Here is a 57,671-nt window from a genome sequence, read left to right as displayed (position 1 = left end):
TGCCAAAGAGTGAGCAACTTCAGGCGGCAGTAAAAACAATAAATTACGTAATATCATTTTGTAAAACACTTTGCTTATTTTTAGTTTATTTTTTACCATGAAACGCTATAAGAGTATAACCATAACTTGAAAAGAAATTAGACTTCTTGCATAACCATATAACGAACTTTTATTGGAAATAGAAACAAAAAACTTACTTGACAAGCTTCGCCAGCCCCCTTATTATGACAATAAGGGTATTTATGACTCAAAACTTGTTTTTGACCTGCAGGCTCAATGACAAAATTCAGTAAAAAACTCAGGGTATTTATTGGCGGATTACATAAAATTATAGCGGCTGCATGTCTTTTTTATTTTTTCTACATTCAGCCAAATCGCGCTTAAACTAAGCGTCAGCACATTATTACAGCGCCACTTACAGTAATATAGAGTCAAAACTCGCACTACGGGATTTCTTTGCCTTTTTTTTTATTTGGTAAATTTCTTAATGTTTGTAGCTAAAGCAATTTAAGAGACTGAAAATGGTCTCATTCCAGCGCGTGACGCTGGAATCTAGTCTTTATTATGCAGCCACTTATTTAAAGTTAAGTTTTCTGGATCCAAGTAGTCAGGGCACTGGGATGACACCTTTTTTCTACTTAGTTTGGGTTATGCAAGAAGTCTATTGATTTTACTTATGAATAAATAATGGATAAGCTTTCTCTATAGGTTACACACTTAAAGCTACTGTTGAATTGAGCAACTTTTACAAGATATAGAAAATGAAAGAGGCCGGGACCGGAATTGAACCGGTATAAAAGGATTTGCAGTCCTCCGCATAAGCCATTCTGCCACCCAGCCATTTTTTATGTGTAGATATCCATTATATCTTTTAGCATAGATAAAGCTTCCTCCCTTTTGCGTTGAAAAGTGTTACGTCCAATGATTGAACCATTACCACCACCCTGCTTAATTTCTTTCGCTTCATTGCATATGTCATTCACTGATTTCGATTCGCCACCAGAAAAAACTACTATTCTTTTCCCTGCAAAACAAGATCTTTTAACATATTCAATTCTTTTAGATAATGATTCAATATTTTCTGTTTCTATTTTCTCCCTTTCCAAATATTTAGTTGGAAGTTTTACTTTGATTATATTAGCGCCAAGTAAAGCTGCTATGTGCGCAGCATAGGCAATAACATCAACTGCTGTTTCACCTTCTTTGGAAATTCCTTCACCACGTGGATAAGACCATAGCACTACTGCAAGCCCATAAGATTTGGCTTCAGCTACGATTTCACGGGTTTCTTCCATCATATCAAAACACTTAGCAGAACCAGGATATATAGTAAATCCAACAGCCAAGCAGCCCAAACGCAGTGCATCTTTCACAGAAGAGGTTATTGCTTGATCAGAAGTCAGATTTTTTGAATGTAAGGAGTTGGAACTATTAAGTTTCAAAATAAGTGGGAGCATTCCAGCATAAGTTGAAGCACCAGCTTCAATCATACCAAGTGGAGCAGCATATGCACTTACTCCCGAATCAACTGCAAGCTGAAAATGATAATGTGGGTCATAAGCATCAGGGTTAACTTCAAAGCTTTTTATTGGCCCGTGCTCAAATCCTTGATCTACGGGCAGAATCACTAACTTGCCAGTACCGCCAAGCTTTCCATGCATGAGAATACGAGTAAGATTTGCTTTTACCCCGGGGTTTTCACTTTCGTAGTAGCTTAGGACTTGTTTTACTTTATCACTTATCACTATAATTCAAATTAAATTTAAGTTATAAATTGTAACAAAGATGAAGTTCAATACAAGGATTTTAAACTATATTAAAAGCAATTTTATTTTCTACTTTATTCATATAGATTCTTAATTTCTTTCCTTTTATTAATTTACGATTCAGTATTTCTTCCGCTAAGTAACTTTTTATCTCTTTTTCAATAAGTCTCTCTATCGGACGTGCTCCCATTTCCTTACTATAACCCATTTGTACAAGATAAGATTTCACTTCATCCTCTACCAAGCAGTTTATGCCTTTTTGCGTCAGTTGCTTTTTCAGTTCTAGGACAAATTTATCCACAATATGCAAAATCACATCCGTACTTAAGTCAGAAAAAGAAATAATCGCATCAAGACGATTACGAAATTCAGGGCTAAAAACCTGTTCTATTGCTTTTTCGCTATCACCAATGTTAAAATTTTTATGCCCAAAGCCAACAAAACTTTTGCTGCGTTCAGCTGCTCCTGCATTAGTTGTCATAATTAAAATTATATTGGAAAAGTTAACTTTACGTCCGTAAGTGTCTGTAACACAACCATAATCCATAATTTGTAGCAATATATTATAGATATCGCTATGGGCCTTTTCAATTTCATCAAGCAGCACAACACTATATTGATTGTTAGATACAGACTCTGTGAGTAATCCACCCTGATCATAACCTACATATCCAGGAGGAGAACCAATCATCCTTGATATCGTATGAGATTCAATATATTCGGACATATCAAAGCGTATAAGATTCATGCCCATGCTTTCTACTAATTGTTTTGCTAGCTCGGTTTTACCAACACCGGTTGGCCCTGCAAAAAGATAATTTGCTAAAGGCTTATTGTAATTTCTCAACCCAGATTTAGCAATTTTAATAGAATTAACAAGAGATTCTATTGCCTGCTCTTGGCCAAAAATCACCTTTTCTAGATTAGCTTTTAAAGACTTTACTTTCTGCAAATCATCAGATTCAGATCCGCAAGGCACATTTGTAATTCTAGTAATGGTATTCTTAATATCTCTACTATTTACAATTTTACCCCTGTTTCTTAGCAATTTACAATATGCCCCTGCCTCATCAATAACATCAACCGCTTTATCAGGTAATATTCGCCCAGTAATATACTTATGCGAAAGTTCAGCCGCAGACCTAATGGCATTCTTTGTATAATATACTCCATGATACCCTTCATAGTAGTGCTTTATGCCATCTAGTATCTTTATCGTTTCATTAACAGAAGATTCTTTAACATTAATTTTTTGAAACCTTCTTGCTAGTGCTTTATCTTTTTCAAAACTAGTGCTGTACTCTCTATATGTAGTTGCACCTATACAACGTAGTGTACCTCTTGCAAGCGCAGGTTTGAGTAGGTTACCTGCATCAAGAAAGCTACCACTTGTAGAACCTGCTCCAATGATAGTGTGTATTTCGTCAATAAAAAGGATAGCACCTGGTTTTACCTCAATCGCTTTTATTATAGATTTTATTCTCTCTTCAAAATCACCTCTGTAGCGTGTCCCTGCAAGGAGTGATCCTAAATCCAAAGCATAAATTATACTGGACCTGAGCGCACTCGGAACACTGCCTTCAATGATCTTGAGTACCAAACCCTCAACTATTGTTGTTTTGCCAACACCTGGGTCTCCAACATATAAAGGGTTGTTTTTTCTACGCCTCAATAATATTTCTATAGTGCGATTTAATTCATAATCACGACCAATAACATAATCTATTTTTTTGCTTCTCGCATAGTCATTTAAATTTTTACAATAACTTTGTAGAATTTCCTCATCTTTTAGTAGTTCACCTTTATTTACTGTAGTAGGAGCGTCATTATTTTTATCAAGTTTTACTTTATGATTGGTGGTGTATTCATCTATATCGCTCAAGTATTTCATATTAGATATATGGTAAATCAAATTGGAATCTTTCACACTTTGTTTCTGCAATAGATCTTCAACGTATAAATCTTGCCCAGACAAAATTTCTACTAGAACACTTGCTCCATTTATTTCTTTTTTTCCCAAGCTATGAGCCCGTATTATTGCTCTGTGTATTATGCATTGAAACATTGAGCTAGGTTTAACTCCACTGATAATCAATTCAGAACTGCTTTGTAAAAACCCTTTTATATTATTATTATAATCATTAGCCTTAATATTGCATCTTGATAGAATGTTATCCATATTGATGATTTCATCGGCTCTGATATTACATCTTGATAAAACGTAATTTACATCCACGTCTTTAGTTAACGCCAGCAATAAATGTTCTACTTTCGCATATTTTAGATTAAAATTAGAAGCAATGAGTAGCGCTCTATTCAAACTTGCCTCTAAGTTTTTGGAAATCATCTCCTATTCTCTTTAAAAGTGGGAACTCATATATAATGAATAGCACACAATTATTAAAAAAATTGAAATCCAGCAGTTCGCTGTAGCCAATTTGAATCCCCACTCTGGATCTACGTCATAGCACCGCGATATCTCAACATAGATTCCGCTAATGAGTAGCGGAATGACGAGTTTTACGCTTATCAAGTTGTAGGTAAATCCTATTTAATATGCTTTTTCTAGTACTCTGCTTTTCTTCTTAAATGCATTGATCTTTTTTCTACCGTATTTAGTCTTTAACGTACTTGGCCTTTTAAAGACCTTTTTGCTATTACGTTTTTTAAATTGCACACTACAATCAAAATTTGGCTCTCCTTCTTTGTCTGCCAATGCAGGCAGTCTTCTCTTATCTTGAGGTGTAACAAAAGATAGCGCATGCCCTTCAGCTCCAGCACGTGCAGTTCTGCCTATACGATGAATATAGTCAGCTTGCGATTGTGGTGCATCATAATTGATAACATGTTGAATGTGGGGAATATCAAGGCCGCGAGAAGCAACATCTGTTGCAACCATGATTTGATTGCGGCCACGACGAAAAGAATTAATGACCCTTTCGCGCTTGTGCTGCCTTAAATCACCATGAATTGCTAAAGCGCTATAGTCATCTTTGTGCAATCTGCTAGCTAGCTGATCCGCTCCTTGCTTTGTTTTGACAAAGATAATGATTGATCCTTCGCGCTGACATAGTTGTGTAACAAGCTTTTCATATTTTTCTGATTCTGATGCATAAACAATCTCTTGCTTAATTTTTACAGAAGTTGTAATCTCACAATCAACAGAAATACGTTCTGGTCGATTAAGGTACTTCTCAGTAAGTTTAACTATATCACTAGGAAGAGTTGCAGAAAACATAAGAGTCTGCCGTATTTTTGGCAGATATTTCATGATCCCTTCAATTTGAATTCCAAAGCCCATATCAAACATACGATCCGTTTCATCAAGCACAAGAACGCTAACATTGCGAGTAATCAAAGTTTTACGCTCAATATGGTCTATAATACGACCAGGAGTACCTATTACAATTTGTGGTTTTTTCTGAAGCTGATTTAGCTGCCTAAAAATAGGCTCACCACCAATCAATAAAGCGACCCTTAGTGCAGAATTTTGAAATAAGAGTTTTCTTATCTCATTTGTTACCTGATGCGCAAGCTCCCTGGTTGGCACGATGACTAAAGCTGAACCAGTGTTAGGCTCATTCAGCAACTTAGCAACCAACGGAATAGCAAATGCCAAAGTTTTTCCAGTTCCCGTTTGAGCAGACCCAAGAATATCTTTACCTTGTAGCGCTAAGGGAATCGCTTGTATTTGAATCGGAGTTGGGACGAAAAGATTATTTTTATCTAGAGCTTGTGTAAGCGAAGCTGGGAGACCCATCTCATAAAAATTATTCACAATACGTTAACCCTATTAAAAGACTTCATAATAGATTAATCTTCCAATCTTAAATTTATTGCAGATTTTTTATCTTCTCCGTTTCTACCACGCTCCTCTTTAACCTCATAACTCACCCTTTCTCCTTTTATCCCCTTCTCTTTATTCTCTCCTTTAAGTGTCTCAGGCCTTATTCCTGAACGTTCCAACGTGCTAATATGTACAAAAACGTCACCCCCTTTACCTTCTGGCTTGATGAAACCATAGCCTTTTTCGGCATTAAACCATTTTACATTACCAAATTCCATTTAAACAACTCCTAAATTATTAATTAACATTACTAATGTGATGAAAAACTTTGAAATTACGATTGAGAATGCTTTAAGCTTAGCTATTGAAACTAAACCTTTATACTCCATAGTCTATTCTTAACATTACATGACAATAATACACAATTGTTGTACTTAATGCAAATAAATTTTTTAATCGTTAAGCGAACCTGCAACCGTCATTTCGCTAACTTTAATCGTTGGTGAATTAAATTGCCCACAAAAAGTTAGATCATCTGCAACGACTAAATTGCTAAACATATCCTTTAAATTGCTAGCAATGGTAATCTCATGTATTGGATACGTTATTTTTCCATTTTCTATAAAAAATCCGGAAGCGCCTTGGCTGTAATCGCCATTGATTAAATTAACACCAAAACCAAATAAATCAGTTACATATATTCCCTTTTTCACTTCCTGAATTAATTCTTCAAACGATACATTACCATTCTCAATGTAGAGGTTACTAGCTGCAGGAATAACTGCAGCATTACTTGCACGAGTTGCACTTCCGGTTGTTTCTGAGTCTAATTTTCTAGCCGAGTATAAGTCTAAAATCCAATTTTGTAATATTCCGTTTTTTACAAATATATTTTTCTTGCTAGTTATCCCTTCTCCATCAAATGGTCTCGATGCTATGCCTCTTGGCAACAATGGATCATCGATAATATTAATTCTATCGTTGAAAATCTGAGCGTTTAAACTACCCCTCAAGAAAGAACTGTTGCTTATAATACTGCTCCCATTTATAGCAGAAGCAAAACTTTTTACTAGCCCTTTTGCTGCTCTTTTTTCAAAAATAACTGGAAATTTACCAGTTTTAATTGTACGTGAATTCAATTGATCAACTGCTCTTTTTGCTGCTTCTTTTCCCATTAACTCTGGCAACTTTAAATCACTAAAATTACATGCTATATCATAATCGTAACCAACCTTCATTTCACTTTCTCTTCCAGCAACAACAGAGACCTGATTAGCAAAGGTTGATTTACTAAACGAGCCAATAAAACCAGAAACAGTCGATAATACTGTATTCACTAAAGCGTATGAAGAAGAGGCTCCTTCAGAATTAGTGATACTCTTATGTGCAAGGGCTGAATTTTCTGCAGCTTCAGCAATTTCTTTTAGGTTATCAACGGTTACAACATTATTATCTGAGATACTTAAATCTGCAGAAGAGATATAATTACTACCATTTACAGCAAAATTAATGCAAGGATCTTCTGGCGCATTCTTTGCCATTTCTACCACTTGGCTTACCGTATCACTAAGATTATTCAAATCGTTTGTAGAAATATACGCAGCTTTGTTTTTACCTGCTATAGCTCTGATTCCTACAGTGCAATTTTTAGATTGTGATATTTGCTCAATTTTTGATAGACGCTGAGAAACTGAAGTCTTATTAGTTTCATATATTGTAACTTCCGCATCTTGATTCTGCTTTTTTATTAATTTAGTGATATCTGCTGCAATATTTAATATATTCATTTTCTATTCCTTAGATTTTTATAAAGACTCTGCACCACCTATAACTTCAATTAAATCAGTTGTAATTGCTGCTTGACGAGAACGATTATAAAGCAATGCTAGTTTGTTCAGCATCTCTTTAGTGTTTCTGTTTGCTGATTCCATAGCAACCATCCTAGCACTATTCTCACTTGTTGCACTTTCAAGCAAAGCAGAGTAAAGAGCAATTACAACGTAATCTTGAACCAAAGATTTTAAAATAAATTCAATATTTTGTGGTTCATACTCATAGCCGTAATCTGTTGTTGGACCAGCCAGAGAGTTGTCAATCAAGGATGAGCCTTCACTCCATGGTTTTATTGTTTCCAACATTGGTTTTTGCGTGAAGGTATTATAGAATTTACTATAAAAAACTTTAACTTTATCGTATTTACTTAAATCTATACCATCAACCAAAGCTTCTACGTGCTTTAACGTGATCCCCTTACTATTTTCAATTTTTAAGATACTTTTAGAGTCAAACCTATTTTTACCTACATCAAAAGCTTTTTTACCAAGAAATACAATATCTACTTTTTTGCCATTTGCGATTGACTTATTTACACGCTCTTGACTAAATTTGACAATAGAAGAGTTAAAGTTGCCGCACAAGCCACGATCAGACGCAACAATGAATACTAGGTAAGAACCGTCATTACTGATATTTAGAATTTTTGCCAGTAATTTTTGATCAACTGATAGCATTAATGAAGAAATAATGCTATGCAGCTTAGATATATATAATTTTGAATTTGATAATTTCTTTTGGCTTTGTAATAACTTTGCTGCAGAAACCATTTGCATTATTTTCGTGGTTTTCTGTACAGACCTAATATTCTTAATTCTTAAGGATAATTCCTTTAAGCTCTTCATTTTGTATACAACCCTGATTTATTAAAATATATAATTGTTAGTGTCTAAAAGCAAGTTTTTTTGACATTAGAACCAAGTCTAACTAAAAAACTTGCAGGTTTATTATTTTGAAATAAGGGTTATATTAAGAGATCTACTCCAAAAATTGTTCAATAGAGGTCTTTGATGGTAATTTCCCATATATTATTATCATCACACTTTGTGGAACCTTATAACATATAATAAACGCAATTAAAACTATTGCAATTTGAACATTTATGATCCCATTGCTTTAGTTCTCTGTTACAATTTTTACACTTCCAGCCCGGATCAGGCAAAGCTTCTGAGCCCATCTTGTTTAGCCAATAAATTACCTTGTCGTGTTCTTGCAATGTAACCTTAAGTTGTATTACAATAAAGTAGATTGACATGTAATTAGCCTTTTTCATAGCAGTGTCTAAATATTGACTTGCAAGATCATATTTACCTGAACTCATTGAGGACAAAGCAAGTAAACAGTAACTAAAATAATAATCAGGGCGTAAGTTGTATAGTCTTTCAGCACCTTTACTATTTAAATTGATGTACATTTTAGCTGACTGAGGAATAGGATTTACTGCATATTCTGCCTCTAGCACTGCAGAAGCTTTTCTGATTTTTCCAAGTTTAATATATAATTCTGCCTTTAAATAATTAATGGGCCGAAAAGTTGCATAATAACTTTGTGCTCTGAGTAAAGACTTTATAGCCCCTTTAAAATCCCCTTTACTTTCATATTGTTTTGCCAAAGCACAATAAAAAACTGCAAACATTTCTTTATGGTCAAAGGGAAGAAAAATATTGAACTTAACTGCTTCCCTCAACTTCAAAATTGCATTAATCCAATCTTCTTTCAATATGCAATGCTCTATTTGAAAGGGAATAGATAGCATTTTATCATTAATTGAACTAGAGCAATATTCTATAAATTTTTGAAAGACTACTTTTTCTTGTTTGAGGTGAACAATCAGCTTATTGGCCAGAAGTAGAGCTAAGTTACGATTTTTATTTGCAATATTTGTTAAACCGTTACTGAAAAAGCTGTAATTTCCCGTCTTACCTGAGTTAAAGAGCTTTATTAAAGACAACCTATCGCTCTTCTCATTTAGACTTTTAACTACCTTTTGGGCATTCTCTATATTGTTTAAGTCTATGCTAAAGAAAGCTTCAAAGAGAAGCAATTCTTCCCTATCCCTTCTTCTATTTCTTATGTTGGCAAATGTTGATAAAATGGAGGAAAAAAAGCGTACAAGTGTAATTAATAAAAATAATAAAACTACACAAGTAAAAATAATGAAATATAGATCAATACTTATAGTGTAATTGCCTAATTCCAATTTTATTACTTCACCACTTACCTTGACCCATATGCCAAATAAAAACGAAAGAGCGAAAATTATAAAATAAATCATGAGATATATTGTAATAAGTGATGATATATTGTTGAAATATTCTTAGAAGCTACAATAAAACCATTCAATTTATTCAGCCATGGCTTGAATTCTGAATGCGTTAAATTGCTTACTGTAACAGTTATATTTTGCCAATCATTATCGTTTATTGACTCCTCAATTTCTGCGAATTTTGCCCTTAATGGGTCATTTTTATCTTGTATTCTAATCCAGTTTGAAATGATTTTTTTAGACAATGTACTTTTATTGTAGTTAATAACAGCAATGGTCTTCTCAAAAGATAACTTCAACTCACGTAAAGTATCTACCTCTTTCAAACTTTCCAATTCATTTACTGCATTTTCTATCTCTGGATCATCAAGCTCTGATATCAAAGGCTTTATTGAATTTATATGATTATCAAATTTTGCTTCTCGCAATAACGAATTCTTCATTTTAACTACAAGTAGCAGCAATCTTGCGAGGTTCTTATACCTTGAGCTACCATCACCTTGCTCACATTGAGTGTGCAGACCTCTCTTTAAGTCAAATATCTTTTTTTCTACCCTGGATTGATTAACTTCAAGTGACATTCTGAATTCATCTATTTTTTCCGTTAAAACATTTATATTGTCTTCGCTTTCTTGCTGACTTATTTTAAAAAAGATTATGTTATTTATTGTGATGTAACCGGTAAATAACAATACAATTAAGAACCAACCTATGTACTTTTGCTGAGTATCATTCATAACGTAGTATCTCCGCAGGATCTTGTGCAGCTGCCTGCAATGCAGGAGCAATTGTCGCTAAAAATGATAAGAGTAACGCAAGTGCAGAAATACTTACTACATCTTGAGGGACTAATATCACCGGTAAACTTGAAAAAAAGTATATCATAGGATCAAACAGCTTGACGTTAGTAATGTTTTCTAAAAACACTCTAATACTTTCGATATTGAGAGAAAAAACGACACCTATAATACAGCCAAGACAAGTTCCCGTAAAACCGATTAATAGACCGCAAGCGCAAAATATGCGCATAATGCTTCCACTTGTTGCACCAAATGTACGCATAATTGCAATCGCGGATTTCTTTTCTTGCACTATCATCATTAAATTTGAGATAATATTAAACGCTGCTACAACTATAATCAAAGTAAGAATTAAAAACATCACATTTCTTTCAGTTTTTAAAGCACTAAAATAATGGCTTTGCTGTGATTGCCAACTTTCAGCTTTCATTCCTATTTCTTTTTCTATAGCATCTGCCAGCTTATCAGCTCTAGTAACGTCGTCTACAAGTACTTCTATATTTTTTATGCTATTTTCATAATTAAAAAAGGCTTGTGCTGATTTTAGAGGCATATATATCAAGGTATTATCATACTCAAACATACCCATATCAAATATTGCTATAACTTTATATTTTTTCATTCGCGGCATTTCACCAAGTAATGCATCAAATTCTTCAGATGATATAAACGTAATTTTGTCGCCATAGTCAACGTTCAAAGCTTCTGCCAATCGTGCTCCTATTATTATCCCTTCATCAAATTTTTTTACATCACCTATAATTACATTATTTGTAATGGTAGTACTATCAAGCAAATCTTTAGTTGACACACCTCGCACTACGCTACCTGCAATTTTACCATTTGCTACAATAATAACTTGATCATTGGTCATAGGAGTAGCTTTTAATATACCAGGAATTTTCTCAATAGATTTCGAAACTGTGCAGTAATCTGAATTTATGTTCCTATCAAAATAAACATTAATATGGCCATCAATGCCAAGTATTGAGTCAAGCAACTTTGCTCTGAATCCGTTCATCACAGACATCACCACTATTAGTGTTGCAACTCCAAGGGCAATGCCGATAATAGAGAACAAAGTCATTATAGAGCAAAATCTGGCATTTTTCGCTCGCAAATAGCAAGCAGCCATAGTAATTTCAAAGGCAATGGACATTACAAAATATTTTGAGGTTAAACATTATATTCTTGAAACTTCGTATAATTGTAGACTTTTCTTTATTTGAAAACTAGATATTTTTACTCCTTTAAATTTAGCAGACTTATAGAGTATCTTTAACATTAGAATTTCAAAATCTTCCATATACATCATCCAATCTCACTATATCATTATCAGATAAATGCTCTCCTATCTGAAATTCAACTATTTCAAGTGGAGAGCTTGTGCTTCTATTTTCAATCCTATGGGAAACTTCCCTTGGGATTTCTATCATATGGTCTTTTACTATAGCATATTCTTTGTCGCCTAAACTAACATACCCAACTCCCGATAGTACTATATGGTATTCATCTCTATAGTGATGGAATTGCTTAGAAGTGCAGCTTAATGGATTTATAAAAAGATATTTTATAAGAAAATTTTCGCCTATTAAAATTATACTACAAAATCCCCATGGCTTGATTTCTCTTCTTATCGCTTTTGCTTTCTTAACCTTATTAATAAACGATATTAGGCTTTTGTTTGGTTGCTTATAAGCTCCACCCAATAAATTTTTATTACTTTCTGTCGTTGAAACTGGCTCTCTTTTTTTTGTTACATGTCGGAATGACGACGTAAACTTCTCACTCAATTCTAAAACTGAATTCCAAGTTCCAACATCCAGCCAATCGAAATTAGCTTCTATCATTGCAACGTTTTTTGCTTTTTCCATTACCAAGTAATCAATAGAGACGCCTTCAATTCCTGCAAAATCTCGTTGTTTTAAATACAGAAATCTCTCTTGCGGTGTGAAATGTTTCACACTTGCAAAACATAAATTGTAAAGATTCGGGGCAGATTTTTTGATCTCATCTATGTAGCGTTTTGCTTTAAACACAAATATTCCAGAGTTCCAGTAATGATCGTTGCTTAACTTACGCTCGGGTTTTTCTGTAAAATCTTTCACTATATGACATTTTTCTTTCTGATCATAAACTGCATTTATATAGCCGTATTCAGAATTGAATTCATGAGGCTTAACTCCAAACGTAACTATAGAGTTAGTTTCAGAAGCTAGCTGAGATGCTTTGTGAGCAGAAGCATAAAAATTATTCAAATCACCTATAAAATGGTCTGAAGGCAGAATTAACATTGTCTCGTTTTCATTGCAGAGAAGTGCAGCAATTAATATCGCCGCTGCTGTTCCAATTTTCACTGGTTCGAAAACCACTTTATATTCCTGTAATGCATGTAATTCCTCCATCACTAACGACTCATACTGTATATTTGTGGTGATTATGGGCGGCATATAACCACTTTTTAGCCTCAATAAAGTGTTCTGAAACATAGTATTCTGACTAAATATTTTCTGAAATTGCTTTGGCTTAGATAAAGGCCAAAGTCTGCTACCGCTACCACCACACAATATTACAGGGCGCATTTAGTTAAGAAAACTAATTAAATAATTAATATCTTATACTGAGGGTAAAATGCACGCAAGTTTTTGTTGTGGAATAGTTAAGATAGAGAGTAGATATTCAGCAGAGTAATGGCTAACTAGCGAGAAGATGATTGAATTCTTTCATCTTGCAATGAATTTCGTTTGCTTAGTACTTTATCAACATGAGAAGTGGTACTCTGATCGATAGTTGCTTTTTTAGACCCAGGTATCCTTTCATTGTCTTCATTTTGCAACTTCTCCTCTAAGCTTTTTTCAACACCTGGTTCTCTAGATTTATCTATACTTTCACTACTTTTATTCAGCGCCTTTTTTAAGTCTTTTTCAATACCTGGCCTTCTAGCGTCAAGCTCATCCCATGTGCCCACTATACTAAGTGGCTTATGATCCTTTTGCTCCGGCTTTAGCCTTTCTCCACCTTTAATAACATTAAAGTCACTTTTTGCTTCTTCCCAACATCCTTTCAATTGGTGTTTCCACATAGTTAAGTAAGCATCACCATACTTTTTCTTATCTGCTACAAACAATAAAATTGGAGCCTTAAGTATGGTAGCTACCATATTTACTGAATTTTTTACTGCCGCTGCAGGGGTGAACAAAAGATAGCCAAAAGACTTTGCAATTGGGTTTTGTTTGCTTATTAAATGCTCCCCTAACTTTATAGGAAGAGAAGTCAACAATTTAGTACAAACTTTAGCCAAGCTTGTAGCAAAAACGATAGGAACAGATATAAGACTTTTATCTAGCTCTAGATTACTATTCTGATCTCTAATTTCTGAAAAATGGGTGCTTAGCTTCTTGTAATCACTAGTATATAATAATTCTCCATTTCTTCCTTTTTCATCAACAACTTCCTGAACTTTACCTTCTTTATTTTTTACCTTTTTAGTTAGCACAGAAGAGTTAGTTAATTCAAACGGATATTGAGGATCCTTAGTTTTTTCAGCTTCAAAAATTGGCACGTGTTTTTTCAAATCCATTCTCGAAAAGCCTAATGGCTCAAAGTATGACTTATCTAACCAATCTATAGGAATTTGCTTACCCTGATTGTCTATATAATTGATAGTAAAATAAGATCTATCATTAGCTTTGGTAACTAAAGATAATCTAAAACTTGGTTGTTCTCCATTCTCATCTTTTTGACCATACAAAAGTTTATAGGTTGGATTTTTATCTTTATCCAGTATAGCATTTCCACGCATATCCTTGTTTTCTATGATTTTAGCAGACTGTACAATTTGATCATAATTTTTTGGATACTGGCATTTCCTTCCATCATACGTCATTACCTTTCTAAGGTCTTTGACATAAACTTGAGACTCAGATGAACTAAATAGATCCTTCACCTTTAGCGTAAGGTCTATTCCCCACTTTTTCAATGTCTCTAACATATTGCTAAACCAAAATCGCTATAGTTCAATGATAAAACTAGTACACTAATAATATATTAACACAGAATTGGCAATTTTACAAGAAAATATGCCTGTAGAAGACAAAGATTGTAAAAGCGAGGGTTATATAAGTAATGCTTGATAAGTACTTTATGCATGTAATTGTGAAAATCCTTAGAGGCACACTGTGTATATAATCTTCGCACACCACCTGCATTCCAAGAACTGCGTGCCAAAAAATGCAAAACAACAATACAACAAAAAATAAAAGCTCTAGAGGATGATTAATAAATTTTTCACTAAAAGACAAAGAGCTATCAGTATAAAATGCGCAAGAAAATGAATAGATAAACCAAGGAAACAGGAACAGTAAAATTACCGCAGAAACACGCTGGACCCACCAATGATGTACTGAATTTCCAGATTGACTCATATAAACATAAATAAAAAAGCCATAGTAGAAAGAAGTAACGTTACTGTCAGCAGTATAGCACTCCTTGAAACGCCAGTAATTTCTAAATTAAGCCCAACATCCCATAATAAATGACGAATACCATTAAGAAAATGATATACAAAACTTATAAAACATAAGACATAAGCTAATTTAGCAACAGGAGTGAATAATAATGCATTTAAGTACCTTACTATAAGTAACTCAGGAAAGTAAACATGTAATATGAAATACCAAGAAAGTATCATTAATAAAAGGAATAGCAAGATACCAGTCAATCTGTGCATAATAGAGAAAAAACTAGTAACTTGTACTTTATATATTTGTAAATGTGGAGAAAGAGGCCTATCACTCATAAAATTCCGTTATTGGGAAATTAAAATAAAGTAGAAGTAAAGACAGCAGTATAGCACATAACAACACCATCATTAAAAATGGTAAGTTATGCGCAAAGCCCAAGGAGGTAATCCAGCTGCAGATTCCCCTACTGCTACCTTGTTACGACTTCACCCCAGTCACCGATCCCACTTTAAATAACTCCCTCCTTGCGGTTAGGTCGTTAGCTTCGAGTGAAACCAATTCCCATGGCGTGACGGGCAGTGTGTACAAGACCCGAGAACGTATTCACCGTGGCATGCTGATCCACGATTACTAGCGATTCCAACTTCATGTACTCGAGTTGCAGAGTACAATCCGAACTGAGATGGCTTTTAAGGGATTAGCTTAGCCTCGCGACTTTGCAGCCCATTGTAGCCACCATTGTAGCACGTGTGTAGCCCACTCCATAAGGGCCATGATGACTTGACATCATCCCCACCTTCCTCCAGTTTATCACTGGCAGTTTCCTTAAAGTCCCCAGCATTACCTGATGGTAACTAAGGATGAGGGTTGCGCTCGTTGCGGGACTTAACCCAACATCTCACGACACGAGCTGACGACAGCCATGCAACACCTGTGTGAAATCCGGCCGAACCGACCCTATCCCTTCGAATAGGTATAATTTCCATGTCAAGGAGTGGTAAGGTTTTTCGCGTTGCATCGAATTAAACCACATGCTCCACCGCTTGTGCGGGTCCCCGTCAATTCCTTTGAGTTTTAATCTTGCGACCGTAGTCCCCAGGCGGAATGTTTAACGCGTTAGCTGTAATACAGAAAGTAAACTTCCCATATTTAACATTCATCGTTTACAGCGTGGACTACCAGGGTATCTAATCCTGTTTGCTCCCCACGCCTTCGCGCCTCAGCGTCAGATTTGAACCAGATAGACGCCTTCGCCACTGGTGTTCCTCCTAATATTTACGAATTTCACCTCTACACTAGGAATTCCTCTATCCTCTTTCAATCTCTAGGTTAGCAGTTTTAAAAGCAGTTCCAAGGTTAAGCCTCGGGATTTCACTTTTAACTTACTAACCAGCCTACGCGCCCTTTACGCCCAATAATCCCGAATAACGCTAGCCCTCTCCGTATTACCGCGGCTGCTGGCACGGAGTTAGCCAGGACTTCTTCTGTGAGTACCGTCATTATCTTCCTCACTAAAAGAGCTTTACAACCCAAAGGCCTTCTTCACTCATGCGGCATGGCTGGATCAGGCTTTCACCCATTGTCCAATATTCCCCACTGCTGCCTCCCGTAGGAGTCTGGACCGTATCTCAGTTCCAGTGTGGCTGATCATCCTCTCAGATCAGCTATAGATCATTGCCTTGGTAGGCTATTACCCCACCAACTAGCTAATCTAATATAGGCTCATCTAATAGCAATAAATTTTTCCCCCGTAGGGCGTATACGGTATTAGTTGCCGTTTCCAACAATTATTCCGTACTACTAGGTAGATTCCTATATATTACTCACCCGTCTGCCACTAAGTTATACCATAGCAAGCTACAATATAACTCCGTTCGACTTGCATGTGTTAGGCCTGCCGCCAGCGTTCATTCTGAGCCAGGATCAAACTCTCAAATTTAGACTTCAACCTATAAAAGGTTGAGGGTACATCGGATAAATCCGACAAAAAATAATTTAGCTTAATACTGCTGTCTTTATTTCTACTTTAGAAATATTTTAATCTCCAACTATTCAAACAACTTTGAGAATATTATTATGTGATATAATCACTATGTCAATATGTTTTTGCAAATCAAAAGCATTAATGTATAAATATATAACTATTTGGAATATTACCATGAAAAAATACATCTTTCTGCTTGCACTCGCACCAATGTTAGTTGGCATCACATTATACTTATTGCGCAACATTGATAACACAAAACAATCTATAACTGCGGGTGACAAGTTTTACGAAGTATTATTCTTTAAAAAAGATAATAAGCCGCTGCTAGAAGAAATAGATTCAAATTGGGGGTATTTAGCAAATTTTGAACACGCATTCAATCATATCTCAGATTCAATGCCAACAAACACAGCATCTATTTATAATGATTTGGCAGATGATAAAGATGCTCCTGATGTTTTGCGTGAGTTAGCACAATACTTAGAAGTAATGAGCTTACTTCACTCCAACGGTGAAAAAATAAATAAAGATAAAATTGATAATTTAGAATCAAGTGCAGTGTATCCTTATTCAAGCCAAGAAGCTATCGCTGTAGTAAAGATACATAATAACGACATTAAAGGTGCAACTGAAATATTGCGTTCCCTATTAAATGACAGAAAATGCCCTATCCTAATCAAAGCTAATGCACAAGAACTACTCAGGATATATGGAAGTTAACTCATTAGACTTTTTGTATAGTTTTTGGCAACAACCGTTAGAAAAGAAAAACCTACTTGACAAACTCCGCCAGCTCCCTTATCATGAAACTGAAGGTATTCAGTTATCTTCATCTGTGCAGATTAAACAGCAAGAAAACAACGTAGTTGGCGTCTTATTTTTAATTTTTTGCACTATGTGCACCTTATGTCTTCACAACATTTCTAGGTTTTTGCCTATATAAGCTGAAACGCGCTTATAAGTCGTTTAAGACAGTATAGTACGCCAATTTGCAGGATTAGAGAGTGACAACTAGCTAACACGGGGTTTCTTTTGCCTTTTTTTCTGCTTAGTAAATTTTCTTAAACATTTTAGCTAAGGTAAGTTGTATTTAAAAGCAGCTAAATTGCAGTGTTTAAGACTTAAAAAACGCCAATACTGAAAATAGACAATGACTAGGGCTTCTTTTGCCTTTTTTTCGTTTGGTAAATTTCTTAACGTTTGTAGCTAAAAGAGCCCAAGAGAGGTGTCATCCCGCTGCTTGTTAGCGGGATCTATGTTAAGAGATACCGCGAATGAATCGCGGTATGACGTAGGACTGCTGTCATCCCAGTGCCCAGACACTGGGATCCAGGAAACTTAACTCTACACCAAGTAAATGTACAATAAGAACTAGATTCCAGCGTCACGCGCTGGAATGACATCATAGGGGCACTGGGATCCAGAAGACTTAATTTCAACCAAGTGACTGCATAATAAAGGCTAGATCCCAGTGTCACGCACTGGGATGACACCCTACTAGCGGAAGTTACTCTCAAATGTTTGTTCATGTTGCTATAAATATTAAGAAATTTACCAAATAAAAAAAAAGGCAAAAGAAGCCCCGTGGTTATTATCCGCTTTAAAATATTGGCGTTTTTTATGTTTTAAACGCTTGACAAGCAAGATTTAGCTGCTTTTAATTGCAACTAACCTACGCTGCAAATGTTTAAGAAATTTACTAAGCAGAAAAAAAGACAAAGAATCCCCGAGTTAGCTAGTCTTTTACTATCTCTGTCGAGTATTGGCATTTTTTGATGTCTTGTAACGCTTTATAAGCGCGTTCAGCTTATTTAGATAAAAATCTAGATGTAGATGAAGTTTTGTAAAGACATACAGTATCTATATACTGCAAAAAATTGAACATAAGACGCCGATACATTAAGTAATCCTTACCTTTTAATCTGCAGATTGGCGAAAGCAAATACAATAGCTTCACTGTCATGATAAGGGGGCTGGCGGAGTTTGTCAAGTGATTTTTGTCTCTCCATGCTACTTGGGTGACACCAACAGTTGTATTTTATATTATCTTTTTGCTCTACTAGCACTCAAGTTTCCTATTTAAAATTTTTAATATTAAATTCAATTCATTTGGATTATTATACCGTATCATAACTTTACCCTTAGAATTACTGTCATTAATTTTGATCTTTAAACCAAGTTGAGAAGATATAGCACCTTCTAGTGCTGCCATATCTTGATTTTTGGTATATCTCTGCTCTTTTTGGTTGTTACTTTGATGTAAGTCTTTTATCAATTTTTCAGTTTGCCTAACGCTTAAGCCTTGGGAAATTATTTTTTCTGCAATACTTTCTGCATTTTCAACATTAATCAACGCTCTTGCATGACCCATAGATAGCTTTTTTTCGTTGATCATTGTTTTTACTCCATCAGGAAGTGACAACATCCGAATCATATTGGTTATGTGACTGCGGCTTTTGCCTATAGTTGAAGCTAATTCTTCATGTGTATAGGAAAACTCATCTATCAGTCTCTTATACGCTTCACCTTCTTCTATTGGATTAATATCTTGCCTTTGTATGTTTTCAATAATGGATACTTCCAAGCATTCCTTGTCGCTCAGATCTTTTATGATAACGGGTGCACTATCAAGATTTGCAATCTTGCTTGCTCGCCAACGACGTTCCCCAGCTATTATTTCGTAACCATCATCATTTGAATCTTTGCGTACCACGATAGGCTGTATAATGCCACTTTTCTTTATCGAATTTGCAAGTTCTCTTAATGACTCCTCGTCAAAATGTTTCCTCGGTTGAAATTTGCTTGGGTGCAGTAATGAAATAGGCAAATATTCTTGTCGATCTTCTTTATTATCATAATTATCGCCTATGAGGCCGGCAAGACCTCTGCCGAGGCGTCTATCATCCTTCATACCACGCCCTCACTCACTAGCTTCTTCTCCTTACAGCTGCTCGCGTGCTTTTTTAAAATTTCCCTTGCCAAACTTATATATGCTTGTACACCAGGACACTTAAGATCATACACAATAGCAGGTTTTCCATGAGAAGGCGCTTCTGATAACCGTACGTTACGTGGAATAACAGTCTCATACAATGGGATGATAGTTTTGTATACTTTATCATTTAAATACTGGCAAATATCGTTTTTAATCTGTTCACTGAGTTTGTTGCGCCTGTCATACATTGTTAACACGATCCCTTCTATTGCCAAAAAAGGGTTTAGGTTATTCCTTTTTATCAGTTCTACAGTTTTAACTAAATGGCTTAATCCTTCCAGAGCAAAAAACTCACACTGAAGAGGAACAATAATAGAATTAGCAGCAGTCAAAGCATTTATGGTTAGAAGCCCAAGTGATGGAGGGCAATCGATGATTATATACTCATAATTATCGCGTATCTTCTCTAATGCGCTTTTTAGCACAAATTTTCCTCGCTCAAGTTGCGATAATTCAATTTCTGCAGCTGACAGATCAACTACTGACGAAATTAGTGATAAATTTGGAATTTCCTTTATATTGAAAATTGCCGATTCTATCAATTTATTTTCGCTGCTCAGTAGTATTTTGTATATATTTTTTTCTTCCCTACTACGATAAGAAATCCCGAGTCCGGTGCTAGCATTTCCTTGAGGATCAAGATCTACCAATAAAGTGCTTTTTCCCACAGCAGCAAAGGCTGTCGATAAATTTATACTAGTTGTGGTTTTGCCAACTCCACCCTTTTGATTTACTATTGCAATAATCTTGCTCACGCCTTTTATCTTATGTATAAAATAATTCTATTGTATATATGCAAGAAACTTTTGCATTAGAAAATTTTTTTGTTGCTAATCACACTAAAATTAGACTGTCTTTTTTGCTTTGTGTAACACACTTTGAACCTTGTTTCCTAATTCATTCAGAGTGAATGGTTTTGGCAAAAAGTGAAAATCTTCTATATTGATGTCATCACTCTTTAAAAAAGCATCTTCTGCATACCCAGAAATAAAAATAACGTTGATATTTGGCCTATGGATCAATGCTTCTTTAACTATTTCTGGACCACTCACCTCTGGCATGATTACATCAGTGATTATTAGATCTATGTGTTGATTTTTTTTACTGATTATTTCTAGCGCCTCGCTGCCTATGCTCGCTTCTATTACATCAAATCCTTTTCTTTTGAGTGCTTTAGAGATGAATTCCCTTACTGAATTTTCATCTTCAATCAATAAAATTATACCATTACCTTTAATTTCACTTACTACTGGTCTTTCTATTTCTTCACTATCTTCCTCTATCAGATTTTCATCTGATATGTAAACCATGGGCAAAAATATGCTAAATTTAGTTCCATGATTTACTTTGCTAGCAACATAGATGTATCCTTCAGTTTGTTTAATAATGCCATATACAGTAGAGAGGCCAAGGCCTGTACCAGAGGTAATATCTTTGGTAGAAAAAAATGGGTCAAATGCCTTTTCAATTGTATCACTTGTCATTCCACATCCAGTATCAATTACTTCAATCACAACATAATTTCCATGTTCGATCGTTTCCTTGTCTGGAGAAAACATGTCCTGAGATGTAGAATTTAGTGAGTCAATCTTTTGATTAAAGGTTCGTATAGTTAATTCTCCGCCCTTTTCCATAGCAGCACTAGCATTGACTGCTAAGTTAAGTATAACTTGCTCTAATTGCCCTTGATCAGCCCTAACAGCACCCAAGTCTCTACCATAATAAATATTAAACTTTATATTTTCACCTATTAATCTTTTTATCATTTCATAAAGATTAGCTATAGTACTATTTACATCAATAATTTTTGGCTGCAAGGTCTGTCTTCTTGAAAAAGCAAGCAATTGTCTTACTAAATTTGATCCACGCTTTGCATTTTGCTGTATCTGTATTATATCTCCAAAAGATGGATCACCAGCTGAATGTTGGAGTAAAAGCAAATCGCAAAATCCTATTATCCCAGTCAATATATTGTTGAAATCATGCGCAATACCACCTGCTAACTGCCCTATAGCTTGCATCTTTTGATAATGCTCAAGCTTTATCTCTAGGTTTTTGTGTTCAGTATTGTCAATAAAATAACAAAGTATGAAGATCATTTTATTATGAAGAAACTTATTGAAATATATTTTTATGTTATTATCGCCGTTGAGCTGTACATCAAAGGACGCATTATTTATTCTATTACTCGAAAAATATTCACGTATTTTCACATGATAACTATCTAATATCAATGTAAAGATTGAATTATTATCTGACCCTGCAAGCTTTATTAGTGCCGTATTTTTCTTTACAAAGTTGCCGTTTATGTCACATTGTGCAATAGCAATTGATGAATTTGCAAAACAAGGGTGTAATTGATAATCAACAATATTTGATTCGGTTGGTGTTATAAAGCCATATATATAGCTATGGTTGTATTTATCACAAAATATAGCAGTGCTCATATAAGCCTTGAATGGAATACCACTTATAGTAAAAAACAAAATTTCATTATCGGTTGTTGTATTGTTATATTTAGATTGAGATATAAAATCACTGATTGAGCTACCTTTTTCCAGTTTTTTCAGTTCAAATATATCTAAAAATCTTTTATTTACAGATAAAATCACCCCTTTGGCATTTGCAATGTAAGTTCCTATACTGTGTTTTTCTATTAACTCTTCATATATCTGCTCCTTGTTTATCTGTGTTGCTTTTAACACAAAATACCCATCTGGCCTTGCTATTGGCACTAATGATAAATTTAAAATCTTATTACTATTTATAGCAATTTGGGGATTATCTGGTATCGGCTCAAAGAGCAAAAGAAAGTTAGATACTCTATTCTTCTTGTTTAAGGAAATGCATACTTGTACAGAAGAGTTATTTTTTAGTGCATGATAGAGTACTTTTTTGTCTTCTTCTGAAACATCTCCTATTTCAAAAATCTTGCCTAACGTAATGTCATCATCTATATGATCTTTAAACCTTTCGTAGAACCTTGCATCAGCATAAATAATACCCTCATCTCTATGTAAAATAAGGCAAAATTCTGTATTATGGTTTAGTGCATTTGCAAATATTGCATTTTGAAATTCTATAGTATTAAGTAGGTGTCTGTAGCGTTTTACATTATATATCATAAAGAGAGTTGTTAGAATGCTAACTAATAAATTAATCTCTATATTAATATGCTGACTATATATATCAAAAAAGTAGAGTATCGATATTGCTACTGGAGGTAAGAGCATAATAACTGCCATCACAACAATTGACATTCCATAATTTCTTAGTATGAAATCAACCCTGTTCTCTTTTTTGTTATCTATGTATCTTTTATTCATTATTGTTACTTGGCATCGTTGTACATACGAAAATGTTTTATTATATTGATTTAATTATTATAGATTTATTAACGTCTTTGATAGATAATTATCATCCAAATCTAATTAAGTTCCTTAAATATCAGATATAACAATGTTAATAAGCTAGCGAGAGGATATTATGGAAAAACAAAGAACACAAGCATTTAAGTGGTTCTGTGCACTAAGAGATAAGATCATAGAATCTTTCTTATTAATTGAAAAACAATCATCCGCAGAGCCAAAGATCGAAAAAAGAAAGTGGGATCGCCCAGGTGGTGGAGGTGGTGAATCTACAATTATTTTTGGCAATGTTTTTGAAAAAGTTGGAGTAAACGTTTCAAAAGTACACGGAAAATTTGCAGATTCAGCCATTAATGAAATTCCTGGTGCAAGTGAAAGTAACGGAGAGTTTTGGGCAAGCGGTATATCTTTAGTGTCTCATATGCAATCGCCCCTTATCCCTGCAGCACATATGAACACAAGGCTGATATATACTTCAAAACAATGGTTTGGTGGAGGGATGGATTTTACGCCAATATATAAAAATGAAGAAGATTGCAAGTATATTCATGAATCAATCAAAATGACATGTGATAGATTTGACACCGGATATTATCCAAAATTTAAAGAGCAATGTGACAACTATTTTTTCTTACCACATAGAAAAGAGCCGCGTGGCATTGGTGGTATTTTCTATGATAATCTGAGTTCTGGCAATTGGAGAAATGATTTTGAGTTCACAAAAGCAGTAGGTGAAGCCTTTTTGGAAATTTATTTGCACATCATACGTAAACATATACAAAAATCTTGGACAAAAGAACAACGAGAAAATCAATTAATAAAACGTGGCAGATATGTAGAATTCAATCTGTTATACGATCGTGGCACAAGGTTTGGTTTAATGACTGACGGCAATCCAGATGCAATTATGATGTCAATGCCACCACTTGTTAAGTGGTTATAGAGAGCTGCTATTAGCAGAAAATAAATCATCATAGTTTAAAGTTGTACCATGATAGTGAGCTTTTATATAGGGGGTATAATCATGGGTATAATAGATAATTTTTTAATTAAATCTGTCAAAAACAATGACATAAAAGGTGTTAAACTGACTCTAAGTCTCTACAATGCACTAAAAGGCTGGCTTTAGTGTAGAAGAAATAAAGCAGAAATATGAGCGTAGAGATTCTGGCTACGATTCTGGCTATGATTCCGATACAAAAGTTGAACAACAATTAGAATTAGGATCTAAAACTCCTAAATCTGAAATAAATTCAGTGAATATTAAATATGGAATAGAGAAAGACGTTTGCGCCATAAAATAATTGACTTTATGTGCATAATCAATATAACTTGAGTTAATTCGCATTGACTCTTTCGTCTAGTGGTTAGGACACCACCCTTTCACGGTGGTAACACGGGTTCAAATCCCGTAAGAGTCACTCAAGTAGAATATAATTAAAGTTTTGAATGGGAAAAATTAGGCTTTATTTTGAAGAAGCTTTATCACAAGGCGTGAGTTTAGCACTTAATCCACAACAAAGTCACTATATTTGCAATGTAATGCGGCTTAAGAAGTATGATAATCTCTCTCTTTTTAATGGAAAGGATGGAGAATGGTTAGGAGAAGTAGTTAATATATCGCGTAAATTAACAAAAGTTACACTCAAAGAATGCACTAAACAACAGCAATATGAGGAAAATTTATACTTATATTGTGCCATGGTAAAAAGTGGTGCTTTAGGCAACATAGTAAGACAGGCAACTGAAATGGGAGTAACCTGCATTCAATTTATTTCAACGGAACGTACAGTAGTAAAAAACATTAACCTAAGTAGAGCAAAATTACAGGCAATCGAAGCTGCGGAACAATCCGGTAGGATGAGTATACCAGAGATTTTGCCTCCTATTAACTTTTGTGAGTTACCTGATTCCCAGAGTAAAAATTTTGTTTTATGTGATGAAACAGGTAAAGCTGATAAAGTGCTGAAAGGTAAGAAAAATGTTGCTATTATTGTTGGCCCTGAAGGTGGTTTTTCATCTTATGAACTTGATCTTGCCGATAAGTTTTGTCAAAAATTGAGTCTAGGAAAAAGAATTTTAAGGGTCGATACTGCTGTGGTTGCTGCACTAACTTTCACCAATTGGTGTAGCTAGATTTTTAAATATGGCTAAGGTTTGGGCCATAGAGAAATCTGATTCAGTGTTGCACGCGCTAACTGTACAAACTCTATAGGCCGCCTGCGAAGCAGTTTGCTACTAAAGAGGAGCTAATAAAAAACATATTCTAAAATAATATTAAATCTTATATTATATTTTTTCTAAAATAAACAAATGAATCTTGCATTTTGCCTGAGTTATTGATACTCTGAGTAAAGAAGTCGGGGCGTAGCGCAGCCTGGTAGCGCATTTGGTTTGGGACCAAAGGGTCGGGAGTTCAAATCTCTCCGCCCCGATGCTAGCAGAAGTTTTAACGCTTTTAATAGTTAGAGCTTTTAAAGGCATTTCGTTCATATTGCAGTTTAACGCTCAAGTTTATAAAATAATTGACAATGTTAATTTTCTAATTTATAAATAAATTTTGAAATGATTACCGAAGGAGGTATAGAGTTTGATTGAAGTATCAGTCCATTATGGTGATGTAGACAGAGCTCTTCCAGTATTGAAAAAAACAATTCAAAAGGAAGGAAGAGGGTTGAAAATGAAAAAACAATATCATGAAAAAAAATCAGAAAAAAGAGCTAAAAAGAAAGCTGAAGCGAGAAAAAAGAGGCACCAGCAAGAATGCAGAAGGCAGCGTTACGGTTGGTAATTTTTTAATAGTTTATCATTGGTTGTTTTATGAATATTCACGAATATCAAGCAAAAGAGATTTTGCATAAATTTAATGTCCCAGTGCCAAAAGGTTTTGTCACTATATCTGCAGAAGGAGTAAAGACTCAAGTAAGTCAATTAAAATCTGACGTGTTTGTGGTTAAAGCTCAAATTCATGCAGGTGGTAGGGGTAAAGCCGGTGGCGTAAAGCTAGCAAAGTCAGCTGAAGAAGCTCAACAGTTTGTAAAAGACATGATTGGTATGACTTTAGTTACTCATCAAACAGGGCCAAGCGGGCAGCAAGTAAGAAGAGTATATATTGAAGAAGGCTCAAGCATTAAGAAAGAGTATTACTTAAGCCTGGTAATTGACCCGAAGCTCAGTAGGCCAATATTCATATTTTCCTCAGAAGGTGGAATGGACATCGAAGAAGTGGCGAAAAATTCTCCCGCAAAAATTGTGAAATTTGATATTGATCTTGCTACAAGTTTTGATAGCAGCAAGTTAAGCAGCAGTTTTAATTTGAGTTCAGAACAAATAGAAAAAATAACAAATGTTGCAAAAAATATATATGATGCGTTTATTGCAACTGATGCGAGCCAAATTGAAATTAATCCACTGGTTGAAACAAGTTCTGGAGATTTTATTGCGCTCGATGCGAAAATTAATTTCGATGACAATGCTTTATATCGTCACCCAGAAATTATGGAACTTCGTGATTATGATGAAGAAGTGAAAGAAGAGATAGAGGCTTCAAAGTATGGGCTCAGTTACATCAAAATGGATGGCAGTATTGGTTGCATGGTAAATGGTGCAGGTCTTGCTATGGCAACAATGGATATAATAAAATACTACGGAGCAGAGCCTGCTAACTTTTTGGATGTTGGTGGTGGAGCGAGTAAAGAAACTGTAACTGAAGCATTTAAAATCATATTGTCTGATAGCAACGTAAGAGGAATTTTGGTTAACATATTTGGTGGTATAATGCGTTGCGATATTATCGCAAGTGGAATTGTTGCGGCTGTAAAAGAAATGAGCATTAAAGTTCCTCTAGTGGTTAGATTATCAGGCACTAATTTCGAAGAAGGAAAAAGAATTTTAGAAGAGTCAGGATTAAATATTATTGCTGCAGATGAACTGGGCGATGCTGCGCAGAAAATAGTACAAGAGGTGAAATAGAGTATGTCCGTTTTAGTAAACAAAGATACAAGGTTAATATGCCAGGGTTTTACTGGTGCGCAAGGTACATTTCATTCAGAGCAAGCAGTTAGCTACGGAACAAAAATGGTTGGTGGTGTAACTCCTGGCAAGGGTGGTAGCACTCACCTTAACTTACCAGTTTTTAATACTGTAGCAGAAGCCAAAGAAAAAACTGATGCGAATGCCACGGTAATATATGTACCTGCTAAGTTTGCAGCTAATGCAATACTTGAAGCAATAGATGCAGAGATAGAGCTAATAGTTTGCATTACAGAGGGCATTCCTATACTTGACATGGTAAAGGTAAAGCATGCTCTTGCTCGTTCAAAAAGTCGATTGATTGGTCCTAACTGCCCGGGAATTATTACGCCCGAAGAGTGCAAAATAGGGATTATGCCTGGCCATATCCATAAGCGTGGACATATAGGGATTATGTCTCGTTCTGGAACTTTAACTTACGAGGCAGTAGCACAAACAACCGCTGTTGGTCTTGGTCAATCCACGTGTATCGGAATTGGGGGGGATCCAGTTCATGGTATGACATTTGTCGACTGTATGGAGCTCTTTTTAAAAGATGACGATACTCATGGTATTGTAGTTATTGGTGAAATAGGTGGAAACGAAGAAGAAGATGTATCACATTTTGTGAAAACAGAAAAAACTAAAAAGCCAATCGTTGGTTTTGTAGCAGGTCAAACAGCACCTCCAGGAAGACGTATGGGACACGCTGGAGCAATCATCTCTTCCAGTGGTGGAAGTGCTGGTGCAAAACTAGAAGTTATGCGGAGCGCCGGGATTGCAATTGCTGAAACCCCTGCAGTGATTGGTAAGAAGGTATTGGAAGTAATGCATTAGTGCCTAATCTAAAACGCAGCTGTACGAACGTTGTGATTTGAGGAGCAGTTTCTGCTAGAAAGGGTGTCACTCAAGTAGCTGACACTGGTTCACTCTATAATGGTGTCATCCGAGTAGCTTGACTACTTGGATCCAGGAAAGTTTGCTTGTAAGCAAGCAAACTGATTTGGTGAGTATAAAAGTATAGCTAACGCTGACTCTACGTCATACCGCGATTCATTCGCGGTATCTCATCCGCTAACACGTAGTGGGATGACAAGGTTATCGTCATACCGCCGCAGACCGTCATACCGCCGCGGTATCTCTAGATCCCGCTAACACGTAGCGGGATACTTGACCTTTACAGGGATGACGGTTGTCGGTAGGCCTAAATTACTTTAGTCATAAATATTAAGAAATTTACCAAACAAAAAAAAGGCAAAAGAAGCCCCATGGTTGGCTAGTTATTTATATGTACTTCAAAATATTGGCGTTTTTTATTCTAAATGCTGCAATTTAGCTGCTTTTAAATGCGACTAACCTAAATTATAAACGTTAAGAAATTTACTGAGCGGAAAAAAAGGCAAAGAAACCCCAGGGTAGCTAGTATTCAAATTCTCCCTTGTCTATTTGACGTCTTTTACTGTCTTAAACGCTTTATAAGCGCGTTTCAGCTTATATAGGTAGAAACCTAGAAGTTTTATAAAGACATGAGGTGCACATAGTGCAAAAATTAAGCATGATTTACGCCAAATACATTAAGTTTTTTTGTCATTAATCCACTGCAGAGATTGCGAAGATAAATAAATAGCTTCAGTTTCATGATAAGGGGGCTGGCGGAGTTTGTAAAGTAATTTTTTGTAGCTCTCATGGTTTTTGGATTCTAACTAACGTCACGCGCTGGAATAACACCCTTGGTGGTAACAACTAAAGAAAAATATCAACTAGGTTTATAATCTATTACTACTGTTTTTGCAATTTTATCATAAAAAGTCTGCTTGCGCCGGTCGAATATCGCAAATATTAAAACTAAAATTGGTAAAATTATAAACCACTGAGAAACATAGTGAGTCAGCAAAAAAGAAATAATCAAGAAAACTGTCTCAGAAATACACCTTATTGCTGCTTGCATAAGAGTAGTATTTTTAAATGTGTCTGCATCTTTGATATACATACCACACAACAGTTGTCCTGGCGTACCTCCCAGTCTTGTTATCATTGATATTTCTAATACTGTACACAGCACTGATGTAAAGATTGTATAAGGAGATGTTAACTGTTCAATTTCGTCAAGAAAATTATTAACCTCATTATTGCCCAACAATGCAATGTATAAGATGAATGAAGGAAAGAAAAATATTATTTGGTCAAGTATTGCTGTTACAGTACGCCTTGTAAACCCTACGTAATTTACTTTAACATTTATTTCAGTATCCATAACCCCACCTATATTTCATAATGTCATCATATGATATAAAAGCACGTTGTTAAATAACCGTAAATATACTAATTTGGGTAATATTAGCTACTTGTGCCACTCTATTATTTGAATTAACATTAAATCATTTACAGTTAGGGAAGTTATGTCAACACCAATCACAGTTGCGTATGGCGATGGTATCGGACCAGAAATTATGGAAGCGGTGCTGTCGATATTGCGCAAAGCGGAAGCGAAGATCTCAATAGATATTATTGAAATAGGTGAGCGTGTTTATAGTAAGGAATGGTCTCACGGAATTTCTCCAAGTGGTTGGGAATCAATTGAAAGGACAAAAATATTATTAAAATCTCCAACAACAACTCCTCAAGGTAAAGGCCACAAGAGCTTGAACGTTGCACTCAGAAAAAATCTAGGGTTATATGCAAACATCAGGCCGTGTATTTCATATCATCCTGTTATAGAAAATAAATTCGATAAGTTTGATATCGTAGTGATACGCGAAAATGAAGAGGACGTTTACACCGGAATAGAGCATAGGCTCACTGGTGATTCTTACCAATGCACTAAAATTATTACTAGATCTGGCTCAGAGAAGATATGCAGGTATGCTTTTGAATACGCGAAAAAACACAACAGAAAAAAAGTAACTTGCCTGACTAAAGACAACATAATGAAAATGACTGACGGAACTTTCCATGCAGCGTTTGATCGCATTGCAAAGGAATACCAGGACATAAAGGCAGAACATTATATAGTTGATATTGGAATGGCACGTGTTGCCACAGAACCGGAGAATTTCGATGTTATAGTAACTGAAAATCTATATGGCGACATATTATCAGACATAGTGGCACAAACCTCTGGATCTGTGGGACTCGCTGGAAGTAGCAATATAGGTAATGAATATGCGATGTTTGAAGCGGTTCATGGTTCTGCTCCTGATATTGCAGGAAAAAACATAGCTAATCCTTCTGGTCTTTTAAATGCTGCAGTGCATATGCTAATTTACATAGGTCAAGTGGGTACTGCAAAACTAATCTACGATGCATGGCTGAAGACTTTAGAGGATGGAATACACACTGCCGATTTGTATAAGGAGAAAAGAAGTAAACAGAAAGTTGGTACAAAAGAATTTGCAGAAGCTGTTATAGATAATCTAGGGAAAAAACCTACAATATTATCTGAGCTTATAATTAGCAGTGGTTCAGATAGTAAAATAAATAAAGTACAAGACAATTACGAACAAGATTACAAAGTTAAAAAGCTAGTGGGTAGTGATATAACGCTTGCTTGGGACAAATCCAGCAATTTTGATCAAATAGTAGGATTAAATAATCTGCAAATGATAGCAATATACTCAAAAGGACTGGCAATTTGGCCAAGAAGCTCAAAATCTTCAAGCGATCAAATAACCTGTAGGTTTATCGCAAATAATGAAAAGCAAGCTATTACAAATAGTGATGTAAATAACTTGCTAATCAAACTTGAAGAAAACAGCTTTGACGTGGTGAGAATGGATAAGTTGTATTTATATGATGGGAAAGAGGGGTTCTTTTCTTAATTCTTTAAAAGAGGTGTGATAAATGAAATGGATTCAAAAAAAATAGAACTAATATTTAAAAAGTTTCAACAATCAAATCCTGCGCCAAAAATAGAGCTAAATTATACCAATCATTTTACACTACTAGTTGCGATAGTTTTATCAGCACGGACAACCGATGTAAGCGTTAATAAAATTACAAGAGAACTATTTAATATCGCTGATACGCCAGAAAAGATGCTGAGTTTTGGGCAAAATGAGCTGAGAAAATGCATAAGCAGTATTGGTTTATATAATTCCAAAGCAAAAAACATAATCGGGCTCAGCAAAATATTGATTGAGCGGTACAATAGCGAAGTGCCTACTGATTTCGATGATTTGGTATCTTTACCAGGGGTTGGGAGAAAGAGCGCTAATGTGTTCTTAAATTCAGGACTTGGTATTCCAACATTGGCAGTTGATACTCATGTTTTTAGAGTAAGCAATAGACTTGGACTTGTGAGAGAAAAAGATGTGTTTAAAACAGAGCAATCTCTTTTAAATGTAGTTCCAAAAGAATACCTGCTTTATGCTCATCACTGGCTAGTTTTGCATGGTAGATATGTTTGCAAAGCGCAAAAGCCTTCGTGTGAAACGTGTATAATTCATGATTTGTGTGAGTTTGAATGCAAAAGGTATAAAGTCTAGCACACTATGACCCCTTTCTTGTCACTCCGATATTCCTTCCTTTTATCATCCGAGTAGCTGACACTGGGATGGCTTTGTTGCATCACACTTTATGAGATGGTGATTTATGGTAAATTCATGTAACTATCTCAAATTTAGCCATACCAATATCAGTGAATTTATTAAGCAAATAGCATTTGATTAGCAGTTCTTTTTCTCGATTTATCTCAGATTTATTCCTAAAACTAAATCCGAATATTTGCTTTAATCTTGAGAAAAACCCTTCAATATAAGATCTTTTCCCATAATTTACTTCTTTTTTCCATTCTTTCATGCCATCTTCACCGTATAATTTTATTAACCTAATAGCAGCATTCCTGTCAGACATATAATCTATTTCTGGATGTTCTGCCGCATTGTTTATTGGTGGAATTTTTGTCTTTATATCATATTCGTTACACAACTTATAAAACTTGTGCCTATCACATGCTCTATCTGCATATAGTGCTTTTATGGCATGCTGAAAATCAACTTCTTTTAGCAAATCACAAGCTCCATAGTGATCAGAGTAGACACCGTTACTGTATTTTACAGCTATGGCTTTTTTGTTGTTTATATTCAACATTACGTGCAATTTTCTCGTTTGCTCATAGCCACGATATTTTCTGTCAGTGCTATTTTCCTTGCTGTGTGTTGTTGTATATACTAATTCCTGTACTGTCTATAGCAATTTCGATATCTTCCATATTATTTTTATCAATTCTGCAATCATTTATCTTAATATTAAGTTTCTTTTGATGCTTGTGAATAGCTGATAACTGCCAAATCTCTTCCTATTTGTTGCAAATACCCTTTTATAAACCCGACTGTTTGTCTTAAACCAATTCTAAAGAAACTGACGATTATATGCACCAAAATCACAACTTTATCACTATAAATATAGTTGCCGCCCTGCATTTTTGGACAATTCTCGTACCAATTTTCTATGGCGTCATTGATATAACAAAAAATGCTTCCTCTTTCTTGGAGAAATTTGTTATATTCATGGCAGTTACTGACTCTCATTTTTTGTGGCATATTTTTTCTTCAACAGTTAAATGGCTATTTATAATGAATTTTGTCAGTAACTGCCAGTTCTTTTCACTTGAGCGATGCAACAAAGCCATCCCAGTGTCAGCTACTCGGATGACATCATAGGGGCGCTGGGATGACACCCTGACAATCGTCATCCCGCTACTTGTTAGCGGGATGAAAATGTTGTACCAAGACCACGGTAGCTATAAAATTATCAAGGGAAGTACCACACACTTCCCTTCTTTTTCAAAATAAGTTTACCTACAGGTCTGATTGTATTAAGATTACTTAATACAATCAGGTCTATTATATGCGTTTATCCAAATATTACCTACCAACTCTAAAGGAAAAGCCTACCCATGCTAAAATTATCTCCCATCAATATTCTTTACGTGCAGGTTTAATAAAGCAGATAGCATCTGGCATCTATACGTGGTTGCCGCTTGGTCTGCGCGTGCTTAAGAATATTGAAGACATTATCAGAGATGAAATGGATAAATCTGGTGCAATTGAAGCATTAATGCCTTGTGTGCAACCAGCAAATCTTTGGCGAGAATCGGGACGTTACGATGATTACGGTAAGGAAATGCTACGTATAAGGGATAGGCATGAGGAAGACATGCTTTTCGGTCCAACGCATGAGGAGGTAGCAACTGATCTAATTAGAGATGTGGTAAAAAGTTACAAAGATTTGCCACTTTGTTTGTATCATATCCAGTGGAAATTCCGTGATGAGGTAAGACCACGTTATGGTGTTATGAGGGGTAGGGAATTTCTGATGAAGGATGTATACAGTTTTGATGTAGATTACGAAGGTGCACTGAATTCATATAATTTGATGTACAAAACTTACATAAAAATCTTCAAACGCATGGGACTTACTCCAATTGGAGTGAGAGCGGACACTGGGCCAATTGGAGGAAATTTGAGCCACGAGTTTCATATATTGGCAAACACTGGTGAGAGCACTTTATATTATGACAATAAATTTTCTGAACTACTGGAAAGTGAAGATGTTGAAAGTTTGAAGAATATATATGCAGTTGCAGATGATATGCACGACCCTAAAACTTGCCTTGTGCCGCAAGAGCAGTTAAATGTTAGTAAAGGTATTGAAATAGGGCATATTTTTTATTTTGGCGACAAATACTCAAAGCCTATGAAGGCAAGTGTTACTTCTCAAGATGGAAAAAATGTCAACATGCATATGGGTTCGTATGGCATTGGGGTTTCAAGGCTTGTCGGTGCAATAATAGAAGCTTTTCATGATGATAAGGGAATTATCTGGCCAGAAGCGGTAGCTCCTTTCAGAATTGGTTTAATCAATTTACAAACGAAAGTAACGGAGGCTGCAGATAAAATATACAAAGCTTTGAAAAGTGATGAAGTGCTTTACGATGATACGGAAAGAAGTATAGGAGTAAAATTTTCTAGAATGGATCTGATAGGCTTGCCGTGGCAAATAATTGTTGGAAAAAAGGCAATAGATGAAAATATAGTTGAAGTAAAAAATAGAGCAACTGGAGAGGTAAAAGAAATGCAGATTGAGGAAGCAATAAATCGCTTTAGCACAAAATGATACGCGGTATCGGCACTGACATAGTATATATACCAAGAGTATTGAGAATATTACAAAAATACGGGGAAAAATTTCTCAATAGAATCTACACTGAAAAAGAAATAGAGCTAAGTAGAAAGTATAATAGTCAAGAAATGCGAGCAAGGTATTTTGCCAAACGCTTTGCAGCAAAAGAAGCTTTTGTTAAAGCACGAGGTACTGGATTTAGCCAGGGCATTATAATGAAAGATATAGAAATATACAGCGATGTAAGAGGAAAACCATATATTGCTGTCAGAAAGGATTTCATCTCAAAGGACTACAAGATTCATCTTTCTCTGAGTGACGATGGAGATTACGCTACTGCATTTGTTATAATTTGCGTCTAGCAGATATTGTTTCAATTTATGCAGTTGACTTTATGCTATCTATATAGCTAAACTGACTTAGGTTTACCGACAATTTGAAAAACCGTCATTCCGCTACTAGTTAGCGCCGCGGCGGTATGACGGTTCGCGGTGGCATGACGATAAGCTTGTCATCCCGCTACGTGTTAGCGGATGAGATGCCGCGAATGAATCGCGGGATGACGTAACGACAAGTCCGTCATCCCGCTACGTGTTAGCGGGATCTATGCTAAGAGATACCGCGGCGGTATAGCTATAGCATACACAAACAACTAGTTTGCCAAAAAAACATGGCGGTTTTTCTATGATTTGAGTATAATTCTAGCTTTACCTAAACAGAAAATTTAATGGACTATATCTTAATGTATCTTTCCTTACCATTTTTAATTACTGAGAATTACTTATTAATTACTGCATTGATTCCGCTTTTAAGTGCTTTTGTTATCTTTTTTACTGGTAAATGGCCCGGAGTGAACAATAGTATTACTGTCATTTCTTCTGTACTTCTGTTTACGTATACGTGTCTGTGCACTTTATATTGGGTATATGGTGATCATTCTCAATTTATTCTCATGGATTTTGGTAATAATTTGCACATTAGTTTAAAGCTAGAGTCTACCGGAGTAATATTCAGTTTATTAATATCGTTTTTATGGATACTAACCAGTATATATGCAATATGTTATATGCAGAATAACTATGCTGATAGCAATCACTCAAGTTTTCTATGCTTTTTTTCAATATCGATTAGCTGTGTAATGTTTATTGCTTTTTCTGGAGATTTGCTCACTACATTTGTTTTTTATGAGCTTCTAACTATTAGTACATACCCTCTGGTTACTTACAACTCAACAAATGAATCAATGATTGCAGGGCGCTATTACTTTGGCGTGCTATTTTTCTCTTCTTTAGTATTATTTTTTCCTGCAATAGGCATTTTATATAATGAATTTCATACTTTAGACTTTGTAAGTGGTGGAATATTCAAATTTGATACTTCACTCATCACTTTCATTGCAGTGTGTTTTGCTATGCTGATTTATGGAATAGGAAAAGCTGCATTAATGCCAATGCATTTTTGGTTACCAAAAGCAATGGTTGCACCAACTCCTGTGAGTGCACTATTACATGCTGTTGCTGTTGTGAAATCCGGAGTTTTCATCATCATAAAAGTTATATTATACACTTTCGGCGTCGATAACATACAACGTTTTGTGCAGCAAAATTGGTTTGCTGGAGGGTGGCTTCCGTACGCTGCTGGATTTACTATTATTACTGCATCATTGATTGCATTAAAGCAAAAAGAATTAAAGAAATTGCTTGCTTACTCTACCATCTCTCAATTGTCGTATATTATATTATTTGCTTCAATTTTTAGTGAGCTCAGCATGAGGGTTGCAATTTTTCAATTAGTTTGCCACGCATTTGCAAAAATCACTTTGTTTTTCATTGCCGGAGCAATAATAACGAAAACAGGTGAGAAATATATAGATAAGATTCACGGTATAGGACGCAGTATGCCAATTAACATGACAGCATTTGCTATAGGTGCATTGTCTATGATAGGGGTGCCGCCTGCTCCGACTTTTTGGGGTAAATTTCTCATTTTTCAAGCTGTTTTCAACTCTGGCAATGTAATACTTTCTGTGTTTGTAACTCTAGTGTTAATTGTTAGTACTATACTTAACGCTCTGTACTTTTTACCAATAATTTACAATGCCTTTTTCTTAAAACCTTCTCAGAATTACTTTATTAAAAAAACGCCAATTCTTCTAGTTTTACCTCCAGTTATTACTGCTACATGCACTTTAGTTATTTTTTTTAGCTACCAAGTAATATTTTAAAATCTGTATTTATAACCATTAACAATAAATTTAAATGGTATTATACCAGCCAGAGTTGCTTTTATACTCGACAAAGTGAAGCTAATCTCCACAGTATGATCTTTCACCTCCTTATTTTGCTCGGTTGTAAAAACTACAGTAGCATTTCCAGCAAATGTAACTAAGTCCTTGGTCGATCGATCAATAGATAATGTTATTACATTTATGTTGGCAGTTTTTCTTTTGGATGAAGGTGAACTAACAGCTTCATTGTTCGTTTTTTCCTGAAAGCCTTGATAGATTTTATGTATAGAATTGTTTCTTATAAAATTTTCTTGGTACTTCGGTTCAACGATCTTAATGGACTCGTATATTTCAATGTATTTACTTATTAAGTACCTCGCTGTGGAAGTGTATTCATCTTCCTTTTTACTGAAACTAAGCTTATGCATTGCAGAGAACTCATCTTCTGTGTGGTTCATGTACTTCACAAAATTTAAATCTTTTTTAACAGGAAATAACAGGTATATGTTTAATATTAATAAACATAAGCATACTAGGAGAAGCGATACTATTAATGCCATCCAAGATCTTTCTGCTACACAAAACAGATACTTATGGCAGTACCATTCGACTGCTTTACTGAAATAACTTTTGTTTTTTACTGATTCAAGCAATTTATCTTCCATAACACAATGCTACCAAACCCAATTATAATAACAATAAGATTAGATACTCTAAAAAACTTTAAAATATGTCTAAATTTTCCAAAATAGGATGAATGATTATATCACCTTGTTCCGCAATAAGGTAGAATTTATCGATTTTGCTCACATCTACATTGATCATTTTTACACTGAAATTTTCAGGATTGTAAATATTACTTTCAGCACTTTTGTGATAATTATAATAATGTAATTTATTTTGATCATCAAAATAACCAAATTCATCAGCGAGGGTTCCCACTTTGCTACCTTTACCACTTTTGACTAGCTCAAATAGATCAATTGCATGGTTTTGAGATCCAGGCTCAATAGGCCCTTCTGCAGCAAAAAACTTAGGTGCATGACCAACGTATTCCTTAAATTTTAGATTATGAGTCTTTTTTACACTACCAAAATCCACAAACTTATATTCATCTGAAACGCCAGAATATTGTGGATCATACTTTTTATATTCAAAGAACTCATTACCTAAAAAATTACAAAACGTTAATTTATAATCATCATGATCGGATTTAACGACTTTAAGGTAATGAAAATCTCTAGGAATCTTTACTTCCTCTTCCGTGATATGATTACGTACAACAAGCTCACCATTTAGCATATGATAGCCAATTTTTGGCAAAGTAGCTATATTGATTGCCTTGTTTAGCTTAAAATTTGCTTCATAAATGCCGCTTAACAACTCCTTTCCTTTTTCTAAGGTGACGTCCTGGTCTAAAGCTATATTCTTGATTGAACTTAATTCTTTCTGCATGTTTAGTATGGCTTTCGTCAAAACTTCTATTGATTGCCATACAGTTAATTTATTATCAGTCAAATTATATACTTCGAGTATTAAATTAACAGAATTTTATCATGAATTTATGTTAAAAGTATTATACTTTGTAAACTTATGTCATGATATTAACTACATTAGCTAAAACATGCTTTTTATCTAAGTGAAGTTGCTTAGCAACAACGAAAAGTTCATCTATTTTTTTCCACTGACCTAGTAAAATTTCAACACCATTTACCTCTCTCTTTATGCTTTCTAAAATGAAGGCCTGAATTATATATGATGCTAGTTCTAGTTCGATTTCGCTATTAATTACTTTATTAATCATATTGGGATTCTTTAAATCATGAAGAAATTTATAAAAGCATTTGTATGCTTCATAAGCATCACTACTTATTGCATTTATTATCATTCCTGGCATTCCAGGAAATAAAGTAATCATTTCGTCAAACGTTTGATCATCAAATTTACATTGAGATGAAGCAACTTGCTTTGTTTCGTCATAAGTTAATGGAAGTAAATTTAGCTGAAAGCACCTACACTGGATAGTAGTTTGTATATCATATGGCTTATGGCTAATTATAAATATCTTAGAATTTTTTGGCGGCTCTTCTAATATTTTCAATATTGCGTTTTTAGCGTTATTAGTCATTGCCTCTAAGCTATCTATTATAGATATTTTGTGTTCTGATTGAATGGGACTTAAGTGTAGAAAGTTTTTCATTTCTCTGACTTTTTCTATTCCGATAGTATCACCTTCAACAATGTGTAAGTCCAATGCTACTTCATTATAGCTTTTTATGAGTAACCAATTGGAGAAGGATTTTGCAAGTGTTGCTTTTCCTATACCTTTTTTACCACAGATCAGCCAAGACTGAACAGATAAGTTGTTCATTAATTTTTTTTTGGCCTGGTTGTGACCTATTACTTTTTTCATTCTTTCTCCTATAGATCTTAGTTTGAAAATGCATTGGTTACTGTTTGTAATAAAATTGCACCTTCCCTTAAAACCTTAATCTTATCTTCGGTTAAGTCAATAATAGTAGATTCTATACCAGAAACTAATTCATCATCTTCAATCACTGCAGATAAATGTTGCTTAATGGATTGTGGTATATCGTCTGCCTTACATACACTTTTTTCTCCTGAAATATTTATACTAGTTGCAACTATTGGAACTTTCAGTTTGTTTAGTATTGAAATTGCAATAGGATGCTCAGGGATTCTGATGCCTATACTATCTTTAAAGAATTCGTTTGGCAATATATTATTGTTTTTAAGTGGTAAAATATAGGTAATCGGTCCAGGAGAAAAGTGATTTACTAAACCAATATACTTTTTCTCTAGCTTTGCTATTCTCATCAAGCTGCAAATATCACTAACAAATATAGACAGTGGTTTATTTTGAGAGCGTTTCTTTATCTGATATATTTTTCCTATAGATTCATTATTTAATGCATTACAAGCAAGAGCATACACTGTTTCTGTTGGAAAACACACTAACAAGTTGTTCTGTATTGCATTTATTATTTTAGATACCATATAGCTAAAAACTTATTCATAACAACTAGATCAGTTTTGTTGCATTGTATCTTATATAGTAACTGCTAGTTTTTGTGAACGCAATGCAACGCAGCTTACCATTTGTTATGCAGACTTGCTACAACCCAAACTCTTCATTGACTTTATCAACTATTGCCTGTGGTGGATCCTCTCCCCATCCTGAATACAAAATCTCTCCATAGTCTGCAACATCTATAGAGCCAGTTCTGCTTTTTGCTAGAAACATTTCTCTTTTCTCTTTATCAACTAATACATAATGCCACGCTGATTTTCCACGATCTTTACCACGGACTAAATATATAAGATCTGACCTACTTCTTTTTGTTGCATCAGCAAAAGATCTTTCATTGACAGTTCTGCTTTTACTTTTTATGCCGCCACTTTCAGAAAAAGCTTCCTTGGATTCGGTTTTTTTGTTTGCTAATTCAGAAATTTTCCCTTTTTCCCCTAATGCCCGTTCTTTGGTGTTTTGAGACGAATACTTACTGGAAAAACCTTCCCCTGTACCGCCAGGAGTCCTGTTTGTGAAACGCTTAATAAATGAATTATTGTCGTTGTTTTCTGCCATAAAAATCTCCAAACTTTAGATTGTAGGACCCAAATTTTTACTACACTCTATCATATGTTAATTAAATTAATATAAATGAAAAATAATATAGTAATTATTACAGGAATTACAGCTTCAGGTAAATCAGAATTGTGTGATAACCTGATAAAAAAATATAATAATATCAGCATAATAAATTGTGATTCAAAGCAGGTATATGAAGAAATTCCCATAATTACTGCTCAACCACTAAAGCAAGAAGAATTTTATAAATTATATGGTTATGTTTCAGCAAAAGAAAATTATTCCGTGGGTCTATGGTTAGAGGATTTAGAAAAAGAAGTTAATCACGCATTAGAAAATGCTCAAATACCTATCATCACTGGAGGAAGCGGGCTTTACATCAGCAGTTTAATCAAAGGCTTATCATCAATGCCACAAATAAGTCAGAAAGTAAGGAAAAATGTAAGCGAATTAAGGAAAAATTTAAGTAAAGAGGAGTTTTACAAATTAGTGCTAAGCAAAGATCCAAGGATTCAAGGTAAAGTATTCATGAATGACTCGCACCGCCTTTCAAGGGCACTTGAAGTTATCACTGAAACTGGTAAGACAATCTTTGTATGGCAAGAAAATAGACAGCCTCCTTTATTCGATAATTTTAAGATATATACAATTTTGCCTAAACGTGAGGATGTATACCAAAAAATAAATTCTCGTTTTATCAAAATGATCGAAAATGGAGCAATTGATGAAGTAAAAAAGCTACTTAGTATGAACTTAGCTCCACATTTGCCAGCTATGAAAGCACATGGAGTGCCAGAAATTGTAAAGTATTTGAAAGGTGAGATTACTTTAGACGAAGCGATACAGATTGCTCAAACAAACACAAGACACTACGCAAAACGCCAGTACACTTGGTTTAAAAACCAGTTCCCAAGTTCTGAAGTAATTGATTGTGCAAATGAGCTAACAGCGCTTGAAATATTTTAATTGTTAGTTTCCAGGTGTATTTCCATGCTCATTGCTATGAATGGGCGGTTCCATATTTTCCAGATGGCTGTTTACTTCTAGTGGATTACCTAAACTATGTTCTATCTCTGCTTCAAACTTAAATCCTAACTTCTCGCAAAATTTCTGGAAATACTCTTTAATAATATCAAATAAATTTTTGCCATCAATTTTGTAATTTTTCAGTTCTCGAGGAGCAGTAAGTGACAATTTACCATCTTTATATGTTACATCATCTTTATCATTTTGAGATTCAATTGTGAATTCAATTGAACTGGATAGATCACACACCTTGTCACCGGCTTTACCATCGCTCCTTTGGAAAAATATCGGTAATTTCATATCCGATCTAATACTTACATTATTTTGGTCAATATAATCAATATTCATTACTCTTTTAGGGGAGAATACTAGAAATGAATGTTGGCCAAGTGCAAGTTGAGATTCTATCAATACACCAGCTTCATGCCCTGCCTGATTACAATTGGTAACTAGTTCTTCTAGGATAGAATCACTTGGAACTTTTGCTTCAGCATATTTGAACATTTCCTTAAAAACTTCTTTTGCAAATGGGCGATAATTCTTTTCTCCATTTTTGTTGTTTTCAATCAAGCTAGCGTGTTTTGCATATAATTGATTAATAAAGTTTTGGTCTATATCTTTTTTATTAATAACAAAATCCATTCTTGGAAAATCTTTATACGCCTGATAACCAGAATTGGCTTCAGCATTATCTTTACCAGCTCTTAATTTGCTAAAATCAAACTCTTCTGCTTGAGCCCTTAATGTAACTACTGGATTGGTACTATTCATTTCTATCATAGACCTATTAACATCATAATTAATTATATCACAAATTATTAATAATTCAATAAAATACCTGCTATAAGCCCTATGATAGCAAATATAGTTAGGGGTAACTTAGGCTTACCGACAACCGTCATCCCGCTGCTTGTTAGCACCGCGGTGGTATGATGTTAGAGAGCTGTGCTAGCTATAGTGCATACCTGACCATAAGGTGACAAGATTTTAAAAAGGCTCTATTATTGATAAACAGTTTTACACATGTATGAATCTCAATGAGCAATTAGATGTGCTGGCTTTTCTAAATGGCAAGCTGGAAAATATGCTTAAGTTCCATTCCGCAATATTACCTAAACTCTGTGGTGGGAACAAAGTGGTGGACCTGCTGTTTTATAGGCCGCTTGGTTATATAGATAGAAGTAAGTCACTGCCCGATGCTCAAGCTGGAGAATTTATAACTTTTATTGCAAAAGTTTATGAGCATCAGTCGCCCACTTTTAGAGGTAGACCATATAAAATAGTCGTTGAAAGTGAGAGTCAGTGTATATTCATAGTCTTTTTTAATCACTCAGTTAAGTATTTATATAAACTATTTCCAGCTGGAGCCTATGTAATCATCAGTGGCAAACTCGAAAAATTTGCTGAGCATTGGCAGATTACTCATCCAGATTACGTGTCGCTTGACATCAACCAATTTAAAGAAATAGCTCGCATAGAGCCAGTCTACCAATTATGCCGTGGCATTACCAATAAGAGCATTGGGAACATAATAAGCTCTAACCTGAAAGAATTGCCTGATTTGCCAGAGTGGATAGATGATACATTAATCAAGCAAAAAAAATGGCTAAGTTGGAGGGAAAGCATAATAAAGTTGCACAGACCAAGCTCATTGGCGGAAGCCGAGGTTTGTAGAAAAAGGCTTGCTTATGATGAATTGTTTGCGTATCAGCTAGCACTGAAACTTGCAAGAGAAAATCATGTAAAAAAAAGGGGAAGAGAATTTATAGTATTGAATAAATATAAAGAGCAAGTTTTAAATGAATTATCGTTTCAATTAACAAACGATCAAATTCGTGCAATAGATGAAATTTCAGAGAGGCAAAAATCCAAGTATCGCATGATGAGCTTGCTGCAAGGTGATGTTGGTAGTGGCAAAACCGTAGTTGCACTTTTTGCGATGCTAAATGTGGTAGAAAACAACATGCAGGTAGCTCTAATGGCACCGACTACTATCTTGGCGGAGCAACATTATAATTGGATTGAGGAAGTTTTATCCTGTACCGATATAAAAGTTGCGCTGCTTACTGGTAAAACTTCGCGCAAGGAAAGAAAGATTATCATGAACGAACTTGCAAGTGGTGTTTTAAATATAGTGATTGGCACCCACGCGTTATTTCAAGCTAACGTTACATTTAAAAATTTAGGGCTTGCAGTCATAGACGAGCAACAGCGATTTGGAGTGATGCAGAGAAATCGCTTGGTAGGAAAAGGAGAAAATGCCGATATACTTTTCGTTACTGCAACTCCCATTCCAAGAACCTTGCAGCAAGCTATGTATGGTGACGTTGAATGTTCAATTTTGAGAGAAAAACCAAAATCCAGATTGCCAATAAAAACTGTAACTATGAACATTAGTAGGGTGCCAGATGTTATTGAAAAGCTAAAAGGTGCTATAAACAGGGGCGAAAAAGCATATTGGATTTGTCCATATATAGAAGAAAACGAAGAGACCAATATTGCTGCAGCAGAGATGCGTTTTCAGGAATTACAAAAAACATTTTTTGATAGAGTCGGGATAATACACGGAAAATTGACTCAGGAGCAGAAAGATCAAGTTATGTTTTCCTTCAAAAGAAATGAATTTTCTTTGCTTGTTGCAACCACTGTGATAGAAGTTGGTATAGATGTGCCAGATGCAACCATTATGATTATAGAAAATGCAGAGCAATTTGGGTTATCGCAATTACATCAGTTAAGAGGCAGAGTAGGGCGAGGAAACAAGCCATCTTTTTGTGTATTATTATACGATAATTTAAGTAAAAGCTCATCTTCAAAGTTAAAGATCATGTGTGAGTCACAGGACGGATTTTACATTGCTGAAAGGGATATGATGCTAAGAGGCAGTGGAGATATTTTAGGCACAAAACAATCAGGATGTATGGAATTTAAATTTGCTGATTTATATCAGGACAAAGAGCTGCTCAATCTCGCGTATAATAACGCAAAAGGCGCAATGGCTAATTTTGAATTACTGCTTGATATATTTGAATATAGAAGTAGATTACATTTTTCAAAATTTCAGTAGGAAAACTTCTTATCCAGGTAGCTCGCAGAAACGAATTAAATGCAAAAATTCCTTGACAAACTCCGCCAGCCCCCTTATCATGAAACTGAAGGTATTCAGTTATCTTCATCTGTGCAGATTAAACAGCAAGAAAACAACGTAGTTGGCGTCTTATTTTTAATTTTTTGCACTATGTGCACCTTATGTCTTCACAACATTTCTAGGTTTTTACCTATATAAGCTGAAACGCGCTTATAAAGCGTTTGAGACAGTATAGAACGCCAATTTGCAGGATTGGAGAGTGACAACTAGCTAACACGGGGTTTCTTTTGCCTTTTTTTCTGCTTAGTAAATTTCTTAAACATTTATGACTAAAGGTTAGTTGCATTAAAAAGCAGCTGAGTCGCGGTTATTAGACGTTTAAAACATAAAAAAACGCCAATACTGAAAATAGACAATGACTAGGGCTTCTTTTGCCTTTTTTTCGTTTGGTAAATTTCTTAAATATTTATAGCTAACATGAACTGGGCAGTGCGTCACGCGCTGACCATTTACTGTGCAAATCACCTTCAAAAACAAACGTTCGTACACATATATTCTAGTTATATGATAAAATAAATGAAAAACATCAATTATCTAAATGAAATTCACATCTTAAAAGGATCATATACATCGATTTCCTTAGAATTACTCTTTTTCAATTTTTCACTTAATAATCTTAAAATAGGCTGTAAATCACCATTAATTGATAAGCACAGCACTTCTTTATTGAGATAATTAGCTAGGTGATTCTTCTTTTCCAGAATTTCTGCTTCTCTCAGCAAGTCGCATTTGTTTAATACTACAATCTCTTCTTTTTCAACAAGATCACCATTGTAAAGTTCCAATTCATTATGGATACAACTATAAGCCGAAACAACGTCATCATGAGTTACATCGATTAAATGAAGTAAAATTTGACACCTTTCTATGTGCTTTAAAAATTTATGTCCGAGCCCAACCCCAAGGTGAGCATCGGTGATTATTCCAGGAATATCTGCTATTACAACTTCGCTATCATCCACTTTTGTCACACCTAAGTGGGGTCTTACGGTGGTAAATGGATAATCGCCTACTTTTGTATCGGAATTTGAGCAGCGAGTCAAAAATTTTGATTTACCTGCGTTTGGCATGCCAATAATTCCAACATCTGATAAAACTTTTAGTTTTAATAATACATGTTTTTCTTCGCCAGGCTGACCGTAAGTAAAATGTCTTGGTGCCTTATTAGTAGAAGATTTAAAATTAGTATTTCCAAGTCCACCTTTTCCACCCTGTGCTACTTGAAATTCCATACCAGGCTTGTCAAGGTCTACTATTATCTCTTCACTTTCTTCATCAATTATTTGTGCACCGACTGGAACTCGAAGTATAACGTCTTTCCCTGCTGTGCCAGATCTATCCCTGCCTGCACCATTTTTCCCATTATCTGCTTTAATGTGTCTTCTATAACGAAAATGAAGCAAAGTGTTGAGATTAGCGTCGCTGATGAAAACTATGTTTCCACCCTTTCCTCCATTACCACCATTTGGACCACCAAATTCAACGAACTTTTCTCGACGAAAACTTGCACAACCGTCACCACCATCACCGGCTTTTAAGTACAATTTTACTTCGTCTATAAAACCCATGCTAACCCACGATAATATTTAGCATCCTTTCCTAATGCGCTTTCTATTCTGATTAGCTCGTTATACTTTGCGAGCCTATCAGAACGCGACAGCGACCCGGTTTTTATTTGCCCGCAATTTGATGCAACTGCTATATGAGATATTGTTGTGTCTTCTGTTTCACCTGAGCGGTGAGAAATAACAGCTTTGTAGTTGTTTGATTTTGCCATTTCAATAGCAGCAAAAGTTTCTGTTAACGTCCCTATTTGATTTGGCTTGATCAGTACAGCATTTGCCATTTTTTCTTCTATTCCTTTGCCTATTAGTTCACAATTTGTAACAAATAAATCATCCCCAACCAATTGAATTTTACTCCCCAATTTTGCAGTAAGTAATTTCCAACCTTCGTAATCGTCTTCACTCATTGCATCTTCTATAGAAATTATTGGATATCTTTCCACAAGATTACAATAATATTCATTCAATTCTTTTGAAGTAAGCTCTTTATTTTCAAATTTGTAAATTCCATCTTCATAAAAAGTAGATGAAGCAACATCAAGGCCTAGTGCAAAATCACTTTGCGCTGAATAACCTGCTGATTCTATAGCGTATATGATCAAGTCAAGTGCTTCTTCAGTACTTTCAATATTTGGTGCAAAACCGCCTTCATCTCCTACGTTTGTGCTATAACCCTTTTTCTTAAGAATGCTACGTAAGTTGTGGAACACCTCCGCAGATATTCTGATTGCTTCACTGAAAGTCTCAGCACCGACCGGAAGAATCATGAATTCTTGGAAATCGAGCTTATTGTCTGCATGTACTCCACCATTAATTATGTTAATGAGTGGAACCGGCATCTGCTCTCCTCCCAAATATCTATACAACGGTATTTTGAAACTGTTTGCTGCTGCTTTTGCAACCGCAAGAGACACACCCAAAGTTGCATTTGCTCCAAGTTTAGATTTATTTTTTGTTCCATCTAGTTCAATTAATGCTTTATCAATTGCACTTTGGTTTGTTGCATCCATGCCAATGATTTCATTTGCTATCACTCCATTTACAGCTTGAACAGCTTTCAGCACTCCTTTACCACAATACCTTTTCTCATCTTGGTCTCTGAGTTCCAAGGCTTCTAATTTACCAGTTGAAGCTCCAGAAGGTACAGAGGCCCTACCTATTGCTCCATCACAGAGTTCAATTTCCACCTCAACAGTGGGGTAACCCCTGCTATCTAAAATTTCTCTTGCAAATACGTTGTTGATTATCTTATTCATCGCATTAAACCTTAACTTCCGCAATAAGTGCTGCAGTTTCCTTTGCCAATTTAGCTATATTACTACCAGCACCAATAAATAATACTATATCACCTGGACTTGTCGAATCACTAATAAAATGTGAAATGAGTAGAGCATCATTCATAATCTTTACATCATTAAACCCATTACTGATTAAAGCTTTTTGTATATCATCAATCCCACAACCAGGAATAGGCTTGTCTTCTGGGGGATGAATAGGAGTAAGGATTACATAGTCAAACATCATAAAGATCCTTATGAATTCACCAAAAAAATTACGAACGCGAGCAAAACGAAGTGGTTCGATAATTCCTATTACTTTTCCTTTAGTAATCGAACGTGCAGCCGTTAAAGTTGCATATATTTCATTTGGATGATGGGCATAATCCTCAATTAACTTAACACCTTTAATATTGGCAATCAAAGAGAATCTTCTTGCTACTCCTTGAAATTCCAAAAGGCCTTTTTTAATCTCTGCATTGCTAATCCCGAGCTTTATCGCAACTGATATTGCAGCCAAGGCGTTACTCATTTTGTGAATACCTATTGCGTTTGATAGTACTATGTTTTTTAAAGGGCTGGATCCCAGTGTCACGCACTGGGATGACAGAGGGTGATGGGATGACACCTGCTTTTTTGTCATGCAAGTAGCTGATGCTGGAATCCAGTTGTTCAACACGTCAAATTCTATGCTGTTAGCATGCTGTTTAATGTTGCTGGCTCTTATGCTACCATTCTCAAACCCAAACGTTATAGAATTACTCGCATCATAATTAATGCCTACAGAATCAGGCAAAACTGCAAAACCTGCTTTGCTTATAAACTGAGAAAACGCATTTTTAATATCGTCGAATGTACCATAATGATCCATATGATCGTCGTTAATACTCGTTATGACAGCAATATTTGCAGGAATTTTTAGCATGGTTCCATCAGACTCATCAGCTTCGATTAAAAAAATGTCACTCTTTCCAAGTCTTGAATTACTCTGATACGAATTTAGTATTCCTCCTACAATTACAGTCGCATCAATGCCAGAATGATCAAAAATAGAAGCAATCATAGCCGTTGTTGTCGTCTTTCCACTTGAACCTGAAACTGCTATCACATATTTATCTTTCATAATTTCAGCAAGTATGTCTGATCTATGCAAAATGGTTTTATTGTTATTTCTCGCTGTTACTAACTCCACATTATCAGATTCTATCGCAGAAGAACGTACAACTATTTGAGCTTGGCTTATATTATTAGCATTGTGACCAATAAAAACCTCTATGCCCAGCCTTTGTAATCTATCTACATTGTTGTTTGATTGTGCATCACTGCCTTGAACTTTGTAATTGGAATTGTGAAGAATTTCAGCAATGGCACTCATTCCGATTCCACCTATACCAATTATATGTATTATTCTTTTTTGAGTTTTGTTAATATTTAGCAGTAGATGTTTACTCATTACTAAATTTATTATAGTATAATTTAAAATCCTCATAGTATCGAACCCTCTTACCGAATACAATGATAAAAAACCTAGCCTTCCTATGTCTAATATTTGTTTTGATAAGTAGTTGCAGTTTTAGCAACAGGTTTAATTGCACTGCAGGTCATTATAAAATTGGCTGCAGCTACACAATAAATGGTATAACTTATTATCCAAAAAACTGTAAACACTATGAAGAGATAGGGATAGCGTCGTGGTATGGAATAGAAGATCATGGCACGCTTACAGCAAATGGTGAAGTGTTTAACCGTCACTTGATCTCTGCAGCGCATAAGACTTTGCCCCTACCCTGCTTTGCTCTTGTCACTAATTTAGAAAATGGAAGAAAGCTTGTTGTAAGGATTAACGATAGAGGGCCTTTTATTGAAGGCAGAATAATAGACTTATCAGAAAAAGCAGCTCAAGTCTTAGGATTTCATAAAGTAGGGCTTGCAAAGGTAAAAGTCCAATACCTAAGAAAGATGTCAGAACAATTGATACAAAATACTCCTCATTACAGAAAGCAATATGAAAAAGAAATGCAGAAACGTCACCCAAAACAAGACAGTGCAGAAAGTAAGGGATATGTTGCATTTTTTAAAAGTGCTCAGGCTGCTAAATCAGCTGCATCAAAGCTTCGCAATCAAGGAATAAAAAATGTTAGATTGCTTTTTAAGAACGATCAATATTGCGTGAAAGTGAGTTATAGGTAGTGGTGAGTGCAGAATTCGAAAGATTTGGTTAATGTAAGAAACGCTGGCTAACTATTGTAAGTTAAAAATGTGATATAAAAAAGATATCAACAATTTATAGCTATACCGCCGCGGCGCTAACACGTAGCAGAATGACGAGTTACTATACCACCGCGAACCGTCATACCGCCGCGAACCGTCATACCGCGATTCATTCGCGGTATCCCAGCATAGATTCCGCTAACACGTAGCGGAATGACGAATTTGTCGTTTTTCAAATTGTCGTAAGTCAGTTTAGCTATAGCACTATAGAGACAAAGATCGAAATTTACTTATTTACGTCTCCAATTTCATCATGTATAATGGAGACAAAGATTTATATTTTGTATTTTATGTCTCCATCATTTATTGGTAGGCAAACCGAGTTGAAGCAACTGCTGGAGCTTACGGAAAAAAACACTGCATCTTTTGTAGTAGTCAAAGGAAGGCGTCGTATAGGAAAAAGTCGTTTAATTCAAGAGTTTGGTAAACATTTCGAACAACATTACTCATTTGCAGGTTTGCCACCAGAAAAGCATACTACAACATCCCACCAACTTAATGAATTTTCTAGACAAGTTGCTAGACAATTTAATACATCTTTTGCTAGATATGACGACTGGAGTGACTTACTATGGGCAGTTGGTGAACGTTTACTATCTGGCAAAATATTATTGCTCCTTGATGAAATTTCTTGGATGGGCTCAAAAGATCCAACTTTTTTAGGCAAAATAAAGAATTTTTGGGATACACAGCTAAAAAATAATAACAAGCTAATTTTTGTTGTCTGTGGATCAGCTTCATCCTGGATTGAAAAAAATATACTTAGTAGTACTGGTTTTGTAGGAAGAATATCGTTGACTTTAACACTCGGGGAGTTATCACTTTCTGATTGCAATGAATTTTGGCCAAAAAATATTTCAGCATACGAAAAGTTTAAGGTGCTTGCAGTAACCGGTGGAATTCCAAAATATTTAGAAGAGGTAAATTTTAAACATGGTACTGAAGAAAATATTAAAAAGCTTTGTTTTACAAAAGGTGGGTTTTTAGTTGAGGAGTTTGACCAAATATTTTCAGATCTATTCATGCGAAAAACAGCTTTTTATAAGCAAGTAGTGAGAGCTCTTTCTACTGGAGCTAAAGAACAGGAAGAAATTTGTACTGCTTTAAACATTGCAAGACACGGACGCATTTCTGAGTATCTATATGAGCTCGAGCTTGCCGGTTTTATTGCAAAGGATCACACTTGGGATATAAAAACGGGTACTGATTCACGACTCAGGAAGTACAGACTTCAAGATAATTATTTAAGGTTTTATCTAAAATATATTGAAAAAAATCTAGGAAAAATTAATCGCGACACCTACTCTATAGGGTTACTTACATCTCTACCAGAGTGGCATACAATTATTGGACTTCAGTTTGAAAATTTGGTGCTTAACAATAGAAAGAGCATACATAATATCTTGAGAATTGATGGAATAGTAAGCGAAAATCCATTTTTTCAGAGGAAGACAGGTGCTGGTTGTCAAATTGATTACATGATTCAAACAAGGTTTAACACACTCTACATTTGCGAAATCAAATTCTCAAAAAATAAAATCGGTCATTCAATAATACAAGAAGTACAAAAGAAAATAGATACACTAAAGCGTCCAAAAGGCTTTTCATGTCGTCCAGTCCTTATTCACGTTAACGGTGTGAGTGATGACGTTATAGATAGTGATTACTTTTCAAACATAATTGATTTTGGAGAATTATTGAATTGTAAGTAATTCTTGCTCTACTTTTTCAACTTTGTGTTGTTTAACATTGGAACAAGATTCCAGATGACATCTTTCATGAACTCTTATTATAACAATGTTCGTACAGATGTGTGCCACGCGCTGGAATGACATGGTGAGGTGTCATCCTGCTGCTCCTTTCTTGTCATCCCGCGCGGAATAATTAACCGTCATACCGCCGCGGTATCTCACATAGATCCCGCTAACAAGCAGCGGGATGACACCTCTCTTGGGCTCTTTTAGCTATAAACATTAAGAAATTTACCAAATGAAAAAAAAGGCAAAGAACTCCCGTGGTGCGAGTTTTGACTCTATATTACTGTAAGTGGCGCTGTAATAATGTGCTAACGCTTAAAATAAGCGCGGTTTGGTTGAATGTAGAAAAAATTTAAAAGACATGCAGCCGCTATAATTTTATGTAATCCGCCAAAAAATACCCTGAGTTTTTTACTGAATTTTGTCATTGAGCCTGCAGGTCAAAAACAAGTTTTGAGTCATAAATACCCTTATTGTCATAATAAGGGAGCTGGCAAAGCTTGTCAAGCAACTTTTTCCGTTTCTACCAGCTACTTGGATGACACCACATAAATTAATAAATAGGAAAATTACTACAAATCTTTTCAACTTTAGTTTTTACTGCTTTTTCGACACTTGAGCTATTTCCGCTGATTAATCCCTGAACCACTTCATTTACTAGGCTGGCTATCTCTTTAAAATTTTCTGCCTCAAGTCCGCGTGTTGTCTCAGCAGCGGTGCCAAAACGGAGCCCTGAAGTGATGGTTGGCTTTTCTGTATCAAATGGTACAGAGTTTTTATTGCAGGTAATGCCAGCCCTCTCAAGGCTATCTACAACGTCTTTTCCAGTTAATTTCTGCGATCTTAAGTCAACTAGCACTATATGAGAGTCAGTGCCACCGGTTATAATGTCGAGTCCATGCTTTTGCAATTCTTGAGCTAGTACTTTCGCATTTTCCACGATTTTCTTGCTATAAGTTTTAAACTCTGGCGCTAATGCTTCTTTAAATGCAACAGCTTTTGCAGCTATTACATGCATAAGTGGCCCGCCCTGCAATCCTGGAAAAACTGCAGATTGAATTTTTTTGTGTAATATTTCATCATTGGTCATCACTATTCCACCACGAGGACCACGCAAAGTTTTGTGAGTCGTGGAAGTCATAACATGTGCATATTCAGCAGGAGATGGATATTCGCCCGCTGCAATAAGCCCTGCATAGTGAGCAATGTCTGCAAGCAAATAAGCACCAACTTTATCTGCAATTTCGCGAAAGCGTTTGAAGTCCATTTTTCTCGGATAAGCAGAAGCACCAGCTATGATCAATTTTGGTTTATGCTCCAGCGCCAGCTTTTCTATCTCATCCATATTGAGCAGATAAGTGTCTTTGTTAACTGTATACTGAATTGACTTAAACCATTTACCAGAAAGGCTTGGTGCCGCACCATGAGTTAGATGTCCACCGCAACTCAGTGATAATCCAAGTATTGTATCGCCTGGAGTAAGCAGTGAAGCAAATACCGCCTGATTTGCCTGAGAACCAGAGTGAGGTTGAACGTTTGCAAATTTAACACCGAACAGCTTACAAAGTCTTTCTATAGCTAGACTTTCAACTTTGTCCACATGCTCACAACCACAGTAATACCTTTTGCCTGGATAGCCTTCTGCATATTTATTAGTCAGAAAAGAGCCTTGTGCTTCCATTACTGCTTTACTTGCAAAATTCTCTGATGCAATTAATTGCAATTGTGACTTTTGACGTTGTAACTCTTTTTCTATAAACTGATAAACCTCGTTATCAAAAGACTTTAAACTATTTTTAGAGCCACAGATTTTTTTTAAAACACTCATCATAGATCAAACCTCGCTTTAATTTTAAGATGCACAAGCAATTTTAAGACTACTTATCCTGCTTTTTTAACCATAAGAGCCCAAAAACAGCTATTAGCAAACATACAGGAATAATAGATGTTGCTTTTATCAGCAATTCAGCACTATACACAGGATTTCCTTGTATTACTGTTCTATCCCAACACAAATTTATTATTTTTGCGATTCCAGTGTGAAAAAAATAGCCAAAACCCATGACTATCATGTTTGACACAGCTGTAGCTAAGCCTACTAAGTTATTATTTACATAACTTAGTGCTTTATAAATTGTAACTACTTGATATCCAGATGCAAAGCCGATAATAAAAAGCGTAGGTAATACAACATACAAGCCACCAATCTGAGTAAAAAGTAATAGAAAACCGGCGATCATTGCAAATGAGCATGAAATTATTACTTCATAATGCTTATTTTTATACTTTTCCAATAAATAAGCCAAAGAGAATGATCCTGTTAACATTCCTATCAATATTACGGAAGAGAGAGAAGATGCCAAGCCTTCATTCATTTCATATACTTCAAAAAAGAATGCTTTCGCCCAACCATCAGCAAAACCTTGCATTGGACCGACCATGAGTCCACCAAAAAAGCTAATTAGAATAATATGCTTGTTGAAAAGTATGTTTTTCAAGTCTCTAATGCTAACTTTTTCCTGTTGAGCATTGCTTTCAGGCGTTACTAAGAACAGTAACAGAGCAAGTAAACACCCGAATGCTGAGAAGGTATAGATAACATAATTCCAGCCAAATTTATTGAGTAAGAAGTCTAACGGTAATCCGCCACATATCCCCCCCAAAGTTCCTATAATTATGGATAAACTAGCCATTCTTGCTGATTTTTCTTGCGCAAAATACATGCTTGCAACTTTAAAAAGCCCAATTGCTGAAGCGGATGACCCAATTCCAACGACTATTCTGCCAAGTATTGAATAATACCACTCATCAAAACATATAAGCGGTAATGTTCCGGTAAATGTTAAAACAATACAAGCAGGCAAAACAAATTTTGGCCCAAATCTATCAAGGAAAAGACCAACAGGTATATGAGCTAGCGTATAGCCTACATAGTATAACCCACCAAACTGGCCAACATCTGTAATACTTATGTTAAATTTTGTTATCAATCCAGGCGCAATTATGTTTGGAATTACGCGTAATATATATTGGTACGCATAAAACAGTGACGCCAACAACCAGATTAAAAAATTCCTCTGCAGTACTTTACCCCAAAGCTAGTATTATAGATACTCTGTTTATAGAAAACAATATTTTTATGAATACTTATTTTAATTTACCGGAATTTTATACAGTTGAACTCATAGCCAACATAAGTAGTTTATGCATTAACTAAATTTTCCAGGTTCAAGTTTGGATGATGGAAAAAGTTCACTTTTTCTATTTTTAAAAGAGACCTTTTATTTTACTTATAATTTTTTCTACCATATCTACAACTGGCTCATGAATAAGGTATATGAAAAAAATTACACCACAAATGACAAGTATATTTATGATTTTGCCCTTATTCATCTTTATCTTGAGCTTCACTTTTGTTACAAGATCCATTTTATTTATGTTTTTATTTCATGCTAACAATTATATATTAAATACTATAATTTTCAGTAAAATTTGACTTCAGAAGTACCCTATTAACTCAATATTAACCTTTCTACATGTAAAATAGTTAATATAACATTGAGGTAGGTTGATGAACATAAGCACAATAGACAACACACTGCAAAATTACATAACAAAATACATTGAACAAACATTCGCTACACATGTGTCAGGCAATAGATATGACAAATTGTATAGGGAACTTCTAAGTGGTATAGAAGAGATAATAAAACTCACTATAAACGAAGCAAAACATTATGACAAAAGTTTGGAAAATCTATATAACGATTCAAGATTTAATAAGAAATTTATTCAAGCTGTTGCTAAACATCAGGTGTCGGAATTTTTAAATACTCACCCGAAAAGAAAAGAAATTGTTGCAGAATTTTACAATGAACATTACATTAACGAAAGTGATTTAAAGACTCTGGAGAAAGGGAAAGATTTAGTAAATAAAATAAATAACATTAACTTACTGCAACGAAATGAAAAAAATGAGGAATTCAATATTAGAAAGACACTTGCTCACTCAATAAAAATGCCTTCCATAGAAAAATACAAGTTAGAACATTCAAGATAACCTTAGTGAATATTTTTGACGCGGTGAAATGGGTAATTTATGGATAGTCTATTTCATTTTAACTCCTGGCACGCTTTAGTAATACTATCACATCCAATTTCTAATTGTTCCTGAGAGGTTGCATAAGAAATTCTGATAAAATTTTCTAGACCAAACGCAATTCCTGGAACCACAGCAACTAAATGATCCTCTAGCAGGTATTCAGTGAAATCAAGATCATTATTTATTACTTTACCACTTTTTGTACTCTTACTGAGCAATCCTTCACACGAGACAAATAAATAAAATGCGCCTTGCGGAATGGATGCTGATAATCCCGGAGCAGAATTTAGCTTTTTCACCATAAAATCTCTACGACTCTTAAAAATCCTTGTTCTTTCTTTCAAAAAACTATGGTCACCGTTTAATGCTGCTGCTGCTGCTGCTTGTGCTATCGAATTTGGGTTAGAAGTGCTCTGAGACTGCAGCGTAGAGATAGCTTTTACTACATCACTTCTACCTGCAATATACCCTATTCTCCAGCCTGTCATTGCATAGGCTTTTGACACTCCATTGACTACAAAAACTCTGTTGTAAAGCTTTGGCTCAACCTGAGTGATAGTAAAAAACTTTTCGTCGTATATTATATGCTCATAAATATCATCTGTAACGACATTCACATGTGGATATTCAAGCAATATTTGTGCTATGTCTTTCAATTCATCATATGTGTACACAACTCCTGCAGGATTGTTCGGTGAGTTAAGAATTAACCATTTAGTTTTTTTAGTTATCCTGCTTTTCAATAATTCCGCTGTCAGTTTAAAATTTTGTTTGCATTCCACTACAGCTGGTAAGCCCCCAAAAAGATTTACCATATCAACATATGAAACCCAATAAGGAGCTGGAATAATAACTTCATCTCCAGAGTTAATTGTTGCCATAAACAAATTGAATAACACCTGCTTAGCGCCAGTACCAACACAGATTTGGTTAAACGTGTACTCGAGGTTATTATCCCTTCTTAACTTATTAATTATTGCTTCTTTCAGCTCACGCGTTCCATCAACAGCAGTATACTTAGTTTTACCTTCACTTATTGCTTGAATAGCTGCTTTTTTTATATGATCTGGAGTATCAAAATCCGGTTCTCCTGCAGCTAAAACACAGATCTTTTTTCCTTCATTTTTCAACTTATTTGCCTTATCAGTTACAGCAATCGTAGGTGATGGTTTTATTAGGGACATTCTTTTTGCAAGGTCTGACATATCTTACTGAAGCTAAATTCAAATGATAAACCCTGTACAGCAAAAAAGCTAGGAATTTTGTGTATTGTATTAGTAGCTTTTTACCAAATTCACCAACGCAGTGATATTTTCAACTGGAGTATCAGGGAGTACTCCATGTCCGAGATTAAATATGAAGGGTGAATCTCTAAAGCAATCTATTATACGTTTTGCTTCTTTTATTGCTTCCGTTTTATTATAGGCTAAAAGATTAGGATCAAGATTTCCTTGTAGAGGGATTTTTAGATTCGCTTTCGCCCATTCTATTGGGACATTATAATCTATACTTACTGCAGATACACCTGTTTGTTCGCAGTAATCCTTATAAAGATTTCCAGCAGACCTTGGAAATCCTATTATTGGAAAACCAGAAAATCTATCCTTTATTGCCAAGGTAATTCTCTTTGTTGGTTCGATAACATATTCTTTAAACAATGGTTCCGATAATGCACCAGCATTACTGTCAAATAGCTGAATAACATCTGCTCCAAATTCTATCTGTTTAATTAGATAAATAATCGTTGCTTCCGTTATTCGTTCAATTATTTCCTTCAAATACGAAGGGTAAAAATTTAATACTTTGGAAAAAGTTTTGCTGCTTCCACCTTCTATGATATATGAAGCTACTGTCCATGGGCCACCAGCAAATCCTATAAGAGGCTTTTTTTTTGATAGCTGACTTCTGACTTTCTTTATAGCGTTTAGAATTGGTAAAATTTTAGCTTCAATGTCTTGTGGACTTTTCAATTCTTTAGGATTCTTTATAGGTTTTATTCTCGGGCCCACATTGCGCAGGAAATTCACGTCACAACCCAAAACATCAGCTATTATTAAAATGTCTGAAAAAATTATCGCCGCATCCACGTCAAATCTTGTCACTGGCTGTAACGTCAATTCTGTCACTAAATCTGTGTTGTAGCATATCTCCATAAAATTATTCATATTTTCCACTGCTTTGCGGTACTCAGGAAGAGACCTGCCAGCCTGACGCATTAGCCAAATAGGCACTCTTTCACCTGGCTCATTTTGTTTGATAACTTCTACTATTGTTGTTTTGCTGCTTTCCA

General features: G+C 35.1%; 51 protein-coding genes, 3 tRNA genes, 1 rRNA gene and 1 pseudogene (1 of these 56 running past the window's edge). 18 read left to right on the top strand and 38 right to left on the bottom strand.

Translation table 11 applies throughout. The annotated features are described in order from the left end of the window. From ABWU75_RS00280 to ABWU75_RS00205, 16 genes are all read right to left on the bottom strand, one after another. Positions 1–99, bottom strand: the 5' end (the start) of a protein-coding gene (locus ABWU75_RS00280; protein ID WP_353286829.1) for a quinone-dependent dihydroorotate dehydrogenase. The gene continues 969 nt to the left of window position 1, outside the view; 99 of the gene's 1,068 nt are visible here — the first part of the coding sequence; it begins with the start codon at positions 97–99; its stop codon lies off the left edge, out of view. Positions 100–768: 669 nt separating this feature from the next. Next, positions 769–840, bottom strand: a tRNA-Cys gene (locus ABWU75_RS00275). Positions 841–845: 5 nt separating this feature from the next. Then, complete coding sequence (locus ABWU75_RS00270) at positions 846–1,742, bottom strand: class I fructose-bisphosphate aldolase (RefSeq protein ID WP_264732559.1); 897 nt, start codon at positions 1,740–1,742, stop codon at positions 846–848. A gap of 64 nt (positions 1,743–1,806) precedes the next feature. Further along, positions 1,807–4,113: an AAA family ATPase gene (locus ABWU75_RS00265; RefSeq protein WP_353286828.1), complete on the bottom strand. Its 2,307-nt coding sequence runs from the start codon at positions 4,111–4,113 to the stop codon at positions 1,807–1,809. A gap of 204 nt (positions 4,114–4,317) precedes the next feature. Beyond that, positions 4,318–5,544 (bottom strand): DEAD/DEAH box helicase, encoded by a 1,227-nt coding sequence (locus ABWU75_RS00260; protein ID WP_264732511.1) that lies wholly within the window; start codon positions 5,542–5,544, stop codon positions 4,318–4,320. 35 nt (positions 5,545–5,579) lie between these two features. Next, the gene (locus ABWU75_RS00255) at positions 5,580–5,831 is read right to left on the bottom strand and encodes a cold-shock protein (RefSeq protein ID WP_064124857.1); all 252 of its coding nucleotides are present in this window, start codon (positions 5,829–5,831) and stop codon (positions 5,580–5,582) included. A gap of 174 nt (positions 5,832–6,005) precedes the next feature. Continuing rightward, positions 6,006–7,340 carry a TldD/PmbA family protein gene (locus ABWU75_RS00250; RefSeq protein ID WP_353286827.1) on the bottom strand — a complete coding sequence of 445 codons (1,335 nt, stop codon included), beginning with the start codon at positions 7,338–7,340 and terminating at the stop codon, positions 6,006–6,008. 18 nt (positions 7,341–7,358) lie between these two features. Further along, complete coding sequence (atpG, locus tag ABWU75_RS00245) at positions 7,359–8,231, bottom strand: ATP synthase F1 subunit gamma (RefSeq protein WP_353286826.1); 873 nt, start codon at positions 8,229–8,231, stop codon at positions 7,359–7,361. Positions 8,232–8,440: 209 nt separating this feature from the next. After that, positions 8,441–9,661 carry a heme biosynthesis protein HemY gene (locus ABWU75_RS00240; RefSeq protein ID WP_353286825.1) on the bottom strand — a complete coding sequence of 407 codons (1,221 nt, stop codon included), beginning with the start codon at positions 9,659–9,661 and terminating at the stop codon, positions 8,441–8,443. Then, entirely contained in the window at positions 9,658–10,389 is a 732-nt protein-coding gene (locus ABWU75_RS00235; RefSeq protein WP_253309852.1) for a hypothetical protein, read from the bottom strand. The genes ABWU75_RS00240 and ABWU75_RS00235 overlap by 4 nt, the downstream gene beginning before the upstream one ends. Continuing rightward, the gene (locus ABWU75_RS00230; RefSeq protein ID WP_264732521.1) at positions 10,382–11,611 is read right to left on the bottom strand and encodes a lipoprotein-releasing ABC transporter permease subunit; all 1,230 of its coding nucleotides are present in this window, start codon (positions 11,609–11,611) and stop codon (positions 10,382–10,384) included. The genes ABWU75_RS00235 and ABWU75_RS00230 overlap by 8 nt, the downstream gene beginning before the upstream one ends. A 133-nt stretch (positions 11,612–11,744) precedes the next feature. After that, entirely contained in the window at positions 11,745–13,034 is a 1,290-nt protein-coding gene (locus tag ABWU75_RS00225) for a sugar phosphate nucleotidyltransferase (protein WP_353286824.1), read from the bottom strand. Positions 13,035–13,150: 116 nt separating this feature from the next. Then, positions 13,151–14,443, bottom strand: a complete 1,293-nt coding sequence (locus tag ABWU75_RS00220; protein WP_264732525.1) for a hypothetical protein — start codon at positions 14,441–14,443, stop codon at positions 13,151–13,153. A 76-nt stretch (positions 14,444–14,519) separates the two neighbouring features. Continuing rightward, complete coding sequence (sdhD, locus tag ABWU75_RS00215) at positions 14,520–14,876, bottom strand: succinate dehydrogenase, hydrophobic membrane anchor protein (RefSeq protein WP_353286823.1); 357 nt, start codon at positions 14,874–14,876, stop codon at positions 14,520–14,522. After that, a complete protein-coding gene (gene sdhC, locus ABWU75_RS00210) occupies positions 14,873–15,250 on the bottom strand; it encodes a succinate dehydrogenase, cytochrome b556 subunit (protein WP_010963112.1) in 378 nt (125 codons plus the stop codon). The genes sdhD and sdhC overlap by 4 nt, the downstream gene beginning before the upstream one ends. 100 nt (positions 15,251–15,350) lie before the next feature. Continuing rightward, a 16S ribosomal RNA gene (locus ABWU75_RS00205) occupies positions 15,351–16,854 on the bottom strand. A gap of 153 nt (positions 16,855–17,007) precedes the next feature. Here ABWU75_RS00205 and ABWU75_RS00200 point away from each other — a divergent pair. Then, positions 17,008–17,622 carry a hypothetical protein gene (locus ABWU75_RS00200; protein ID WP_353286822.1) on the top strand — a complete coding sequence of 205 codons (615 nt, stop codon included), beginning with the start codon at positions 17,008–17,010 and terminating at the stop codon, positions 17,620–17,622. A gap of 533 nt (positions 17,623–18,155) precedes the next feature. On the opposite strand, the gene ABWU75_RS05890 is transcribed toward ABWU75_RS00200, so the two are convergent. The 4 genes from ABWU75_RS05890 to ABWU75_RS00180 all read right to left on the bottom strand — a co-directional run bounded on the left by ABWU75_RS05890 (position 18,156) and on the right by ABWU75_RS00180 (position 23,223). Beyond that, the gene (locus ABWU75_RS05890) at positions 18,156–18,476 is read right to left on the bottom strand and encodes a hypothetical protein (RefSeq protein WP_410541775.1); all 321 of its coding nucleotides are present in this window, start codon (positions 18,474–18,476) and stop codon (positions 18,156–18,158) included. A gap of 485 nt (positions 18,477–18,961) precedes the next feature. After that, entirely contained in the window at positions 18,962–19,813 is an 852-nt protein-coding gene (locus ABWU75_RS00190) for a ParB/RepB/Spo0J family partition protein (protein ID WP_264731549.1), read from the bottom strand. Further along, positions 19,810–20,652: a ParA family protein gene (locus ABWU75_RS00185; RefSeq protein WP_353286821.1), complete on the bottom strand. Its 843-nt coding sequence runs from the start codon at positions 20,650–20,652 to the stop codon at positions 19,810–19,812. Before ABWU75_RS00185 ends, ABWU75_RS00190 begins: the two co-directional genes overlap by 4 nt. Positions 20,653–20,742: 90 nt before the next feature. Then, positions 20,743–23,223 carry a response regulator gene (locus ABWU75_RS00180; protein ID WP_253309329.1) on the bottom strand — a complete coding sequence of 827 codons (2,481 nt, stop codon included), beginning with the start codon at positions 23,221–23,223 and terminating at the stop codon, positions 20,743–20,745. A gap of 160 nt (positions 23,224–23,383) precedes the next feature. On the opposite strand from ABWU75_RS00180, the gene hemF reads away from it, so the two are divergent. The 7 genes from hemF (at position 23,384) to sucD (ending at position 28,113) form a co-directional block, all read left to right on the top strand. Further along, the gene (hemF, locus tag ABWU75_RS00175) at positions 23,384–24,208 is read left to right on the top strand and encodes an oxygen-dependent coproporphyrinogen oxidase (RefSeq protein ID WP_264735810.1); all 825 of its coding nucleotides are present in this window, start codon (positions 23,384–23,386) and stop codon (positions 24,206–24,208) included. A gap of 406 nt (positions 24,209–24,614) precedes the next feature. After that, positions 24,615–24,686 (top strand) — tRNA-Glu (locus tag ABWU75_RS00170). 28 nt (positions 24,687–24,714) lie between these two features. Further along, positions 24,715–25,401: a 16S rRNA (uracil(1498)-N(3))-methyltransferase gene (locus ABWU75_RS00165; protein WP_264687982.1), complete on the top strand. Its 687-nt coding sequence runs from the start codon at positions 24,715–24,717 to the stop codon at positions 25,399–25,401. Positions 25,402–25,626: 225 nt separating this feature from the next. Then, positions 25,627–25,700: transfer RNA gene (locus ABWU75_RS00160), tRNA-Pro, on the top strand. 155 nt (positions 25,701–25,855) lie between these two features. Further along, a complete protein-coding gene (gene rpsU / locus ABWU75_RS00155) occupies positions 25,856–26,056 on the top strand; it encodes a 30S ribosomal protein S21 (RefSeq protein ID WP_064125049.1) in 201 nt (66 codons plus the stop codon). 29 nt (positions 26,057–26,085) lie between these two features. Further along, on the top strand, positions 26,086–27,237 hold the full coding sequence (gene sucC / locus ABWU75_RS00150; RefSeq protein WP_264735812.1) for an ADP-forming succinate--CoA ligase subunit beta: 1,152 nt from the start codon (positions 26,086–26,088) through the stop codon (positions 27,235–27,237). Between the two features lie 3 nt (positions 27,238–27,240). Next, on the top strand, positions 27,241–28,113 hold the full coding sequence (gene sucD, locus ABWU75_RS00145; protein ID WP_253309325.1) for a succinate--CoA ligase subunit alpha: 873 nt from the start codon (positions 27,241–27,243) through the stop codon (positions 28,111–28,113). Positions 28,114–29,032: 919 nt separating this feature from the next. Here sucD and ABWU75_RS00140 read toward each other — a convergent pair. After that, positions 29,033–29,530: an RDD family protein gene (locus ABWU75_RS00140; RefSeq protein WP_353286820.1), complete on the bottom strand. Its 498-nt coding sequence runs from the start codon at positions 29,528–29,530 to the stop codon at positions 29,033–29,035. 145 nt (positions 29,531–29,675) lie between these two features. Between ABWU75_RS00140 and icd the strand changes: the two genes are divergently transcribed. Together icd and nth are read left to right on the top strand one after the other, a co-directional pair. Continuing rightward, on the top strand, positions 29,676–31,094 hold the full coding sequence (gene icd, locus ABWU75_RS00135; RefSeq protein WP_353286819.1) for an isocitrate dehydrogenase: 1,419 nt from the start codon (positions 29,676–29,678) through the stop codon (positions 31,092–31,094). A 27-nt stretch (positions 31,095–31,121) separates the two neighbouring features. After that, entirely contained in the window at positions 31,122–31,760 is a 639-nt protein-coding gene (gene nth, locus ABWU75_RS00130) for an endonuclease III (protein WP_264732591.1), read from the top strand. A 115-nt stretch (positions 31,761–31,875) separates the two neighbouring features. Here the strand turns inward: nth and ABWU75_RS00125 are convergent, their stop codons facing one another. The 3 genes from ABWU75_RS00125 to ABWU75_RS00115 form a co-directional block, all read right to left on the bottom strand. After that, positions 31,876–32,364, bottom strand: a complete 489-nt coding sequence (locus ABWU75_RS00125) for a transposase (protein WP_151807721.1) — start codon at positions 32,362–32,364, stop codon at positions 31,876–31,878. A gap of 158 nt (positions 32,365–32,522) precedes the next feature. Further along, complete coding sequence (locus tag ABWU75_RS00120) at positions 32,523–32,816, bottom strand: transposase (RefSeq protein WP_253309376.1); 294 nt, start codon at positions 32,814–32,816, stop codon at positions 32,523–32,525. Beyond that, complete coding sequence (locus tag ABWU75_RS00115; protein WP_264735643.1) at positions 32,801–32,968, bottom strand: hypothetical protein; 168 nt, start codon at positions 32,966–32,968, stop codon at positions 32,801–32,803. The genes ABWU75_RS00120 and ABWU75_RS00115 overlap by 16 nt, the downstream gene beginning before the upstream one ends. Positions 32,969–33,123: 155 nt before the next feature. On the opposite strand from ABWU75_RS00115, the gene proS reads away from it, so the two are divergent. From proS to ABWU75_RS00100, 3 genes are all read left to right on the top strand, one after another. Beyond that, positions 33,124–34,392 carry a proline--tRNA ligase gene (gene proS / locus ABWU75_RS00110; RefSeq protein WP_264731769.1) on the top strand — a complete coding sequence of 423 codons (1,269 nt, stop codon included), beginning with the start codon at positions 33,124–33,126 and terminating at the stop codon, positions 34,390–34,392. Then, positions 34,389–34,760, top strand: a complete 372-nt coding sequence (locus ABWU75_RS00105) for a holo-[acyl-carrier-protein] synthase (RefSeq protein ID WP_253309486.1) — start codon at positions 34,389–34,391, stop codon at positions 34,758–34,760. Before proS ends, ABWU75_RS00105 begins: the two co-directional genes overlap by 4 nt. A 365-nt stretch (positions 34,761–35,125) precedes the next feature. After that, on the top strand, positions 35,126–36,622 hold the full coding sequence (locus ABWU75_RS00100) for a proton-conducting transporter membrane subunit (protein WP_353286818.1): 1,497 nt from the start codon (positions 35,126–35,128) through the stop codon (positions 36,620–36,622). Here the strand turns inward: ABWU75_RS00100 and ABWU75_RS00095 are convergent. The 5 genes from ABWU75_RS00095 to ABWU75_RS00075 all read right to left on the bottom strand — a co-directional run bounded on the left by ABWU75_RS00095 (position 36,619) and on the right by ABWU75_RS00075 (position 40,232). Continuing rightward, a complete protein-coding gene (locus tag ABWU75_RS00095; protein ID WP_353286817.1) occupies positions 36,619–37,290 on the bottom strand; it encodes a VirB8/TrbF family protein in 672 nt (223 codons plus the stop codon). The two genes, ABWU75_RS00100 and ABWU75_RS00095, sit on opposite strands and share 4 nt — an antisense overlap. A 58-nt stretch (positions 37,291–37,348) precedes the next feature. After that, positions 37,349–38,143, bottom strand: coding sequence for a hypothetical protein (locus ABWU75_RS00090; RefSeq protein ID WP_253309489.1), 795 nt, complete (start codon positions 38,141–38,143; stop codon positions 37,349–37,351). Between the two features lie 73 nt (positions 38,144–38,216). Next, on the bottom strand, positions 38,217–39,038 hold the full coding sequence (locus tag ABWU75_RS00085) for a DNA polymerase III subunit delta' (protein ID WP_264731766.1): 822 nt from the start codon (positions 39,036–39,038) through the stop codon (positions 38,217–38,219). Positions 39,039–39,055: 17 nt separating this feature from the next. Then, positions 39,056–39,643: an L-threonylcarbamoyladenylate synthase gene (locus ABWU75_RS00080; RefSeq protein ID WP_253309491.1), complete on the bottom strand. Its 588-nt coding sequence runs from the start codon at positions 39,641–39,643 to the stop codon at positions 39,056–39,058. 118 nt (positions 39,644–39,761) lie between these two features. Beyond that, complete coding sequence (locus ABWU75_RS00075; protein ID WP_264735637.1) at positions 39,762–40,232, bottom strand: hypothetical protein; 471 nt, start codon at positions 40,230–40,232, stop codon at positions 39,762–39,764. Between the two features lie 75 nt (positions 40,233–40,307). Here ABWU75_RS00075 and miaA point away from each other — a divergent pair, with 75 nt between their 5' ends. Beyond that, positions 40,308–41,201 carry a tRNA (adenosine(37)-N6)-dimethylallyltransferase MiaA gene (miaA, locus tag ABWU75_RS00070; RefSeq protein WP_253309493.1) on the top strand — a complete coding sequence of 298 codons (894 nt, stop codon included), beginning with the start codon at positions 40,308–40,310 and terminating at the stop codon, positions 41,199–41,201. 3 nt (positions 41,202–41,204) lie between these two features. Here the strand turns inward: miaA and ABWU75_RS00065 are convergent, their stop codons facing one another. Beyond that, on the bottom strand, positions 41,205–42,041 hold the full coding sequence (locus ABWU75_RS00065) for a hypothetical protein (RefSeq protein ID WP_353286816.1): 837 nt from the start codon (positions 42,039–42,041) through the stop codon (positions 41,205–41,207). Positions 42,042–42,288: 247 nt separating this feature from the next. Between ABWU75_RS00065 and recG the strand changes: the two genes are divergently transcribed. After that, positions 42,289–44,328 carry an ATP-dependent DNA helicase RecG gene (gene recG / locus ABWU75_RS00060; RefSeq protein ID WP_353286815.1) on the top strand — a complete coding sequence of 680 codons (2,040 nt, stop codon included), beginning with the start codon at positions 42,289–42,291 and terminating at the stop codon, positions 44,326–44,328. Positions 44,329–44,954: 626 nt separating this feature from the next. Here recG and cgtA read toward each other — a convergent pair. Genes cgtA through murC form a run of 3 tightly spaced genes read right to left on the bottom strand, consistent with a single transcriptional unit; the run spans position 44,955 to position 48,740 of the window. Next, the gene (cgtA, locus tag ABWU75_RS00055; RefSeq protein ID WP_264731761.1) at positions 44,955–45,977 is read right to left on the bottom strand and encodes an Obg family GTPase CgtA; all 1,023 of its coding nucleotides are present in this window, start codon (positions 45,975–45,977) and stop codon (positions 44,955–44,957) included. Next, on the bottom strand, positions 45,965–47,230 hold the full coding sequence (eno, locus tag ABWU75_RS00050; protein ID WP_264731760.1) for a phosphopyruvate hydratase: 1,266 nt from the start codon (positions 47,228–47,230) through the stop codon (positions 45,965–45,967). The genes cgtA and eno overlap by 13 nt, the downstream gene beginning before the upstream one ends. A gap of 4 nt (positions 47,231–47,234) precedes the next feature. Beyond that, entirely contained in the window at positions 47,235–48,740 is a 1,506-nt protein-coding gene (murC, locus tag ABWU75_RS00045; RefSeq protein ID WP_353286814.1) for a UDP-N-acetylmuramate--L-alanine ligase, read from the bottom strand. A 26-nt stretch (positions 48,741–48,766) separates the two neighbouring features. Between murC and ABWU75_RS00040 the strand changes: the two genes are divergently transcribed. Together ABWU75_RS00040 and ABWU75_RS00035 are read left to right on the top strand one after the other, a co-directional pair. Continuing rightward, complete coding sequence (locus tag ABWU75_RS00040) at positions 48,767–49,441, top strand: septal ring lytic transglycosylase RlpA family protein (protein ID WP_253309498.1); 675 nt, start codon at positions 48,767–48,769, stop codon at positions 49,439–49,441. A 371-nt stretch (positions 49,442–49,812) separates the two neighbouring features. Continuing rightward, a complete protein-coding gene (locus ABWU75_RS00035) occupies positions 49,813–51,234 on the top strand; it encodes an AAA family ATPase (RefSeq protein WP_253309500.1) in 1,422 nt (473 codons plus the stop codon). Positions 51,235–51,832: 598 nt separating this feature from the next. On the opposite strand, the gene glyA is transcribed toward ABWU75_RS00035, so the two are convergent. From glyA to ABWU75_RS00020, 3 genes are all read right to left on the bottom strand, one after another. Further along, positions 51,833–53,110, bottom strand: coding sequence for a serine hydroxymethyltransferase (gene glyA, locus ABWU75_RS00030; protein ID WP_353286813.1), 1,278 nt, complete (start codon positions 53,108–53,110; stop codon positions 51,833–51,835). 46 nt (positions 53,111–53,156) lie between these two features. After that, complete coding sequence (locus ABWU75_RS00025; RefSeq protein ID WP_253307380.1) at positions 53,157–54,362, bottom strand: MFS transporter; 1,206 nt, start codon at positions 54,360–54,362, stop codon at positions 53,157–53,159. 184 nt (positions 54,363–54,546) lie between these two features. Then, positions 54,547–54,708 (bottom strand): hypothetical protein, encoded by a 162-nt coding sequence (locus tag ABWU75_RS00020; RefSeq protein ID WP_264735850.1) that lies wholly within the window; start codon positions 54,706–54,708, stop codon positions 54,547–54,549. 142 nt (positions 54,709–54,850) lie between these two features. Between ABWU75_RS00020 and ABWU75_RS00015 the strand changes: the two genes are divergently transcribed. After that, the gene (locus ABWU75_RS00015; RefSeq protein WP_264731757.1) at positions 54,851–55,339 is read left to right on the top strand and encodes a hypothetical protein; all 489 of its coding nucleotides are present in this window, start codon (positions 54,851–54,853) and stop codon (positions 55,337–55,339) included. Between the two features lie 53 nt (positions 55,340–55,392). On the opposite strand, the gene ABWU75_RS00010 is transcribed toward ABWU75_RS00015, so the two are convergent. Together ABWU75_RS00010 and hemE are read right to left on the bottom strand one after the other, a co-directional pair. After that, entirely contained in the window at positions 55,393–56,586 is a 1,194-nt protein-coding gene (locus tag ABWU75_RS00010; protein ID WP_353286812.1) for a pyridoxal phosphate-dependent aminotransferase, read from the bottom strand. Between the two features lie 92 nt (positions 56,587–56,678). Then, positions 56,679–57,629 (bottom strand): annotated as a pseudogene (gene hemE, locus ABWU75_RS00005) (uroporphyrinogen decarboxylase); the annotation flags it as partial. Positions 57,630–57,671: the final 42 nt, after the last annotated feature.

Origin of the sequence: Wolbachia endosymbiont (group A) of Anthophora plumipes (genome assembly GCF_964028115.1) — a bacterium.
Taxonomy (GTDB): Bacteria; Pseudomonadota; Alphaproteobacteria; order Rickettsiales; family Anaplasmataceae; genus Wolbachia.
The sequence above is the reverse complement of the archived record's forward strand: the minus strand, read 5'-3'. Positions and strand labels throughout refer to the sequence as shown.

Coding starts and splice junctions, on each gene's coding strand:
- eno (WP_264731760.1), bottom strand. CDS start 47,230: ATGAATAAGATAATCAACAACGTATTTGCAAGAGAAATTTTAGATAGC.
- glyA (WP_353286813.1), bottom strand. CDS start 53,110: ATGATGAGTGTTTTAAAAAAAATCTGTGGCTCTAAAAATAGTTTAAAG.
- ABWU75_RS00065 (WP_353286816.1), bottom strand. CDS start 42,041: ATGATAGAAATGAATAGTACCAATCCAGTAGTTACATTAAGGGCTCAA.
- ABWU75_RS00240 (WP_353286825.1), bottom strand. CDS start 9,661: ATGATTTATTTTATAATTTTCGCTCTTTCGTTTTTATTTGGCATATGG.
- murC (WP_353286814.1), bottom strand. CDS start 48,740: ATGAGGATTTTAAATTATACTATAATAAATTTAGTAATGAGTAAACAT.
- ABWU75_RS00235 (WP_253309852.1), bottom strand. CDS start 10,389: ATGAATGATACTCAGCAAAAGTACATAGGTTGGTTCTTAATTGTATTG.
- ABWU75_RS00140 (WP_353286820.1), bottom strand. CDS start 29,530: ATGGATACTGAAATAAATGTTAAAGTAAATTACGTAGGGTTTACAAGG.
- nth (WP_264732591.1), top strand. CDS start 31,122: ATGGATTCAAAAAAAATAGAACTAATATTTAAAAAGTTTCAACAATCA.
- miaA (WP_253309493.1), top strand. CDS start 40,308: ATGAAAAATAATATAGTAATTATTACAGGAATTACAGCTTCAGGTAAA.
- ABWU75_RS00200 (WP_353286822.1), top strand. CDS start 17,008: ATGTCAATATGTTTTTGCAAATCAAAAGCATTAATGTATAAATATATA.
- ABWU75_RS00225 (WP_353286824.1), bottom strand. CDS start 13,034: ATGCGCCCTGTAATATTGTGTGGTGGTAGCGGTAGCAGACTTTGGCCT.
- ABWU75_RS00255 (WP_064124857.1), bottom strand. CDS start 5,831: ATGGAATTTGGTAATGTAAAATGGTTTAATGCCGAAAAAGGCTATGGT.
- recG (WP_353286815.1), top strand. CDS start 42,289: ATGAATCTCAATGAGCAATTAGATGTGCTGGCTTTTCTAAATGGCAAG.
- ABWU75_RS00015 (WP_264731757.1), top strand. CDS start 54,851: ATGAACATAAGCACAATAGACAACACACTGCAAAATTACATAACAAAA.
- atpG (WP_353286826.1), bottom strand. CDS start 8,231: ATGAAGAGCTTAAAGGAATTATCCTTAAGAATTAAGAATATTAGGTCT.
- sucC (WP_264735812.1), top strand. CDS start 26,086: ATGAATATTCACGAATATCAAGCAAAAGAGATTTTGCATAAATTTAAT.
- ABWU75_RS00220 (WP_264732525.1), bottom strand. CDS start 14,443: ATGTTAGAGACATTGAAAAAGTGGGGAATAGACCTTACGCTAAAGGTG.
- ABWU75_RS00100 (WP_353286818.1), top strand. CDS start 35,126: ATGGACTATATCTTAATGTATCTTTCCTTACCATTTTTAATTACTGAG.
- ABWU75_RS00040 (WP_253309498.1), top strand. CDS start 48,767: ATGATAAAAAACCTAGCCTTCCTATGTCTAATATTTGTTTTGATAAGT.
- sucD (WP_253309325.1), top strand. CDS start 27,241: ATGTCCGTTTTAGTAAACAAAGATACAAGGTTAATATGCCAGGGTTTT.
- ABWU75_RS00115 (WP_264735643.1), bottom strand. CDS start 32,968: ATGACGATTGTCAGGGTGTCATCCCAGCGCCCCTATGATGTCATCCGA.
- ABWU75_RS00010 (WP_353286812.1), bottom strand. CDS start 56,586: ATGTCAGACCTTGCAAAAAGAATGTCCCTAATAAAACCATCACCTACG.
- ABWU75_RS00230 (WP_264732521.1), bottom strand. CDS start 11,611: ATGTCCATTGCCTTTGAAATTACTATGGCTGCTTGCTATTTGCGAGCG.
- ABWU75_RS00075 (WP_264735637.1), bottom strand. CDS start 40,232: ATGGCAGAAAACAACGACAATAATTCATTTATTAAGCGTTTCACAAAC.
- sdhC (WP_010963112.1), bottom strand. CDS start 15,250: ATGAGTGATAGGCCTCTTTCTCCACATTTACAAATATATAAAGTACAA.
- cgtA (WP_264731761.1), bottom strand. CDS start 45,977: ATGGGTTTTATAGACGAAGTAAAATTGTACTTAAAAGCCGGTGATGGT.
- ABWU75_RS00265 (WP_353286828.1), bottom strand. CDS start 4,113: ATGATTTCCAAAAACTTAGAGGCAAGTTTGAATAGAGCGCTACTCATT.
- ABWU75_RS00190 (WP_264731549.1), bottom strand. CDS start 19,813: ATGAAGGATGATAGACGCCTCGGCAGAGGTCTTGCCGGCCTCATAGGC.
- ABWU75_RS00180 (WP_253309329.1), bottom strand. CDS start 23,223: ATGAATAAAAGATACATAGATAACAAAAAAGAGAACAGGGTTGATTTC.
- ABWU75_RS00085 (WP_264731766.1), bottom strand. CDS start 39,038: ATGAAAAAAGTAATAGGTCACAACCAGGCCAAAAAAAAATTAATGAAC.
- ABWU75_RS00080 (WP_253309491.1), bottom strand. CDS start 39,643: ATGGTATCTAAAATAATAAATGCAATACAGAACAACTTGTTAGTGTGT.
- ABWU75_RS00165 (WP_264687982.1), top strand. CDS start 24,715: ATGGGAAAAATTAGGCTTTATTTTGAAGAAGCTTTATCACAAGGCGTG.
- sdhD (WP_353286823.1), bottom strand. CDS start 14,876: ATGAGTCAATCTGGAAATTCAGTACATCATTGGTGGGTCCAGCGTGTT.
- icd (WP_353286819.1), top strand. CDS start 29,676: ATGTCAACACCAATCACAGTTGCGTATGGCGATGGTATCGGACCAGAA.
- ABWU75_RS00120 (WP_253309376.1), bottom strand. CDS start 32,816: ATGCCACAAAAAATGAGAGTCAGTAACTGCCATGAATATAACAAATTT.
- ABWU75_RS00125 (WP_151807721.1), bottom strand. CDS start 32,364: ATGTTGAATATAAACAACAAAAAAGCCATAGCTGTAAAATACAGTAAC.
- ABWU75_RS00020 (WP_264735850.1), bottom strand. CDS start 54,708: ATGGATCTTGTAACAAAAGTGAAGCTCAAGATAAAGATGAATAAGGGC.
- ABWU75_RS00250 (WP_353286827.1), bottom strand. CDS start 7,340: ATGAATATATTAAATATTGCAGCAGATATCACTAAATTAATAAAAAAG.
- proS (WP_264731769.1), top strand. CDS start 33,124: ATGCGTTTATCCAAATATTACCTACCAACTCTAAAGGAAAAGCCTACC.
- ABWU75_RS00035 (WP_253309500.1), top strand. CDS start 49,813: ATGTCTCCATCATTTATTGGTAGGCAAACCGAGTTGAAGCAACTGCTG.
- ABWU75_RS00105 (WP_253309486.1), top strand. CDS start 34,389: ATGATACGCGGTATCGGCACTGACATAGTATATATACCAAGAGTATTG.
- ABWU75_RS00095 (WP_353286817.1), bottom strand. CDS start 37,290: ATGGAAGATAAATTGCTTGAATCAGTAAAAAACAAAAGTTATTTCAGT.
- hemF (WP_264735810.1), top strand. CDS start 23,384: ATGGAAAAACAAAGAACACAAGCATTTAAGTGGTTCTGTGCACTAAGA.